This window comes from Fusibacter paucivorans (assembly GCF_018390735.1).
Classification (GTDB): domain Bacteria; phylum Bacillota; class Clostridia; order Peptostreptococcales; family Acidaminobacteraceae; genus Fusibacter; species Fusibacter paucivorans.
In genome coordinates this window covers 57,672-115,342 of record NZ_JAHBCL010000012.1, presented here as the reverse complement: position 1 = coordinate 115,342, position 57,671 = coordinate 57,672, and the positions used below count along the sequence as shown (strand labels likewise).

At 42.3% G+C, this 57,671-nt stretch carries 64 protein-coding genes and 1 other annotated feature (2 of these 65 cut by a window edge); of the genes, 60 read left to right on the top strand and 4 right to left on the bottom strand.

The features are described 5' to 3' along the window. Together KHM83_RS08560 and KHM83_RS08555 are read right to left on the bottom strand one after the other, a co-directional pair. Positions 1–405, bottom strand: partial view of an SLC13 family permease gene (locus KHM83_RS08560; RefSeq protein WP_213236584.1) — the 5' end (the start) only. The gene continues 945 nt to the left of window position 1, outside the view; the window shows 405 of its 1,350 coding nt (coding positions 1–405); it begins with the start codon at positions 403–405; its stop codon lies beyond the left edge, outside the window. Between the two features lie 243 nt (positions 406–648). Further along, positions 649–1,086 (bottom strand): hypothetical protein, encoded by a 438-nt coding sequence (locus KHM83_RS08555; RefSeq protein ID WP_213236583.1) that lies wholly within the window; start codon positions 1,084–1,086, stop codon positions 649–651. Between the two features lie 395 nt (positions 1,087–1,481). Between KHM83_RS08555 and KHM83_RS08550 the strand changes: the two genes are divergently transcribed. Next, positions 1,482–2,030 (top strand): DJ-1 family glyoxalase III, encoded by a 549-nt coding sequence (locus KHM83_RS08550; RefSeq protein WP_213236582.1) that lies wholly within the window; start codon positions 1,482–1,484, stop codon positions 2,028–2,030. A gap of 76 nt (positions 2,031–2,106) precedes the next feature. Here KHM83_RS08550 and KHM83_RS08545 read toward each other — a convergent pair whose 3' ends face one another. Next, positions 2,107–2,949: a hypothetical protein gene (locus tag KHM83_RS08545; RefSeq protein WP_213236581.1), complete on the bottom strand. Its 843-nt coding sequence runs from the start codon at positions 2,947–2,949 to the stop codon at positions 2,107–2,109. 184 nt (positions 2,950–3,133) lie between these two features. Here KHM83_RS08545 and KHM83_RS08540 point away from each other — a divergent pair, with 184 nt between their 5' ends. The 56 genes from KHM83_RS08540 (at position 3,134) to KHM83_RS08265 (ending at position 54,226) form a co-directional block, all read left to right on the top strand. Further along, positions 3,134–3,589, top strand: a complete 456-nt coding sequence (locus KHM83_RS08540; RefSeq protein WP_213236580.1) for an RrF2 family transcriptional regulator — start codon at positions 3,134–3,136, stop codon at positions 3,587–3,589. A gap of 21 nt (positions 3,590–3,610) precedes the next feature. After that, on the top strand, positions 3,611–4,789 hold the full coding sequence (gene nifS, locus KHM83_RS08535) for a cysteine desulfurase NifS (protein ID WP_213236579.1): 1,179 nt from the start codon (positions 3,611–3,613) through the stop codon (positions 4,787–4,789). A gap of 2 nt (positions 4,790–4,791) precedes the next feature. Continuing rightward, positions 4,792–5,238, top strand: a complete 447-nt coding sequence (nifU, locus tag KHM83_RS08530; protein WP_213236578.1) for a Fe-S cluster assembly scaffold protein NifU — start codon at positions 4,792–4,794, stop codon at positions 5,236–5,238. Positions 5,239–5,364: 126 nt separating this feature from the next. After that, positions 5,365–5,571 (top strand) — a binding site (T-box leader). 61 nt (positions 5,572–5,632) lie between these two features. Next, positions 5,633–8,257 carry an alanine--tRNA ligase gene (alaS, locus tag KHM83_RS08525; protein WP_213236577.1) on the top strand — a complete coding sequence of 875 codons (2,625 nt, stop codon included), beginning with the start codon at positions 5,633–5,635 and terminating at the stop codon, positions 8,255–8,257. A gap of 42 nt (positions 8,258–8,299) precedes the next feature. After that, positions 8,300–8,554, top strand: coding sequence for an IreB family regulatory phosphoprotein (locus tag KHM83_RS08520; protein WP_213236576.1), 255 nt, complete (start codon positions 8,300–8,302; stop codon positions 8,552–8,554). Positions 8,555–8,868: 314 nt separating this feature from the next. Beyond that, a complete protein-coding gene (gene ruvX, locus KHM83_RS08515; RefSeq protein ID WP_213236575.1) occupies positions 8,869–9,327 on the top strand; it encodes a Holliday junction resolvase RuvX in 459 nt (152 codons plus the stop codon). A gap of 119 nt (positions 9,328–9,446) precedes the next feature. Beyond that, on the top strand, positions 9,447–9,740 hold the full coding sequence (locus KHM83_RS08510; protein ID WP_213236574.1) for a DUF1292 domain-containing protein: 294 nt from the start codon (positions 9,447–9,449) through the stop codon (positions 9,738–9,740). A 42-nt stretch (positions 9,741–9,782) separates the two neighbouring features. Then, complete coding sequence (locus KHM83_RS08505; protein WP_213236573.1) at positions 9,783–10,226, top strand: Fur family transcriptional regulator; 444 nt, start codon at positions 9,783–9,785, stop codon at positions 10,224–10,226. A gap of 118 nt (positions 10,227–10,344) precedes the next feature. Continuing rightward, positions 10,345–12,303: a ribonuclease J gene (locus tag KHM83_RS08500; protein WP_213236572.1), complete on the top strand. Its 1,959-nt coding sequence runs from the start codon at positions 10,345–10,347 to the stop codon at positions 12,301–12,303. A gap of 170 nt (positions 12,304–12,473) precedes the next feature. Then, positions 12,474–13,502 (top strand): endolytic transglycosylase MltG, encoded by a 1,029-nt coding sequence (gene mltG / locus KHM83_RS08495; protein WP_213236571.1) that lies wholly within the window; start codon positions 12,474–12,476, stop codon positions 13,500–13,502. Then, a complete protein-coding gene (locus KHM83_RS08490; protein WP_213236570.1) occupies positions 13,492–14,154 on the top strand; it encodes an O-methyltransferase in 663 nt (220 codons plus the stop codon). The genes mltG and KHM83_RS08490 overlap by 11 nt, the downstream gene beginning before the upstream one ends. Positions 14,155–14,167: 13 nt before the next feature. Next, positions 14,168–15,406: a peptidase U32 family protein gene (locus tag KHM83_RS08485; protein WP_213236569.1), complete on the top strand. Its 1,239-nt coding sequence runs from the start codon at positions 14,168–14,170 to the stop codon at positions 15,404–15,406. Continuing rightward, positions 15,399–16,037 (top strand): uridine kinase, encoded by a 639-nt coding sequence (gene udk, locus KHM83_RS08480; protein WP_213236568.1) that lies wholly within the window; start codon positions 15,399–15,401, stop codon positions 16,035–16,037. The genes KHM83_RS08485 and udk overlap by 8 nt, the downstream gene beginning before the upstream one ends. Beyond that, complete coding sequence (locus KHM83_RS08475) at positions 16,038–16,493, top strand: methylglyoxal synthase (protein ID WP_213236567.1); 456 nt, start codon at positions 16,038–16,040, stop codon at positions 16,491–16,493. Between the two features lie 8 nt (positions 16,494–16,501). Continuing rightward, positions 16,502–17,569 (top strand): type IV pilus twitching motility protein PilT, encoded by a 1,068-nt coding sequence (locus KHM83_RS08470; RefSeq protein ID WP_213236566.1) that lies wholly within the window; start codon positions 16,502–16,504, stop codon positions 17,567–17,569. A 181-nt stretch (positions 17,570–17,750) separates the two neighbouring features. After that, entirely contained in the window at positions 17,751–18,308 is a 558-nt protein-coding gene (gene efp, locus KHM83_RS08465) for an elongation factor P (RefSeq protein WP_213236565.1), read from the top strand. A 23-nt stretch (positions 18,309–18,331) separates the two neighbouring features. Beyond that, positions 18,332–18,844 carry a CD1247 N-terminal domain-containing protein gene (locus KHM83_RS08460; protein ID WP_343213132.1) on the top strand — a complete coding sequence of 171 codons (513 nt, stop codon included), beginning with the start codon at positions 18,332–18,334 and terminating at the stop codon, positions 18,842–18,844. 131 nt (positions 18,845–18,975) lie between these two features. Further along, positions 18,976–19,344, top strand: a complete 369-nt coding sequence (locus tag KHM83_RS08455) for an Asp23/Gls24 family envelope stress response protein (RefSeq protein WP_246542965.1) — start codon at positions 18,976–18,978, stop codon at positions 19,342–19,344. 59 nt (positions 19,345–19,403) lie between these two features. Continuing rightward, the gene (nusB, locus tag KHM83_RS08450; RefSeq protein ID WP_213236564.1) at positions 19,404–19,844 is read left to right on the top strand and encodes a transcription antitermination factor NusB; all 441 of its coding nucleotides are present in this window, start codon (positions 19,404–19,406) and stop codon (positions 19,842–19,844) included. Next, on the top strand, positions 19,841–20,776 hold the full coding sequence (locus KHM83_RS08445) for a tRNA (adenosine(37)-N6)-threonylcarbamoyltransferase complex transferase subunit TsaD (protein WP_213236563.1): 936 nt from the start codon (positions 19,841–19,843) through the stop codon (positions 20,774–20,776). The genes nusB and KHM83_RS08445 overlap by 4 nt, the downstream gene beginning before the upstream one ends. 2 nt (positions 20,777–20,778) lie before the next feature. Next, entirely contained in the window at positions 20,779–22,029 is a 1,251-nt protein-coding gene (gene xseA / locus KHM83_RS08440; protein ID WP_246542968.1) for an exodeoxyribonuclease VII large subunit, read from the top strand. A 71-nt stretch (positions 22,030–22,100) separates the two neighbouring features. Beyond that, positions 22,101–22,328 carry an exodeoxyribonuclease VII small subunit gene (gene xseB / locus KHM83_RS08435; protein ID WP_213236561.1) on the top strand — a complete coding sequence of 76 codons (228 nt, stop codon included), beginning with the start codon at positions 22,101–22,103 and terminating at the stop codon, positions 22,326–22,328. Next, positions 22,328–23,215, top strand: a complete 888-nt coding sequence (locus KHM83_RS08430; protein WP_213236560.1) for a polyprenyl synthetase family protein — start codon at positions 22,328–22,330, stop codon at positions 23,213–23,215. The genes xseB and KHM83_RS08430 overlap by 1 nt, the downstream gene beginning before the upstream one ends. Positions 23,216–23,287: 72 nt before the next feature. Continuing rightward, positions 23,288–23,731, top strand: coding sequence for a divergent PAP2 family protein (locus KHM83_RS08425; RefSeq protein ID WP_213236559.1), 444 nt, complete (start codon positions 23,288–23,290; stop codon positions 23,729–23,731). A gap of 739 nt (positions 23,732–24,470) precedes the next feature. Next, the gene (locus KHM83_RS08420; RefSeq protein WP_213236558.1) at positions 24,471–25,052 is read left to right on the top strand and encodes a hypothetical protein; all 582 of its coding nucleotides are present in this window, start codon (positions 24,471–24,473) and stop codon (positions 25,050–25,052) included. Further along, on the top strand, positions 25,052–26,917 hold the full coding sequence (gene dxs, locus KHM83_RS08415) for a 1-deoxy-D-xylulose-5-phosphate synthase (protein ID WP_213236557.1): 1,866 nt from the start codon (positions 25,052–25,054) through the stop codon (positions 26,915–26,917). Before KHM83_RS08420 ends, dxs begins: the two co-directional genes overlap by 1 nt. Continuing rightward, positions 26,910–27,725, top strand: coding sequence for a TlyA family RNA methyltransferase (locus KHM83_RS08410; RefSeq protein ID WP_213236556.1), 816 nt, complete (start codon positions 26,910–26,912; stop codon positions 27,723–27,725). The genes dxs and KHM83_RS08410 overlap by 8 nt, the downstream gene beginning before the upstream one ends. Before the next feature lie 59 nt (positions 27,726–27,784). After that, positions 27,785–28,324, top strand: coding sequence for a chromate transporter (locus KHM83_RS08405; RefSeq protein ID WP_213236555.1), 540 nt, complete (start codon positions 27,785–27,787; stop codon positions 28,322–28,324). Then, positions 28,321–28,872 (top strand): chromate transporter, encoded by a 552-nt coding sequence (locus tag KHM83_RS08400; RefSeq protein WP_213236554.1) that lies wholly within the window; start codon positions 28,321–28,323, stop codon positions 28,870–28,872. The genes KHM83_RS08405 and KHM83_RS08400 overlap by 4 nt, the downstream gene beginning before the upstream one ends. A 222-nt stretch (positions 28,873–29,094) precedes the next feature. Continuing rightward, the gene (locus KHM83_RS08395) at positions 29,095–29,544 is read left to right on the top strand and encodes an arginine repressor (RefSeq protein ID WP_213236553.1); all 450 of its coding nucleotides are present in this window, start codon (positions 29,095–29,097) and stop codon (positions 29,542–29,544) included. Positions 29,545–29,571: 27 nt separating this feature from the next. Continuing rightward, a complete protein-coding gene (gene recN / locus KHM83_RS08390; protein WP_213236552.1) occupies positions 29,572–31,257 on the top strand; it encodes a DNA repair protein RecN in 1,686 nt (561 codons plus the stop codon). Between the two features lie 21 nt (positions 31,258–31,278). Continuing rightward, the gene (locus KHM83_RS08385; RefSeq protein ID WP_213236551.1) at positions 31,279–32,472 is read left to right on the top strand and encodes a GGDEF domain-containing protein; all 1,194 of its coding nucleotides are present in this window, start codon (positions 31,279–31,281) and stop codon (positions 32,470–32,472) included. A gap of 94 nt (positions 32,473–32,566) precedes the next feature. Next, positions 32,567–33,448 (top strand): site-specific tyrosine recombinase XerD, encoded by an 882-nt coding sequence (gene xerD / locus KHM83_RS08380; RefSeq protein WP_213236550.1) that lies wholly within the window; start codon positions 32,567–32,569, stop codon positions 33,446–33,448. 30 nt (positions 33,449–33,478) lie between these two features. Continuing rightward, complete coding sequence (locus KHM83_RS08375) at positions 33,479–34,645, top strand: phosphopentomutase (RefSeq protein WP_213236549.1); 1,167 nt, start codon at positions 33,479–33,481, stop codon at positions 34,643–34,645. An 11-nt stretch (positions 34,646–34,656) separates the two neighbouring features. Then, positions 34,657–35,484, top strand: a complete 828-nt coding sequence (locus KHM83_RS08370) for a purine-nucleoside phosphorylase (RefSeq protein ID WP_343213131.1) — start codon at positions 34,657–34,659, stop codon at positions 35,482–35,484. 9 nt (positions 35,485–35,493) lie between these two features. Then, the gene (locus KHM83_RS08365; protein WP_213236548.1) at positions 35,494–36,795 is read left to right on the top strand and encodes a pyrimidine-nucleoside phosphorylase; all 1,302 of its coding nucleotides are present in this window, start codon (positions 35,494–35,496) and stop codon (positions 36,793–36,795) included. A gap of 132 nt (positions 36,796–36,927) precedes the next feature. Next, positions 36,928–38,154, top strand: coding sequence for a tRNA nucleotidyltransferase/poly(A) polymerase family protein (locus tag KHM83_RS08360; RefSeq protein ID WP_213236547.1), 1,227 nt, complete (start codon positions 36,928–36,930; stop codon positions 38,152–38,154). Between the two features lie 40 nt (positions 38,155–38,194). Then, positions 38,195–38,953 (top strand): segregation and condensation protein A, encoded by a 759-nt coding sequence (locus KHM83_RS08355; protein ID WP_213236546.1) that lies wholly within the window; start codon positions 38,195–38,197, stop codon positions 38,951–38,953. Continuing rightward, positions 38,943–39,557, top strand: coding sequence for an SMC-Scp complex subunit ScpB (gene scpB / locus KHM83_RS08350; protein ID WP_213236545.1), 615 nt, complete (start codon positions 38,943–38,945; stop codon positions 39,555–39,557). Before KHM83_RS08355 ends, scpB begins: the two co-directional genes overlap by 11 nt. Then, complete coding sequence (locus KHM83_RS08345; RefSeq protein ID WP_213236544.1) at positions 39,529–39,969, top strand: GNAT family N-acetyltransferase; 441 nt, start codon at positions 39,529–39,531, stop codon at positions 39,967–39,969. The genes scpB and KHM83_RS08345 overlap by 29 nt, the downstream gene beginning before the upstream one ends. Continuing rightward, complete coding sequence (locus tag KHM83_RS08340) at positions 39,966–40,535, top strand: class I SAM-dependent methyltransferase (protein ID WP_213236543.1); 570 nt, start codon at positions 39,966–39,968, stop codon at positions 40,533–40,535. The genes KHM83_RS08345 and KHM83_RS08340 overlap by 4 nt, the downstream gene beginning before the upstream one ends. A 338-nt stretch (positions 40,536–40,873) precedes the next feature. Continuing rightward, positions 40,874–41,089 (top strand): 4Fe-4S dicluster domain-containing protein, encoded by a 216-nt coding sequence (locus KHM83_RS08335; RefSeq protein ID WP_213236542.1) that lies wholly within the window; start codon positions 40,874–40,876, stop codon positions 41,087–41,089. Beyond that, a complete protein-coding gene (locus KHM83_RS08330; RefSeq protein ID WP_213236541.1) occupies positions 41,082–42,215 on the top strand; it encodes a 2-oxoacid:acceptor oxidoreductase subunit alpha in 1,134 nt (377 codons plus the stop codon). Before KHM83_RS08335 ends, KHM83_RS08330 begins: the two co-directional genes overlap by 8 nt. Next, positions 42,215–43,027: a thiamine pyrophosphate-dependent enzyme gene (locus tag KHM83_RS08325; protein WP_213236540.1), complete on the top strand. Its 813-nt coding sequence runs from the start codon at positions 42,215–42,217 to the stop codon at positions 43,025–43,027. The genes KHM83_RS08330 and KHM83_RS08325 overlap by 1 nt, the downstream gene beginning before the upstream one ends. 69 nt (positions 43,028–43,096) lie before the next feature. Continuing rightward, positions 43,097–43,639, top strand: a complete 543-nt coding sequence (locus KHM83_RS08320; RefSeq protein ID WP_213236539.1) for a 2-oxoacid:acceptor oxidoreductase family protein — start codon at positions 43,097–43,099, stop codon at positions 43,637–43,639. Positions 43,640–43,647: 8 nt separating this feature from the next. Continuing rightward, a complete protein-coding gene (locus KHM83_RS08315; RefSeq protein WP_213236538.1) occupies positions 43,648–44,499 on the top strand; it encodes a MurR/RpiR family transcriptional regulator in 852 nt (283 codons plus the stop codon). Between the two features lie 180 nt (positions 44,500–44,679). Next, positions 44,680–45,363, top strand: coding sequence for a (d)CMP kinase (gene cmk, locus KHM83_RS08310; protein ID WP_213236537.1), 684 nt, complete (start codon positions 44,680–44,682; stop codon positions 45,361–45,363). After that, positions 45,360–45,959 (top strand): lysophospholipid acyltransferase family protein, encoded by a 600-nt coding sequence (locus KHM83_RS08305; protein ID WP_213236536.1) that lies wholly within the window; start codon positions 45,360–45,362, stop codon positions 45,957–45,959. The genes cmk and KHM83_RS08305 overlap by 4 nt, the downstream gene beginning before the upstream one ends. 69 nt (positions 45,960–46,028) lie before the next feature. Beyond that, the gene (gene ispH / locus KHM83_RS08300) at positions 46,029–46,916 is read left to right on the top strand and encodes a 4-hydroxy-3-methylbut-2-enyl diphosphate reductase (RefSeq protein WP_213236535.1); all 888 of its coding nucleotides are present in this window, start codon (positions 46,029–46,031) and stop codon (positions 46,914–46,916) included. Then, positions 46,903–48,018, top strand: a complete 1,116-nt coding sequence (gene rpsA, locus KHM83_RS08295; protein WP_213236534.1) for a 30S ribosomal protein S1 — start codon at positions 46,903–46,905, stop codon at positions 48,016–48,018. Before ispH ends, rpsA begins: the two co-directional genes overlap by 14 nt. A 242-nt stretch (positions 48,019–48,260) precedes the next feature. Continuing rightward, positions 48,261–49,031, top strand: a complete 771-nt coding sequence (locus KHM83_RS08290; protein WP_213236533.1) for a CheR family methyltransferase — start codon at positions 48,261–48,263, stop codon at positions 49,029–49,031. Positions 49,032–49,171: 140 nt separating this feature from the next. Further along, positions 49,172–50,437, top strand: a complete 1,266-nt coding sequence (locus tag KHM83_RS08285; protein WP_246542964.1) for an MFS transporter — start codon at positions 49,172–49,174, stop codon at positions 50,435–50,437. Between the two features lie 122 nt (positions 50,438–50,559). Next, positions 50,560–51,312: a MerR family transcriptional regulator gene (locus KHM83_RS08280; protein WP_213236532.1), complete on the top strand. Its 753-nt coding sequence runs from the start codon at positions 50,560–50,562 to the stop codon at positions 51,310–51,312. A 159-nt stretch (positions 51,313–51,471) separates the two neighbouring features. Continuing rightward, a complete protein-coding gene (locus tag KHM83_RS08275; protein WP_213236531.1) occupies positions 51,472–52,989 on the top strand; it encodes a methyl-accepting chemotaxis protein in 1,518 nt (505 codons plus the stop codon). A gap of 55 nt (positions 52,990–53,044) precedes the next feature. After that, positions 53,045–53,518 carry an S-ribosylhomocysteine lyase gene (locus tag KHM83_RS08270; RefSeq protein WP_213236530.1) on the top strand — a complete coding sequence of 158 codons (474 nt, stop codon included), beginning with the start codon at positions 53,045–53,047 and terminating at the stop codon, positions 53,516–53,518. Between the two features lie 9 nt (positions 53,519–53,527). Continuing rightward, a complete protein-coding gene (locus KHM83_RS08265; RefSeq protein WP_213236529.1) occupies positions 53,528–54,226 on the top strand; it encodes a 5'-methylthioadenosine/adenosylhomocysteine nucleosidase in 699 nt (232 codons plus the stop codon). Between the two features lie 129 nt (positions 54,227–54,355). On the opposite strand, the gene KHM83_RS08260 is transcribed toward KHM83_RS08265, so the two are convergent. Then, on the bottom strand, positions 54,356–55,960 hold the full coding sequence (locus KHM83_RS08260; RefSeq protein WP_213236528.1) for a gamma-glutamyltransferase family protein: 1,605 nt from the start codon (positions 55,958–55,960) through the stop codon (positions 54,356–54,358). A 195-nt stretch (positions 55,961–56,155) separates the two neighbouring features. Here KHM83_RS08260 and KHM83_RS08255 point away from each other — a divergent pair, with 195 nt between their 5' ends. The 3 genes in view from KHM83_RS08255 to KHM83_RS08245 are tightly spaced (at most 13 nt apart) and all read left to right on the top strand, a layout consistent with a single transcriptional unit that may run on beyond the window. Continuing rightward, complete coding sequence (locus tag KHM83_RS08255; RefSeq protein WP_246542963.1) at positions 56,156–56,713, top strand: GNAT family N-acetyltransferase; 558 nt, start codon at positions 56,156–56,158, stop codon at positions 56,711–56,713. Between the two features lie 13 nt (positions 56,714–56,726). Then, positions 56,727–57,173, top strand: a complete 447-nt coding sequence (locus tag KHM83_RS08250; RefSeq protein ID WP_213236527.1) for a hypothetical protein — start codon at positions 56,727–56,729, stop codon at positions 57,171–57,173. After that, positions 57,170–57,671 carry the 5' portion of a GNAT family N-acetyltransferase gene (locus tag KHM83_RS08245; protein ID WP_213236526.1) on the top strand. It continues 311 nt past the right edge of the window, so 502 of the gene's 813 nt are visible here — the first part of the coding sequence; the start codon lies at positions 57,170–57,172; the stop codon falls past the right edge of the window. Before KHM83_RS08250 ends, KHM83_RS08245 begins: the two co-directional genes overlap by 4 nt.

Sequence of the window (57,671 nt, the reverse complement as noted above, 5' to 3'; positions counted from 1 at the left end):
TGGAATGACAAAGATCATTAAGAACGCCAAGAGAAATATTATGAAGAGCAGCCGATACTTTGTCGTGGCGCGACGGAAGAGAAACGGTTCAATAAGAACTTCCGGCAGGCCGCTGTTGGCAATGCCTTGGGAAAAAACAAATGCAAATACAATGAGAATGAAATTCTCAGAAAGCGGAAACTGAAGCAATCGCTGTATTGGCGGATGGCCAAATGTGAAAAAAAGCAGAAGTGCCATCAGTGAAACAAGTGTTTTATGAACGGCGCCATTGACCCAGAGGGTTATGGTCAGTACCAGTGTGGCAAGCACCATTGCTTGGTTAAAAGAAAGATTAAACGGTTTGACAACGATGATAATCAGTGGGACGATGAGACTGATAAACAGGTTCCTCATTTGAACATTCATAGACAACTCCTAAGCATTATTGAGCATTAAAATGCGCCTTCTATAATACTGATGCAAGAGCGGTGCCAAGCATGAAAGGCGGATTTTGCAGGTGATTTGTCAGATGTTATGTATCAAAAGTGCAACTGCGGTATTAATAATGGTTGCAAATAGACTTCGTCAGATGAAATGACAGGACAATAAAAAACTGTTGAACATTAAAACGAATTAAATGCTCAACAGCGTTTTCAGTTTCATGAGATCTTATTCTATTTTGTCGTCTGTCGGATCAGTTGCTTCTGAGGCGTTTGCCGTTTCGTTCATTTCAGTTTCACTTGTTTCCGCGTCTTCACTTTTTGCTTCATCATCACCACAATGACATTCGCAATCGTCTTCACAGGTACACTCGTCTTCACAATCACAGTCTTCTCCATCACAGCCGCAACAGCATATTTCTGGAACAAAACGATCTTTAAGTGATGTAACGGTTTCCTTTAAGTCATCACATTTTGATTTGATGAATCCCTTTTCTTTATCGACAACGTCTGAAATATCAATGGTCATCAGTTTGGGGGCGATGAATTTTCGGGCACAATACCCTGCGATAAATCCCAGTGCTGCACCAGTCACAAATGAATCTCGATTTTTTTTCTGTTCCCGTAGACGACGTTCTTCCTCATATCGTTTCATATGACCAAACATAAGCAGCCTCCTCTTTACTTTTCATATTGTTTACCCTATTATAGACGAAAAATGCAATGGGTGTATACGGTTTCATAAATTGTTCAAAAATTATTTGAAGAAATTGCAGTATTCAAATTTTAATCGGTTCACTTTCATAGCACTTTTTGGAAAACCTCAATTTGGCAGCTTGTCGAGAAAGTTCAGTGAAAGGGTATTCTTTAATTGCCTTATTAACTTTAATATTGATGATGGATGATTGAATACCGCATCGTATGTGTATGAATCTTATTAAAAGGTCAAGAGCGGTAAAGAGGCGCTTTTACGCAAGACGGAGAGCTAACAGATTACCGTGGCGAGTTGATAGAGGGCTATTATGAAATTCCTCTAATGATAAAAGGAAGGTGAAAGAGCGGATGATTTACATATTTTTTTCTGAAGGATATGAAGAAGTCGAAGCGATTGCAGTTGTTGATGTTTTAAGAAGAGCGGCTTGCGACGTGACAATGGTAGGCGTTGATGATTTGAAAGTTAAAAGTACACATGGCATTGAAATGACAATGGATAAAATGCTTTCCGAACTGTGTGACCCCGTGCAGGGAGATGTCTTTATTTTACCGGGTGGACAGCCGGGAACCGGCAATTTATCTGAAAGTGTTATGCTTAAGCAGCTGTTTCAAAAGGCGTATGAGATTCATTGTACCGTTGCGGCAATTTGTGCTGCGCCGACGGTTTTAGATCAGTGGGGCTTAACAAGGGGCAAAATCCTTACATGCTATCCGAGTTATACCGCAGAAATTAAAAATGCTGATGTCGTTGATCGTGATGTTGTGTCAGAGCCGGGATTGATTACGGCCAGAGGGGTTGGTGTTGCACTTGAGTTCGGACTTGAAATCGTAAAACACTTAAAAGGCAGTGCTCAAAGTGAAGCACTGCGCAAAGCGATGGTGATGCCATCATCGTAGCCATCGTGATCAGTTCAATCATAGAATGGACTGTGTTTTTAAACGGCGCATAAAAGGTGCTCTGCATTGGCGTCTGTTAATGCCAATAGATTGCAGTGCTCGTTTTGTTCTTTGTTCCCTTGGCGACAATTTCATCTTCTTCACTGCCGGTGCCGACTGAGATGACTAGTTCATAGTAATCATAAAGGCCTCCGAGGTTATCCCCATTTGGCGTATCTAGTTCTTTATAAGTGGCAGAGGCTGCGCCTCCAAGTGCTTTTAGCGTGATTTCAGCCAGAGCCTGACTTCGCTTGACATCTGTTCCCGGTGAGACCAGAATGCCGATGCCAATGGTATTGTCTTGCGGTGTGATGGCAACATCAACTGCGTCGTGGTTTTTAAGTGTTTCTGCCACGGCAACGGCGATCATTGATTCTGTAATTGGAAATTCAGGATCATTGGTCTCTGCATCATTATTGCCAGAGAGTGCACTGCCGCCGGGAAGGCTTTCCTTGCCGTCCAGATTGACATCCAAATCGTCATAAGGTCTACTGAGTTCACAAACGGCAATGGCAACTGCAACGACTAAAATAAGTCCTATTATCAATTTGATGGGCTTTTTTTGTTTTGGTTTTTCGGCAACGGTCTCAGGCCCCATTTTTTTTAACAGGCGTTCTCGTATCGTTTCAAATTTGCTGAGGATCCCCGAGACTTGATCTTCGTTAATCAATTTAATGGCGCGTTCACAAATGTCCAGTGCTTCTGGAAATCGGCCGCGCTTTTCCAAGAGTCGAATGGCACTTTCATATGTTTTTGAGATTTTTGGCGTATAGTTTTCAAAGATTTCAATATAGATGTCTAGTGCGATTTCTTCATTAATCAGTTCCATTTTTTGTGCTCTTTGTGTTAGATTAAAGAGTTCGTTCCTCTTTTCTGACATAGTATCCCCCTTGGCAGTTTCTAATAAAAGTATCGGTAAATGCTTATGATTTGTTAAGTGCTGAAGACGTATTTGTAAATAATTTTTGAATGCACGTTTTAAAGTTGACTCAATTAATCGGATATATTATAATGGTTATGATTTCATAGTAAATGACTAGGAATTAAACAAAGGAGACGAGACATTGAAGCTATCCACGAGAGGGCGCTACGGCCTAAAGGCAATGTTCGACCTTGCGTTGCACTTTGGCGACGGGCCGATTTCACTGACGAGTATTGCAGAGAGACAGGCGATATCCGTAAACTATTTGGAACAATTGATATCACCGCTCAGAAAAGCAGGACTTGTTAAGAGCGTTCGCGGTGCCCAAGGCGGCTATATGCTGGCGAAGGCGCCTGAGCTGATCACTGTCGGTATTATATTAACAACACTGGAAGGCCCATTGGCTCCAACAGACTGCGTCGCCGATGACGATGAAGAAACTTGTGATCATACACATTATTGTGTGACAAAGGTCATTTATGAAAAGATATATGAAAGTATTAAAGGCGTTGTAAACGCCATAACACTCCAGCATATGATTGATGATTTTCACGAGAACAGCAATCATGTCATTGAAAATATCTGCGAGTGCAAATAGAAGTGTGAGGAGACGGCCGCAATGAAGCAAATTTATTTGGATTATTCAGCGACAACACCCGTGAAACGTGAGGTAGTTGATACGATGCTGCCATATTTTACTGAGATATACGGCAATGCATCCAGTATTCACGGTTTTGGTCAAGAAGCAAAAAGTGTACTTGAACAATCGAGAAAATCAATTGCCGAAACCATTAATGCCACGCCGGATACATTTTATTTCACAGGTGGCGGTTCTGAGGCGGACAATTGGGCGTTAAAAGGCGTTATGCGGGCGAACCGCAAAAAAGGCAACCATTTAATTACGTCGAAGATTGAGCATCATGGTATACTGCATACATGTACGGCACTTGAAAAGGAAGGTTTTGAAGTGACGTATCTCGATGTTGATGCAGAGGGGATGGTCAGTCTTGAAGCGCTTGAGGCTGCTATAACAGATCAGACGGTGCTGATTTCAATCATGTTTATCAATAACGAAATCGGTACGATGCAACCGGTAAAAGCGATTGGCGAAATCGCGCATAAACACGGTGTACTCTTTCATACAGATGCCGTACAGGCTTATGGCAATGTTAAAATTGACGTTAATGAAATGAATATTGATCTCATGAGCGTATCCGGGCATAAGATTTATGGGCCGAAAGGCATTGGCGGCCTCTATATTAAAAAAGGCATTCGCATTCAAAATATTATTGAAGGCGGCGCACAGGAACGTAACAGACGCGCAGGCACTGAAAATATTCCGGGAATTGTCGGTTTTGCAAAAGCAGCTGTTATGGCAGATGAAAATCTGGAAGCGCACCGTGAGAAACTCATTTATCTAAGAGACAAACTTGCAAACGGCATCATGGATGTCATTCCATATGCGAAGTACAACGGGCATCCAACCGAGCGCCATCCTGGCAATGTCAATATTTGTTTTGAATTTATTGAAGGTGAAGCGCTGCTGCTGAGTTTAAATGCAAAAGGGATTGCAGGATCCAGTGGCTCCGCATGTACATCGGGTTCTCTCGATCCGTCACATGTGCTCTTGGCAATCGGCTTGCCGCATGAAATAGCACACGGCTCACTTAGGCTTTCAATTGGTGATTTTACGACAGAAGAAGATGTTGAATATACAATCGAATCACTGAAAGAGATCGTTCAAAAATTAAGACTGATGTCGCCGCTATACGACAAGGTACTCAAGGAGGGCAAATAAGGATGCTTTATACAGAAAAGGTTATGGATCATTTTATGAATCCAAGAAATGTGGGCGAGATTGAAAATGCGGATGGCGTTGGCGAAGTCGGCAATGTCAAATGTGGTGATATCATGCGCATTTATATAAAAGTTGAAGGTGATCAAATTGTTGATGTTAAATTCAAGACATTTGGATGCGGCTCAGCGATTGCAGCATCTTCTGTTGCAACGGAACTCATTATGGGTAAAACCATTGATGAGGCGCTTGCGCTGACCAACAAACAAGTGATTGACGAGCTCGGCGGTTTGCCGCCGGTAAAAGTACACTGTTCTGTCTTGGCAGAGCAGGCACTGAAAGCGGCCATTTACGATTATGCCACTAAGAATGCACTGACATTCAAGGGGCTTGAAGGTTATGATCCCGATGAAGATCATCATGATCACGATGTGGTCGATATTGAGTTTTAAGCCATTGTAGTATATCATTGAGGGAAAGCGGGTGAGGTACAAGGTGCCATACCTGCTTTTTAACATTATTCGTGACAATGAATGTGGATTTGTGGTAAAATAGAGACAACTTAAGAAAACTGTATTGAAAAAGCATTGAAGAAGAGGAGTAGACACTGCCAAAAGAGAGGTGCTAACTGGTGAAAGGCATCATGGTGTTGAAGCAGCTTCCGAGCTCCGGGATTGAACTGACAGTAGGTTCCGGCGTTTTGCAAACGTTATCCAGCATTTTACCTTCAAAGTGACCGATAGAGATCGGTAAGCAGGGTGGTACCGCGATGCGTCGTCCCTGCAATGGCCTTTGAAGGTTTTTATTTTGTAAAAAATCGAAAGCATGATTATGGAGGAATGACGGATGAAATCTATGGGTCTGAATGAAATCAGAAGCGCGTTTCTTAAATTTTACGAATCGAAAGATCACTACGTAACAGCGAGCTATTCACTAGTGCCGCAGGGTGATAAGAGCCTTTTGTTGGTTAACGCGGGGATGCAGCCTTTGAAAAATTATTTTATGGGTACAGAAGTACCGCCTAAGCCTCGAATGGCTACTTGTCAAAAATGTATCCGGACTGGCGACATTGAAAACGTAGGTATTACGGCGCGCCACGCCACTTTTTTTGAAATGCTCGGCAACTTTTCATTTGGTGATTATTTTAAAAGGGGCTCTATTGAATTCGGATGGGAATTTATCACAGAAGTTCTTGAATTGCCGATAGAAAAGTTGTGGCCGTCTGTTTATTATGAAGATGAGGACGCTTTTGAAATCTGGCGTGATGTCATTGGCATTCCGGAAGAACGAATCACCAGACTTGGCAAGGAAGATAACTTTTGGGAAATTGGAACGGGGCCGTGTGGGCCGTGTTCAGAAATATATTTTGATCGCGGCGAAGCCTACGGCTGTGGATCGCCAGACTGTAAGCCGGGGTGTGAATGCGACCGCTTTTTAGAATTTTGGAATCACGTTTTCACCCAATATGATAAAGATGACGCAGGGGTTTATCATCCGCTTGCAAAACCGAATATTGATACGGGAATGGGACTTGAACGGATTGCCTGCATTATGCAGGATGTCGATACGATTTTTGAAGTTGATACCATCCAGTCTATTCTGAGTGCCGTTGTTGAAAAAGCGGGCGTTAAATATGGTGAAACGAGAAAACAGGATACTTCCATCCGTATTATTACAGACCATGTGAAGGCGATTACCTTTATGGTCGCGGATGGCATCATGCCAAATAATGAGGGTCGCGGCTATGTCTTGAGAAGACTTTTAAGACGTGCAGCGCGTCATGCAAGATTGTTGGGGATGAGTGGGAATGTGTTAACGGAACTCGTCGATGCCGTTCTTGAATCCTATGGTCCGAGTTATAATAATCTCATCGAAAAAGAAGCCTATATCAAGAAGGTCATCGAAAACGAAGAAATGCGTTTTCAAATGACCATAGATCAAGGACTGTCCATTTTAAACGAGGCGATTGATCGCGTTAAGGATAATGGCGAAACCGTGCTCTCAGGCGAAGATGCCTTTAAACTTTATGATACGTACGGTTTTCCGCTGGAACTGACAAAGGAAATATTGGAAGAACAGCAATTGAGTGTTGATGAAGAAGCGTTTAATACTGAAATGGCAAAGCAAAAAGAACGCGCGAGAACGGCAAGGGGTGCTGGCGAAGACTTAGGCTGGACAACCGATGCGCTCTCTGAATTGCCGAAGACGATTACTTCGAAATTTATTGGTTACGATTATTTTAAAAGCACAGGAGAAGTCCTGGCAATTGTCGAAACGCAGCAGCTTGAATCGGCAGTTGCAGGGATGGATGTTATCATCGTGCTCGATCAAACACCGTTTTATCCAGAGGGCGGCGGACAGATTGGCGATGTTGGCATCATATCGGGAGACGACTTCAAAGCAGAGGTTCTGGAAACGACCAAGGGGAAAAACGGTGTGATCGCACACCGCGTTCATATTACAGAAGGCATTGTAACGAGCGGGCAGCAAGTAACGGCGTCTGTTAACAAAATAAAGCGCATGGCAACAGCGCGCAATCACAGTATGACGCATATCCTTCATAAAACACTGCGCGATGCACTTGGTGAACACGTTGAACAGGCTGGCTCCTATGTAACCCCTGAAAGACTGCGCTTTGACTTTTCGCACTTTGAAGCTATTCCGCATGAGGTGCTGCTAAAAATAGAAAAGACAGTCAATGCCAAAATCTTTGAAGCGCTGCCGATTATTACTGCTGAAATGGGCATTGATGAAGCACGCCAAAAAGGTGCTATGGCACTTTTTGGTGAAAAATACGGTAAGACAGTACGCGTTGTCACAATGGGCGATTACAGCATCGAACTCTGCGGTGGGACACATCTAAAAGATACTTCCGAGGCTGGGATGTTCAAAATTGTCAGTGAAGCCGGGGTAGCCGCAGGTGTTCGCAGGATTGAAGCCATTACAGGTGAAAATGTTTATAAATATTTAACAGAAATAGATGAAAAAATGCAACAAGTGGCTGATATATTGAAAGCGAATGCGTCAGATGTGATCGTCAAAGCTGAGGCGATTGTCAGTGAAATGAAACAAGTTCAGCGTGAAAATGAACATTTGAAACAGAAATTGGTTACCTCTGACATCGACGGTCTCATTGCAAATGCAAAAGTATTAAAAGGCGTTGAAATCCTAACGGCGAAATTCGAAGGGATGGATACACAGGTGCTCAGAAATTTAGGCGATCAGCTCTTGGGCAAATTGTCTTGCGGTTTTGTGGTGTTTGCCAACGTCGAATCTGAGAAGGTGACCTTTGTCGCCATGGCTTCGGACGACGCTGTGAAAGCGGGCGCACATGCCGGCAATATTATTCGCGAGGTTGCTAAAATCGCCGGCGGCGGTGGCGGCGGTAAGCCAAATATGGCGCAGGCAGGTGGAAAGAATCCTGCAAAGGTTGACGAAGCTTTAGAAAAAGTTTATGCTTTATTTGAATAAATCGGGTATAAGTAGGATAGGTTAAAGCGAGGGGGTAATACCATGAAGAATACAATGAAATTCAGTGTCGAAGAGTATCTTGAACAAAGCAACCAACGCGATATTCTCTTATACGTTTTTAATGCGCTGGAGGAAAAAGGATACAATCCCGTCAACCAGCTGGTCGGGTATTTGATTTCAGGAGACCCAACCTATATCACAACCTACAACGATGCGAGAACGATGATAAAAAAGGTCGAGCGGGATGAAATCTTAGAGGAACTTTTAACGCACTATATGGAATGTGTCAAAAAATAATGCATGATCATAAACTGGGTGATACTGGATTGCAGTATCGAAGATTTGTTTCGGAAGTATAACAATCGGTCCCCTGCAAAAGCATTGATTCGTTGATAGGGGGCCGATCTTATTTGTTATGCCTATACCGAGAAATGATATTGGAAAGTTTGGGAAAAGCGTTTAAAGAGCTTGGAACCGCATTAATTGATGCATTTATGCTCCGCGAACACATGAAGGTTTATGGATTGGACTAAAATGAATTGTAATGAATTTCATTTTGGTTTATACTTTAAGAAGGATTTTACAGTATAAAAAGCGGAGGATTACGCTATTTGAGAATTATGGGACTGGATGTCGGCGATCGCACGATTGGCGTTGCCATTAGTGATGCGCTTTTGATGACAGCACAGGGAAAAGAAACGATTTTTCGGGAATCCATTAAAAAAGATATCGACAGACTGGTCGACTTAATCGTCGAATACGACGTGACAAGCATTGTGGCGGGAATGCCATATAACATGAATGGCACACTTGGACCACAAGGTGAAAAAACACAGGCATTTATGCAGAAGCTCGAAAAAAAATTGCAGTATTCTGATCGGCTAAAACAGCCGGTAACAACAGCGTATTGGGACGAGCGCCTGACGTCAGTCGGTGCTGAGCGCATGCTGCTTGAAGCGGACATGCGCCGTTCGAAACGTAAAGAAGTGATTGACAAAGTGGCTGCCACATTAATATTACAAGGCTATCTCGATCATTTAAGTATGCAGAACGAGGGTGGACAGCGATAAAATGCACTGTAATCAATAAATTGGCGTCTGATTGAAAAGATGGTCAGCATCGCCGTATGAATATGAACTTAAACGCGTAAAGACGCGGTTAAACGATAAAGTGAAATGAGAGGTGAAAAATGGACAAGGACAAAGCATTGTTCGAGATTGTCGAGCCCGAGGGAGAGGACTCAGATGTTGTTGAGCTCTTTGACGACGACGGCAATCCAGTTCAATTCAACATTATTGCTACGCTGGAAGTGGATGAGCAAGAATATGCAATTCTCTCCAATGTGGAAGATGATGATGAAGTGCTGATTTTTAAGGTAACAGAAGAAGATGAAGAGTTCATCTTTGAGACCATTGACGATGAAGAAGAGCTTCAGGCCGTGATTGAAGCTTATAACGAGTTGTTGGACGAAATGGAATCGTAGGCGGAAGACGCCAAAAAAAATAAATTGTATTGGGGTGCTGAGATGAATTCAAGTCATGATAATTATAAGAAGAAGCTCAAAGAGGCCGGTTATAAACTGACGCCACAACGGATTGCGATTATTAATGTCATTTCTGAGAACAAAGGGAAGCACCTGAGTACGGAAGAAATATATGATATTGTGAAACAAAGGAACCCGGAGATGGGACTCGCAACAGTATACAGGACACTTCAACTCCTTGATGAGTTGGAAGTGGTCTCGTCGCTGAATTTAGAGGACGGATGTGTGCGGTATGAACTGTACTGTCACACAGGCGAGCATAATCACCACCATTTGATTTGTTCGAATTGTGGTGCAGTCATCGAAGTAGAGGGCGATTTACTTGAAGAGCTTGAAAAGAAGATTGAGATGGAATATGATTTCAAAATAATGGATCATAAAGTAAAATTCTATGGATTATGTCGCAATTGTAAAAACCTTGTTTAGTACAGGGTTTCTTTTACGAATCGACGCGCGGCCTTTGTCAAATATCATAAACGTTTAATATAATTGGTCATTCGAGGGTACGGCAAATGACTCGAATGCCAAAACGAAAGGTGAGATTATGACAAATCAGAGAAATAAAGACGTGAATGAATCACGTAAGAAATTAAATGAGGGCGAACCGCAGAAAAGGAATACGCGTAAACCGCCAACGAAAAATCAGCGAGGCGATACCGCTAAAAGTTCAACTGGTGAAAAAGTAAAAACGACGCCGGCAAAGCAATCGGCGAAACAACCCCCAAAACAAACTTCAAAGCAACCATCAAAACAAACCTCAAAACCGTCATCGCAGAAATCATCGCAGAGACGTTCTCCGAGAAAACAGGTTGAAGTGGCGGCAGAGGCTAAAAACGCTGCTGGGGATTCCGCTTTGAAAATTATTCCGCTTGGCGGATTAAACGAAATTGGCAAGAACATGACGGTTTATCAGTATGAAGATGACATTATTGTCGTCGACAGCGGCCTCGCTTTTCCTGAAGATGAATTGCTTGGGATTGATGTCGTCATTCCAGATATCAGCTATTTAAAGAAAAATGCATCCAAGGTAAAGGGCATTGTGTTAACACATGGGCATGAAGACCATATTGGCGGTCTTCCATATGTATTAAAGGAATTAAATGTGCCTGTCTACGGCACGAATCTAACCTTGGGTCTCGTTGAAAACAAATTAAAAGAACATCGGTTGCCAAAGACAAAACTTATACGCATTGTCCCTGGACAAATCATCAAACTCGGCGTCTTTGAAGTTGAGCCGATTAGAGTTTGTCACAGTATTGCCGATTCAGTGGCGTTTGCCATCAAGACACCGCTTGGCGTGATTGTCCAGACGGGTGACTTTAAAATTGACTATACACCGATTGACGGTCAAAAGATGGACTTGCATCGTTTTGCGCAGTTGGGCAGTGAAGGCGTGCTGGCTTTATTGGCAGACAGTACCAATGTCGTTCGCGAAGGGTATACGATGTCCGAGCGCACTGTTGGTGAAACGTTTGAACAGATTTTTAGACAGGCAACATCCAGCCGCATTATTGTAGCATCGTTTGCTTCAAATGTGCATCGTATTCAGCAGATTATCAATGCGGCTTATATGAATGATCGAAAGGTTGCCTTTTCAGGCCGAAGCATGGTCAATGTCTCTAATGTTGCATTGGAACTCGGTTATCTTAAATGTTCACCGGACATCATTATCGATATTAAGGATATTGATCGTTACCCGGAAAATGAGATCGTCGTTATTACGACAGGATCACAAGGGGAGACCATGAGTGCTTTGACGCGAATGGCAAACTCCGAACATCGAAATATGGAGATCGTGCCTGGCGATATGGTGATTCTATCGTCTTCACCAATTCCGGGCAACGAGAAGAGCGTTTACCAAATCATCAATAAACTGACCCAAAAAGGGGCTCATGTTATTTACGAATCGCTTGCTGATGTACATGTATCCGGCCATGCGAAACAAGAGGAACTTAAACTCATTCATACACTGGTAAAACCAAAGTATTTTCTGCCGGTTCATGGCGAATACGTACATTTAAATCGCCATAAAGAGCTCGCTGAAGAACTTGGCATGAACAGCAGCGATATTTTTATTCTGAGCAACGGCGGTGTATTGGAATTCAGTGCTAAAGGCGCTAAAATAGGCAAGAGTGTTCAAGCGGGACGCGTCTTTATCGACGGCTTAGGCGTTGGCGATGTGGGCAATATTGTCCTGAGAGATCGCAAGCATCTTTCTGAAGATGGCTTAATTATCATTGCGGTAGCGCTTTCTGAAGAGACTGGTGAAGTGGTTAATGGACCGGATCTCATTTCCAGAGGATTTGTTTACGTCAGGGAATCAGAAGCACTGATGGATGGCGCCAGAAGCGTTATTGATGCAGAATTAAAACGCTGTTTCAGCAAGAACATCAAAGACTGGGCAACGTTAAAATCATCTGTAAAAGATGCACTCAGTCAGTATATTTATCAGAGCACAAAGCGATCCCCAATGATCTTGCCAATTTTTATGGAGGTTAAATAATGCGTGAGATCTTTCTCACGCTTTTTTACGTTGTATTATTTGATTAAAATAAAAAAGGGCGCGTTTGACCGATTCAAAACGGTTTTTTGGCTAGTGGTAAGCTTTAGCGGCAATTATGAAGCAGCAGTGTAGTAAGCGGCGCAGGACAGAAGATAATTTGAGGTATGAAGATGAAAAAATGGTTTGTAGTGTTATTTATCTTGGGCTTGACATGGCTGATGACGGGCTGTGCGTCCATTTTGGAAAAGTATAATGAGCCCGTTGATCCAACGGATGAAACGCAGATTGTTGTGACGGTGCCGAAGGGTGCTACGACGACATCCATTGCGGATCTTTTAAAAGAGCAGTCGCTCATTCAAAATGTCAATGCCTTCAAGGCAAAATCAAAAGTGCTGGAAGCCGACGGCAAGATGCAGGCAGGTGATTACCAGCTTTCAAAGTCAATGTCAGCAGAAGCGATTATTCAAAAACTCGTTGCCGGCGATGTCTTTGTTGAAACGGAGACCTTTACCATACCCGAAGGCTATGAAGTGAGACAAATCGTTGATCGCCTTAGTGAAGAAGGGATTGTGGATGCTGAAGTGTTCAAAACGATATTGGCAGATGAACCCTTTGATTTTAAGTTCTTAGAAGGTGTTGACAGGCAGTATTTGCTTGAAGGCTATTTATTCCCCGATACGTATACCGTTAAAAAGGGTACAAGTGAAAAAGAAATTGTACAAATGATGCTGGCGCGGTTTGACGATGTGTTTAAACCGGCGTATTATACGCGTGCGGAAGAACTGAATATGACAGTTGATCAAGTGGTGACACTGGCTTCTATTATTGAACGCGAAACAAAAAAAACAGAGGAATTGCCAATTGTGTCCAGTGTTTTTCATAACCGAATTGACCAAAAAATGCTGCTGCAATCCTGTGCGACGATTCAATATGTGCTGAAAGAGCGCAAGGAGCGGCTAACCTATGATGATTTAGAACTCGAATCGCCATTTAACACCTATCAACATCTTGGGCTTACGCCGGCGCCGATTGCATCGCCGGGTGAAAAGGCCATTGAAGCAGCGCTTTATCCTGCGGATACAGGTTATCTGTACTTTGTAACAACAGGACTCGGTGATGGTTCGCATTATTTTAACGAAACTCTTGCGGGGCATAATCGCGACAAAGAGAAAGGGAAGCAGAACGGAAATGGAAGCTAAAATTGTTGAAAAGCAAGTCGAAGCATACATTCGTCAGCTCTTGCCGGAACGCGATGCATTTTTTGCAGCACTTGAACAAACTGCGGAGATCTCTTATATTCCCATTGTGCAGCCGGAAGTCGCACAGTTTCTGAGACTGATGATTGCATTAAAAAAACCGGTGCGCGTGCTGGAAATTGGTACGGCCATTGGTTATTCGGCGTCATTGATGGCACTGGCGATGCAAGCGGGCGAAATTGATACCATTGAGCTCAGTGATGAAATGGCTGCGGCGGCACAAACGACTTTTCAAAAGATGGAACAGTCTTTTGAACGTCATGCCTCTGTCCGACTGATTAAAGGAGAGGCCAAAACAGTTTTAGAAGCGCTTGATGCCGGCTATGACATGGTATTTATTGATGCGGCAAAGAGCCATTATAAAGCGTATTTAAATCTCGTTATGCCGCTTGTCAATGCGGGCGGCTTGATTATCTCCGATAACGTGCTTTACAAGGGTACCGTAGCGGATGATGCACTGGTGCCGAAAAAACACAAGACGATTGTCAAGCGCATGCGTGAGTATTTAACCTATATTTCGACACATCCTTCACTGACCACCTCAGTGTTATCCATAGGAGACGGTGTCGCTTTAAGCTATATCAAGGAAGAATAAAGGAGAACGGATCATGAATAAAATTGAATTGCTTGCACCGGCAGGTGATTTGGAGAAACTGAAGTTTGCACTGCATTATGGTGCTGACGCCGTTTACATTGGCGGTCAAATCTTTGGCCTTAGGGCGGCGGCAAAAAACTTTAGTTTCGAGGATATGAAAACGGGGATTGCGTATGCGCACGAAAGAGGGCGCAAGGTATATCTGACATTAAATATTATTCCGCACAATAACGATATCGAACAACTTAAAGCCTATATTGACGTCGTTCGAGAACTAAAACCGGATGCCGTTATCCTCTCAGACCCCGGAACGCTTATGTACGTTCGGGAACTGATGCCGGAAATGGAAATTCACTTAAGCACGCAGGCGAATAACACCAATTATATGAGTGCGCGTTTTTGGCATCAGCAGGGTGTTAAGCGCGTTATTCTCGCACGTGAACTCTCATTTGAAGAAATCGCCGGTATTCGTGAAAATACCCCTGAGACGCTAAGCCTCGAAGCTTTCGTCCATGGTGCAATGTGTATTTCTTATTCAGGTCGCTGTTTACTCAGCAACTATCTAAACGGCAGAGATGCCAATCGCGGTGCTTGTTCACAACCTTGCCGCTGGCAATATCACTTGATGGAGCAAACGCGTCCAAATGAATATTACCCGGTTGTAGAAACAGAAGAAGGGACTTTTTTCTTTAACTCAAAAGATCTTTGTATGATCGAACATATTCCTGAACTTATTCATTCAGGATTGGACAGTCTTAAAATTGAAGGTAGAATGAAGAGTGTCTACTATGTCGCCAATATTATTAGAGCATATCGTGAGGCGATTGACACCTATTATCGCGACCCAGATGGTTTCGTATATAATCCTAAATGGTTTGAAGATATCAGGAAAGCTTCTCACAGGGAGTTTACAAAAGGTTTTTATTATCATAAACCAACGCAGCTTGATCAGCTCTACAGCTCCAGTTCCTATATCCGAGAATATGATTTTATCGGTATTGTCACTGATTACAATCCAGAGACGAAGATGGCAACAGTTGAACAGCGAAACCATTTTAAGCTTGGTGATTTTGTAGAGGTCATGGGACCAAACTATTTTGAAAAGACATTTACGATTGACGCTATCTATAATGAAGACGGTACCGCTGTCGATAGAGCACCACATGCACAGCAAATATTGAAAATACCGATGCCTTTTGCAGTAGCGCCGCTGGATATTTTGAGAAAGCCCAAGGAGGTACCCAATGAGTAAGCCCGTCGTCATTGGTGTAACAGGTGGAACGGGGTCAGGTAAGAGCACCGTTGCAAAATCTATTTTTCAGGCAATCCCGGAAGAAAATATTCTGATTATTGAGCAAGATGCCTACTATAAAGATCAAAGTGATCTGACGTTTGAAGAACGCGTCAAAACCAATTACGATCATCCACTTGCATTTGACACAGAATTGCTTATTGAGCAAGTAAAGGCGCTTTGCAGAAATGAAACGGTTCAGAAGCCCATTTATAATTTTTCAAAGCACAACCGTGAAACGGTGACCATTACCCTTGTACCACGTGATATTATTATTCTCGAAGGCATTATGATTTTAGAAGATGCGCGCCTGCGCGAACTCATGGATATTAAGATCTTCGTCGATACCGATGCAGACGTTCGGATTATCAGACGTATTGTCAGAGATATCAACGAACGCGGACGAACGCTTGAATCTGTAATTGACCAGTATTTGAATACGGTTAAACCGGCACACGATCAGTTTATTGAACCGACAAAAAAATTTGCCGATATCATTATTCCGGAAGGCGGCTATAATCGCGTTGCCATTGATATTATGACAACGAAGATCATGGCGGTTATGCAGGAAAAGAAAAAGGGGGGTGTATGAATGGCATATGAAACGCAAAGGCTCGAAATTAAAAAGCGTATTGCACTCATTGCGCATGATTCTCGGAAAAGCGATATGATTCAATGGTGTACTGAGCATCATGGTGAACTTTGCCAACATGTTCTGTACGGTACGGGAACAACGGCAAAGCTAATCGTCGAAGCGACCAAACTCCCTGTGCAGGGTTTAAAAAGCGGCCCGCTTGGCGGAGATCAGCAAATTGGCAGTAAGATTGTTGAAGGCGACGTTGATTTTATGATTTTTTTCTGGGATCCACTTAGTTTGCATCCGCACGATCCCGATGTCAAAGCGCTGCTGCGTATTGCGACGCTTTATAACATTCCTATTGCGACGAATATTTCTACAGCTGATTTTCTGTTGAACAGTCTCTATATGAACAAAGTCTATGAACGAAAGCTCATTAATTTTGACAGCTATCTCAATCGTAAAATATAGGTGATACTATGGACTATGAAGCATTACTAACCCTGGCGATGGAAGCGGGTGCATCAGATTTACACCTTGTGCCAAATGCTCAACCGACGGTTCGAATCAATGGCAAAATAAGACCGATTCCCGGATTTGAAGTGTGTACGTATCTGGATATTCAAACATTTGTTGACGAAATACTGCCGGAGCACTTTAGACAGCAGTTAAGTGAAAGTGGCGATGTGAGCTTCAGCTATTCAAAGTTTGATCTGGGACGATTTCGCGTCAACATTGTAAAGCAGCGTGGAACGCTCAGTGTTGCCATTCGAATGCTAAAGCTTGAAGTACCGTCATTTGAAGCATTGGGGCTGCCGGAGGCCTTTATCCGTCAAATGGATCGAGGCCGTGGGCTGCTCATTGTCAGTGGCTCCTCGGGCTCGGGTAAGTCGACGACGATTGCGGCGCTGATCAATGAAATCAATCAAAAGTATGCGTATCACATCATGACGATCGAATCGCCAATTGAATATCTTTATCAGCACAGCTCAAGCACGATTCTTCAAAGAGAGGTCGGTGTTGACTGTCGAACGATGACTGAGGGGGTTCTCAGTGCTTTTCATCATGATCCCGATGTGCTTGTTATTTCCAATCTTCGTGATGAAACGGTCATAGACTATGCACTTCAGGCGGCGGAATCAGGAAAGCTCGTTATTGCAGGCATGAATGCTGTCAATACGCGAACGGCACTTGAAAAGCTTTTCAGCGGTGCGCGCCCTGAACACATGGCGTCTCGCAAATACAAGGTTTCATCTTCGCTGCTGGGCATTTTATCTCAAAAGCTCGTGCCGCATATTCGTGAGGAGAAGCGTATATTGAGTTATGAGCTGCTTATACCAAATGCCGCTGTCAAATCTTATATCTATGAAAATCGTTGGGATGATTTGCCAACGGTTCTGATATCTGGACAAAAAGACGGCATGCGCTACATGGATCACAGCTTGTTCCGCTTATATCAGGACGGTGAGATTTCTAGGGATACGATGCTCAAATTTTCACATGATCCCGATTATATTCGCAGACTGGAAATTGCAGCATTGCGATAAGGTGCAACTTTTGACGATTTCGTATGAATTACAGGATTGCCACATGTTCTCAGTTCTGATAAAATCATATGAGACGTTATCGATTCAGTATGAGGCGTTGATGGCTGTATCAGCGCCAAAAAACCCTCAAAGGCGGATTTGCCGCCTCATAATTAAAACAAAATATTTGGAGGTTATTAACATGATTTCTGCAAGTGAGTTTCGAAAAGGTGTTACATTTGAAATAGATGGAGAACCCTTCGTCGTCATTGATTTCCAACACGTAAAACCAGGAAAGGGTGCGGCATTTGTCAGAACGAAATACAAGAGCTTAATTTCTGGAACCATTAGAGAGCAAGCTTTTAACCCATCTGAAAAATTCCCAAGAGCGCATATTGAAACAAAAGAAATGCAGTACTTGTACAGTGAAGGCGATTTATACTACTTTATGGATAATGAGACTTATGACCAAATTCCGCTTTCTATCGAACAAGTTGAAGATGCGATTCTTTTTATGAAAGAAAATGATAATGCAACGCTCAAGTTTTACAAAGGCAACTGTTTCCAAGTGGAAGCACCAAATTTCGTTATTCTAGAAGTTGTCGAAGCTGAACCGGGTGTCAAAGGGGATACTGCGACAAATGTTACCAAAAAAGCAAAAGTTGAAACAGGTGCAGAAGTTATTGTTCCGCAATTTGTCAACGAAGGTGATAAAATTAAAATTGATACGCGAACAGGTGAATATTTATCACGTGCCTAGCTATCTGATGAATGATGGCATTATTGCCAAAGCGTCAGCTGCAAGTCCCAACTGAGAAAAAAGTGACATTAATCCGCTTAGACGGTATTGATAAAACCACAAAGGAGGGAAAACACATGAGCTATATGAATGAAAGAGTAGCATTTCTAAAAGGCCTGGCCGAAGGGATGGAAATTGATTCCTCTACTAAGGAAGGCAAGCTTCTATTGCAAATCATTGATGTGCTTGAAGAATTTGCAGGTGAAGTCGAAGAGGTTTATGAAGAACTTGATGAACTTAACGACGCCATCTTAGAACTTGATGAGTATGTAGAAGCCATTGATGAAGATCTTTCAGAACTGGAAGATGACGTGTTTGATCTTGAGGACGAGTATGAAGAAGTAGAGTGTCCGGATTGTGGCGAAACCCTGTATGTCGATGGACAGATAATCGACAAGGGCGAGGAAGTGGAATGCCCGAACTGTGGGCTGATCATTGAATTCTCAGACGATTGCGATTGTGAAGATGAAGATTGCGACTGTGAAAAGTCTGAATAGGATGACCTCCTTGGTCCACTGGATCAAGGAGGTTTTTATCTGAACGCAAATACCCTTTAAACGATAGCATTGTATCAAAGCGGCTTCTTTGTTATAATGAAAACATAAAAGCAAGTTTTGGAGGTGGTCTTTTGGCCGAAAATTTAATGATAAACGCATATCACAACGGCAAGGTTAACATTGCTGACGACGTCATTGGCGTCATCACGACCATTGCTGCATCTGAAATAAAAGGCATTAAAGCATTAAGTGGTACTTTTCAGGATGACGTTCTGGAGATGATTGGTAAAAAGAATTTTAATAAAGGCATCGAAGTCGAAATGATTGAACAGCAAGTGACGGTTAATATTAGTATTATCGTCGACTATGGCTTTAAAGTTCAAGAAATTGCAAAGCAGGTTCAAGAGAGTGTCAAGCTTGCTATTGAGTCTATGACAGGACTTGAAGTTGTTGCGGTTAACGTCTCCGTTGAAGGCATTAATACAAAGATGAACGCATAGCGATTTGATGTTAAAGACTGACTTCTGCGGAAGTTAGTCATTTTCATGTAGGAGGCAATATGAATCGGGTTAGAAGTCGTGAAATTGCGATGGAAATACTGTATCAGATGGACATACACAAGTGTATATCAGCTTCAGAGGTTTCGAGATTTTTAGATTATTACGAAGAAGCCAGTGATGAAACTTATATACGAGAACTCGTTGAACTATTTGTCATTAATCAGCCGCTGATTGATGAGCGGATTATGGGCTATCTGAAAGGTTGGAAGCTGGAGCGCATTGGGCGAATTGATCTCGCCATTATTCGCGTTGCCATTACAGAAATCCTTTGGATTCCATCCATACCGGCAAAAGTCTCAATAAATGAGGCAATTAATATGGGCAAAAAATTTGTCGATGATAAATCAGGTAAATTTATCAATGGTATTTTAAGTCATTTTATTGACGAAGAAAGACAAGTCGAAAATGATGCGTCTGATAAACATGAGGTTGTCAAATGATATTAGGTGTTGATACCAGCAACTATACAACGTCCATGTGTCTCTTGGACGATGAGGGTAGGGTGCTGTTTGAAGGCAATCAACTTCTGAAAGTAAAAAGTGGCGGTCGAGGCTTGCGCCAGTCCGACGCTTTTTTTCAGCATGTTCACGAACTCGCTGTTCAATATGAACGGCTGGTGGCTAAATTTGATCCTTTAAACATTGATCGCATTGCCGTTAGTAATCAGCCGAGATATTTGGAAGATTCTTATATGCCAGTGTTTAATGCTGGTGTTTTGTTTTGTCAAAATTTATCGCATACGATTCGAAAACCGCTTGATTTTTTTTCGCATCAGGAAGGGCATTTGATGGCGGCGCTTAAAACCTGCGGCATTAGTGAGTTGCCTCAGCAGTTTTACGGATTTCATTTATCTGGCGGTACGACGGAGATCCTCATGTGTCGTTTTGATGACGGTCGGATAACCACAGAACGTGTCGGTGGAACACTTGATTTGAATATGGGACAATTAATTGATCGCATAGGCGTATTGCTTGGGCTTGATTTTCCATGCGGTAAAGCAATGGATTTGTTGGCACAAAAGGCTGATTCGGACTATGCCATTCGCATTAAACGACGTGGTGATTTGAGTTTTAACATATCTGGTCTGGAAAACAAATTGCTGGGCCTGATTGAGACACAGTCCAAGGAAGATGTCTGCCGCATTCTGTTTAATACGTTGGCGCGAATACTCGGTGAGATGATTATCAAGTTGCCGCCTAAACTCCCAGTAGTAATGTCCGGCGGCGTAGCATCAAATGCTATTATTCGTCAAAGATTGCTTCAATCTGTTGAATTACATAGCCTCTATTTCTCAAAACCCAAATATTCTAGGGACAATGCATACGGTGTTGCAGCGCTGAGCTGGATGAGAGGTGGTGCTTCAAATTGCTGAAAATGAGGTCGTTTTCCGTTACAGAAGTTAATCAATATATCAAACGTATTTTAGCGGCTGATCCGATTTTGCGTCAAATGATCGTAGAAGGAGAGATTTCCAATTTGACGAAGCACAGGAGCGGTCATTACTATTTTACGCTGAAAGACGATCAGAGCAAGATGAGTTGTGTCATGTTTGCCAATCAAGTGGCGACGCTTACCTTTTCGCCGGAAAACGGCGATAAGATAGCCGTGAAAGGTCAGATTAGCGTCTACGAAAGAGATGGGCGATACCAGCTCTATGTTTATGACATGGAGAAAAAAGGACTTGGGGCTTTGCATGTGGCTTTTGAAAAATTAAAAAAGGAATTGGCCGCAGAGGGGTATTTTGATGCGAAGTATAAAAAAACACTTCCGGCCTATCCTGCGCGCATTGGCGTTGTGACCTCGCCAACCGGTGCTGCTATACGCGATATTATTGCCGTTTACAATCGGCGTTCACCATTGAGTGAGCTCATCATCTATCCAGTGCGCGTACAGGGTGCTTTTTCGAAAGATGAGCTTTGTGATGCCATTGAATACTTTAACAAACGTGATGACATTGCACTGATTATTTTGGCAAGAGGTGGTGGATCAATTGAAGAATTGTGGTCTTTTAATGAACGCGCCGTTGCGGAAGCTATTTTTCGGTCAAAGATTCCGGTAGTCACGGGTATTGGGCATGAAATAGATTTTACCATTGCCGATTTTGTCGCTGATTTACGTACTGCGACACCATCTGCTGCTGCTGAAGTCGTTATCAAATCAAAGGTTGAAATCAAGATGGCGCTCAATCGTCTTATGATGCAAATGGCGCATGCAGCTGAAATGCAATTAGAAACCAACAGCATGCGGCTAAAAAATCTTTCACCTGTCTCTATGGCACGGCGCTACCGTCTGCAAATTGAACATCAGCGAGAAATGCTCATGGGGATTAGACAACAAATGGCAAGTCAAATGCAATGGACGGTAAAACATGACTTTGAACGTCTTGATCACATTGGGCAGAAACTGCATGCGCTGAGTCCGTTTCAGACGCTTAATCGCGGGTACGCAGTTGTCACAACGGCGCAGCATGCCGTACAATCGATTGCTGATGTGAATGTTGGCGACAGCATTGTCGTTAAAATCCACGACGGCAATATTAGCGCAACTGTCGATCATTTAGAAAGCGTGACAGAGGATTTGACGGTGGCCCAAAACGGTCCCGCGGCATTGCCGCCAAAGGATTAAAATTTGAATAAAAATCAAGGTAGGGCATTGTGACTTACCCTAGATTTGTATAAAATAAAGGAGTGAGTAATTTGGCGAAATTGAAAGAAGGTTTTGAAACCAAGCTTGAAAAATTGCAAGCGATTTCGACTCAGCTCGAAAGTGGCAAACTGACGCTGGACGAAATGCTCGAAGCATTTGAAAAGGGCACTGCGCTCTATCGAGAATGTAATCTCATCTTGGAAGATGCCGAGGCTAAAGTCAATCTCATTATCAATGAAGTTGAAACAGAGCCTTTTGAGATAAAGGAAGAAAACTGATGTCATATTTGAATTACTATCACCATACGCCAGAAGCTTTTGATGCGAATATTTCCGCTTACTTTGATGCGGGATCTTCGATGGAGACGTTTATTGACACCTGTATGCGATATAGTTTAGAAGCGGGCGGTAAAAGACTTAGACCATTGCTGCTTCTGGAGTTTTGCACGGCATACGGCGGAAAAGATGAAGACGCCTATCCCTTTGCAATGGCAATTGAGATGATTCATACGTATTCGCTTATCCACGATGACTTACCGTGTATGGACGATGACAAACTCAGGCGCGGTAAACCTACCAATCATGTGGTTTATGGTGAAGACATGGCGGTTCTCGCCGGCGATGGTCTTTTGAATACAGCGGCTGAGTTGATGGCGCATGCTGCGATGACCAGCCGCAATAGCGAGCGGGCATTAATGGCAATGCATACCATTTTAAAAGCATCTGGAACGCGAGGTATGATTCTCGGACAGGTTGCTGATATAAAAATGCAATGCGAAACAACAGATGTAGCGGCTTTGGATTATATTAACCATTATAAAACCGGTAAATTGCTAACGGCGTCTATGACCGCTGGTGCCTTGATAGGCGGCGCCGAAGCAGAAGAAGTTGAAAAAATTGAACGCATTGGACACAAAGTCGGTTTACTCTTTCAAGTGGTAGACGACTTGCTGGACTTAACTGGTGATGTACAAAAAATGGGTAAAGAAGTGCATATAGACAGTCGAAATGATAAGGTTACCTATCCGCTGCTGCTTGGTATTTCAGAAACGCAGCATCGCATTGAGCAATTGCGCGATGAGATTTTGGCTGAGATTACGAACTTATCTATTCACATGCGTTTTTTTGAAGAAACGATTAAATTTCTAACGATTAGGGATCACTGATGCAAAGACGGTATCGCTGACAGCGCACAGTATGCATCAGTGGAGCATTGGGAATCGAAAGTAAGGTGAAGCATGGATTTTATTGAAGGAATCAGGCAAAATATCGTACTCTACGCAGCAGTACTTGCCTGGTTGATCGCACAAACCGTTAAAGTATTGATTACATTGCTCATTGAGAAGGAATTCAAATTTGAAAGATTTCACGGCTCGGGCGGTATGCCGAGTTCTCATACTTCGACGATTGTTGCTGCGTCTACTGCTATTGGTCTCACAGTTGGATGGGAGACACCGATGTTTGCACTTTCGCTGATTATGGCTTTTATCGTCATGTATGATGCATCCGGTGTCAGACGTTCAGTTGGCAAACAGGCCAAACTTTTGAATGATATCATTGAGGACTTGTTTGAGCACAAACAATTGCAGGAGCAACGCTTGAAAGAGCTTGTCGGTCATAAGCCGACAGAAGTTGTCGTCGGGGCTATTCTAGGCGTTATTATCGCCAACTTAGTTGTTTAGTTAGAACAGACGACACAGCGCATTTGAATGCGTTTACAGAAAAAATAATTGCAATGTATTATTGCAAAGAAAGGCTTAGAGGCGCAGTATCCTAGTCGGAGCTTCTAATTCTGAAGGCGGGGCTAAAAATCCGCTAAAGGGCACATCGATGAAGTTCCTTGTATTGGCTTGAAACGCCCAGTTTCGGGTTGATGCTGGGAGTAAGGATGTGGGGGCGTTTCACAATGGCATGTGGAGGTCGACCCTCAATCCGTGGAGACTTGTCGCAAGACATAGTAAAACCTGCAAGTAGGCGAAAGCCGACATGCAGCGTAGCCTGCCTTGAGTGGCACGGGTAGACGACTGTTAGCGCCTAACTGTTGGCCAATAGTTAGACGCCATTGCACCTAAACCCGTGCTGCAAAAGAGGCTAAGAATTAGTTTGCCTGCTGAGGAAATCTCCTAGGCTGTATCGCAAGATGGCCATTCAGGGATTGAAGTGTGGACTAAGTGGTAGTCTAGTCTTATAGATGGAAACACTATAAACGATGCTTTAATGGGAAACCACTGATTCGGCGACGAGTCAGCAGCAACGTGGGAAACCCTACTAGACCTAAGCCGCAGAATTAACCTGATTGACTGCCTCTAAACCATTATATTAAATTCATAAGCATCGTAGGATGCTTTTTTCGTTAGAATGAGAGGCTTTGAGTCGTTGTGTTTAACAGCGTTTCAAAAAGCTGGAAACAATGAGGTCAAGATGAAAAAAAAGCAACGTTTTAATTTCAGATGGGTGATTCGAACGTTTTTCTTAACGTTTTTACTGGCGGTTATTTTTAGTATTATTTCTGAAACGCTGCTCAGAAAAGTCAGTATTTTTGCGGCGTTTGCCATGCTGCTCACGATTATAATGATTGGCATTTTTTTTGATGCCGTCGGGATCTCCGTTGCAGCGGCTGATGAAAAACCCTTCCACGCCATGGCAGCATCACGCGTAAAAAGTGCGAAGTATGCCATTATGCTGATTAAAAATGCCTCCAAGGTTTCGAATTTTTGCAATGATGTCATTGGGGATATAGCAGGTATTATCAGCGGCACGACGATTGGCATTATCGTTTCATTCTTTGATCAGTACAATATTCCCGACACGTATCAAGCGCTGATCGCTATTGGAATCAGCGGTCTCGTCGCGGCACTTACAGTTGGCGGCAAAGCGTTGGGAAAAGAGATCGCCATTGGTAATGCCAAACAGGTTGTAGATTTTACAGGGCGTATCCTTTATTATGCGCATCTTGCAGTACAGCCAAAAACATATATCGGTCTTTTTAAAAGGAGCGTGTAATGTATAATATTTTAAGTCGAATTGACAGTCCAGAAGCAGTAAAGGCGCTAAATGCTGATGAATTGAATCTGCTCGCTGTTGATATTCGACAATTCTTAATTGAAAATGTATCTAAGACAGGCGGTCATCTCGCTTCGAATTTAGGCGCAGTAGAATTGACGATTGCACTTCACTACGTCTTTGATTCACCCGAAGATAAGCTTATATGGGATGTTGGCCATCAGGCCTATGTGCATAAAATACTCACTGGTCGGAAGGACTGCTTTGGCACGCTGCGCCAGTGGGAAGGCATGAGCGGCTTTTTAAAAAGAAAGGAAAGTATTCACGACTGTTTTGAAGCCGGTCACAGCAGTACGTCGATTTCCGCAGCCGTCGGTATGGCATTGGCGCGCGATTTAAACCGTCGGCAATATGAAGTCGTTCCGATTATAGGGGACGGTGCACTGACAGGTGGCATGGCACTTGAAGCACTGAATTATCTTGGTCATTGTCAGTCAAATGTCAAAGTAATTCTTAATGACAATGAGATGTCGATTTCTGAAAATGTTGGCGGTATTTCACAGGCACTTAGCAGACTTCGTGCAACTGAAGCATATAACAAGCTGAAAGATGAAACAAAATCAACATTGGCTAGAATTCCAAACATCGGCGAATCCATGATTGATGTCATTGGACGTCTAAAGGATTCTTTTAAGTATTTTGTCGTCGATGGCGGTTTGTTTTTTGAAGAGATTGGCCTGACGTATTTTGGGCCAATTAACGGGCACAATATTACCGAGTTGATTAAAAACCTTGAAATGGTTAAACAGATAAAAGGACCTGTTGTTTTGCATGTTTTGACGCAAAAAGGCAAGGGCTATTCTTTTTCAGAACAAAATCCTAATAAATACCATGGCGTTGGTAAGTTCGATCCGAAAGTGGATTTACCGGTCAAGCGAAAAAATGACTATGCGACCGTCTTTGGTGAGACACTGACAGCGCTGGCCAAAACACGCGGCGATATTGTCGCCGTTTCCGCTGCAATGATAGACGGAACCGGTCTTTGTTCGTTCAAATCGGCTTATCCGGATCGTATTTTCGATGTCGGAATCGCGGAGCAGCATGCCGTTACCATGTCGGCTGGACTTGCCTGTCAAGGGATGAAGCCTTTTGTGGCAATCTATAGTACTTTTTTACAGCGTGCTTACGACCAGATCTTTCACGATGTCTGTCTGCAAAATTATCCTGTTGTCTTTTGTATAGATCGCGCGGGGCTCGTCGGCAATGATGGTGAAACGCATCATGGTGTCTTTGATATCGCCTATTTGTCACATTTGCCCAATATGCGCATTTTTGCACCAAAAGATCAAGGCGAGTTGGAAGCGATGCTCGCCTATGCAGCGGAAGATCTGGATGGTCCTATCAGTATCCGCTATCCGAGGGGAACTGCTGAAAAAATGCCGCCGACGCATTCGCCGACGTTTACGCCGGAACGGATGTTAAAAGGGCGCAAGACGATTGTCGTCAGCACTGGAAAAATGACTGGCATTGCACTTGAAGCTATCGAAAAATGTGAAACGGGAAAAATAGGTCTCATCCATGTGCCGCGCATTAAGCCACTTCACGAAGCTGAACTCTTGACTGAACTTTCACAGGCGTCGCGCATTGTCACCATTGAAGATCATGCAGTGATTGGTGGGTTTGGCGATCAGATCAATCGCCTGATCATGAATCATCCAGCAGCTTTCAAACAAATGCCGGAAGTTTATAATCTCGGTTATCGAGATCAATTTGTCACACAGGGGGATGTCGATACGCTTATGGACGAAATGGGATTGTCGTCTGAAAAGATTTGCAAGTTTTTAAGAGAGGTTCAAAATGGCTAAAGAACGCATTGATGTCCTAATTGTTGAGCGCGGGTTGATCGAATCACGCGAAAAGGCAAAGCGCACCATTATGGCGGGAATCGTCTATGTGGACGGACAGCGCGTTGATAAGCCCGGTACCGCCGTCGACATTGAGGCGGCAATTGAGATCAGAGGCAATGCGCTGCCATATGTAAGCCGAGGTGGATTGAAGCTGGAAAAGGCGATGCGCGCTTATGCGATTGACCTTAAGGAAAAGCGCTGTATGGATATAGGCGCTTCGACAGGCGGCTTTACTGACTGCATGCTGCAAAATGGCGCCAGTCACGTTTTTTCAGTGGATGTGGGTTATGGGCAATTAGACTGGAAATTACGCAATGATCCGCGTGTTACCAATTGGGAGCGTACAAATATTCGTTATGTAAAGGCTGAAACAGTGGGTGAACCGCTTGATTTTATCAGTATTGACGTTTCTTTTATTTCGCTGAAGCTGGTTTTGCCGGTCGCTTGGGAGCTATTAAAACCAAACGGCGAAATCGTGTTCTTGATTAAGCCTCAGTTTGAAGCCGGTAGGGCACAAGTGAAAAAGAACGGTGTTGTGAGAGATTCAAAAGTGCATCTTGAAGTGCTGAAGCATGTGGTCGAAATTGCTGAAGCGCTCAATTTTCAGATAGCCGATATCACGTATTCTCCAATTAAAGGACCAAAGGGGAATATCGAATTTCTCGCCTATGCACGAAAAATATTGGAAGCACCGCCAGCGTTGTTGAAGGATTTAAATAAGCTGGTCGAATCAGCGCATCAGACGCTCATTGCAGAGGCGGAATAGTATGACAACTAGGCAGTCATGCAAAAAAACATAAAATGTATGAGAAGTAGGAGTTGAAATTGGGTAGATATCTAAGGCTGTGGGCAATTTTCTTCAAAGTTGGATTGCTGACAATTGGCGGCGGTTATGCGATGCTGCCAATTTTAGAAAAAGAATTAACCGGTGAAAAAGCGATTATGGATATGACTGAGGTATTGGAATGTTATTCTTTGGCACAGTCGCTGCCAGGTGTTATCGCTTCCAATACAGCGGCCTTCATTGGCTATAGACTCGGCGGCATACCAGGCGCTTTCGCCTGTGTACTGGGCGTTATTTCGCCTTCGATTGTCATTATCACATTTATTGCCATGATTTTTGAACAAATGAAGCAAACCATTTGGGTGCAAAAGGCGTTTCAAGGCGTTCGGATTGTCGTATTGGTCTTGCTAATTGATTCATTGAGACGTATGGCTGGTAAAGCACTTGACAATCGTTTTGATATCTTCATGGCTGTGGTGTCCTTTATATTGGTTTTTACGGATATCCTGTCACCGGTGGGGATGCTGATTATTGCGGCAATCGTTATGAACATTTATGGCAGAAAGAGAGGTAGCGTATGAATCTCGTGACCTTTCTATTGACGTTTGTTAAAATTGGTACGATTACTTATGGCGGCGGTTTAGCAATGATACCGTTATTGCAGGATTTTGCCACATCGAACGGCTGGCTCAGTGTAAGGGACTTTACAGATCTCATTGCCATTTCCCAGTCGACGCCCGGTCCGATTGCCATTAACCTCGCTACTTTCATCGGCTTTAAAAAATTTCTGTTTTCTGGTGCTGTTCTCGCATCTGTAGCAGTCGTATTACCGGGGACGTTTCTCGTGATTCTCGTATCAAAATTCTTGCAGCACTTTAATGAACATCCAACGGTTCGGCTGACTTTAGCCGGATTAAAAGTATCCGTTATTGGATTGCTTGGAATGGCAGTGTATCAAGTAGCGCGTGTTGCTTTTTTTGATAGTACATCCGGACCGATTCCATGGGCGCAATTTGATATCAAGGCTGGGATACTCTTTATCGGTGTATGGGTTGCCAATCAAAAGACTTCTTTTCACCCGGTTGTATATTTGGTATGCGGTGGTGTCATCGGCGTGTTGCTCTGGTAATGCCCAGGAGAACATGTATATCGTAAAGCGGTGAGTGGGTGAGAGCTGTTTACTGCGAAGCGTTAAAGTCTTTTGATCATTTAGTGAATGTACTTGTATGGTGTGATGAATATTCATTGATGAGTATTGCCGAAAAGGATTTTTTACACTATATTTTACTTCGAATCAAATTTATAATATAATAATGTCGTTAAGCAATTATGTAAACACAGGGGAGGCTTTATGAAGTATTCAAGACAATCAAAAATTCTTGAAATCATTGAAACAAAGGACATTGAGACTCAAGATGAACTTGCAAATCAACTTAGAACAGCGGGATTTCAAGTGACACAAGCAACGGTTTCAAGAGATATCAAGGAGATGCGGTTGATCAAGGTTCTCACGAAAGAAGGACGGTATAAATATGCAGCGATTCGTGAAAAAGAAGGTGCCGTTAATGATCGATTCTTAAAAATTTATCGCAATTCTGTGATCTCGCTTGATTATGCAGGCAATATTATTGTCATTAAGACACTGGTGGGGTCGGCCAATGCTGCTGCAGTTTCAATTGACGCCTTAAATATTAAGGATATTGTGGGTTCTATTGCGGGCGATGATACAATATTTCTAGTGATTAAAGATGCCAGTCGTGTTGAAGGCATTATGAATCAGTTTAAATCACTCTTAATTTAAGATAGCTGGCACATTGGGGGACATGTTATGATATTTGAACTTAAAATAAAAGATTTTATTCTAATCGAATCTGAAACAGTTCTTTTTAAAGATGGTTTGAATATTATTACAGGTGAAACCGGTGCCGGCAAATCAATGATTCTTGGGGCGATTAACTTGGTGCTAGGTGCACCTGCCAGTAATGATGTTATTCGCTTAGGGGCAGATGGTGCCCAAATTCAATGTAGTTTTTTTGCCAATGAACGTGCCAATGAGGTATTAAAGACAGCGGGAATAGCAGTTGATCCGGATCTTATTGTCATTTCAAGAGAAATCAGTCGTAAAGGCAGACGTATTTCTCGCATAAATGGTGAAACAGCTACCCTCAACGTTATCAAAGAAGTGACACAATATTTATTGGACATTCATGGCCAATTTGATAATCAAGCGCTGTTCAATAAGGCGTACCAGTTGGAGCTTGTCGATGCATACGGCGGTGCAGCACTTATTGCAAAGCGCAAACAATTGTCGGAAATTTTCGAAAAATTACATACTGAAATAGCGTTGAGGGATGAACTTTTAAACACTGATGAAAATAAAGAAAAACAGGTGGATTTTTTAAATTTTCAATGTAAAGAAATTGATGAGGTCGCGCTTAAAGTTGGTGAGGATGAGACGATTGAAGCATCTTTTGCCTACTATACCAATCTGGAACGTATTGCAGAGGCCTTCGAATCGGCAGAAGCTGTCTTTGAAGGCGAATTCGGCGATGGGGTGCTTTCAGCGCTATCAAAGCTTACGGCTGCCTTCCACAAGGTTGAAGCTTTTGATGAACACGTCAAGGGATTTTCCAAACGGCTCTCTGAACAGTTCTATTTGCTTGAAGATCTTTCAAGAGATTTAAATCACTTTGCTGAAACACTGTCAGCGGATCCGGAACAATATGCACAGCTCGAAAAGCGATTGGATGATATTAATCGGCTTAAGTCAAAATACGGCAAGACCGTCGAAGTGATTCTCGATTATCGTCAGTCAATTGCGGAACAGCTAGAGGCCTATGAACAGCTTGATGTGCGTATTGCAGCACATGAGAAGCAGATCAGTGTGTATGAAAAAGCGTATGATACGATGGCAGATGAATTGACGGCGATGCGAATGAAAGCTTCAAAGCCGCTTAAAAAAGCAGTTACGGCAGAATTGACCGCACTGAATATGAAAGCGGCTACTTTTGATATTCAGATAGAACTGTCACATGAACGCACAGCATCAGGACGAGACGATATTGCTTTTGTTATTGCAACAAATGCCGGACAGCCCTTAAAACCGCTCAAGCGCGTATTGTCCGGTGGCGAACTGTCAAGGCTAATGCTGGCGATAAAAATGATACTTGGGATTTCAGATCATGATGTTGCTCAGATTTTCGATGAAATTGATGCGGGGATCAGTGGCGCAACGGCCAATGTCGTCGGTGAAAAGCTGCATGCGTTAGCATCGGATAATCAGATTGTCTGCATTACACACTTGCCGCAAATTGCTGTGTTTGCAGATCATCATTTTAGAATAGTTAAGGCTTCTGAGGCATCGGGTGCCAAGACGATGATTGAGGCCATTGAAGGTGATGCGGTGGTTGAGGAGATTGGTCGTCTTGTCGGTGGCGTTGAAATGACGCGAAATACTGTCGCACATGCAAAGGAAATGTTGACAAACGCTGTTAAACGGAAGCAAAATCACTGACAATGATGTGAGGGGCACCATATGTTGAACTTTGTTTTTGCGTTTTTGAGTGCAATCTCTGTACAGTGGGGATTAATTGAAATCGCACCGGGATTAAAAACGAAATCTTATTATCGCCATATGGCTTCGCTCATCCTTATGGGAAGCATGCATCTTTTTTTGAGAGGTGATCTGTTGCCGCACGTGTTAGTCTACTATATGATTTTCATGTTGTGGATGATGCTTGCTTACAGGACGAGTTCCTTTATCGCTGCAGTTACAGCAGTGCTCCTCTTTATTGCCCAGACGTTCTCAGCGTTAATCACAACCAATATAAGTCTTTTTCTCTTAAATCGCATCTACGATTTTAGAATACTCTTTCGTTATCAAGATGGGCTGGTGATACTGATATTTGCAGGGGTTTACATCTTTGTCATAAAGTATTATCAATGGATGATGAAACTTTTTAAAAATATTGTCGCATTGGATCGACATCATCAGCGCATTATTGTTATCAGTGATTTGATTATTTTTTCACTTTTCATTATTTATCAGCGTTATACACTGGCCAACCTTGCCTGTATTGTTCATACAGACGGTTTTATACTCATAGATTCTGTAAAGCGCTATATGCTCTATTCCTATTTGGCGCTGACGGCGATTGCCATGTTCTTGATATTGATGGTGAATCGGCAATTGATTATTGACAATAATTTAGCCAGATATAAATTTAAAGCAGAAGTTGACCCGCTTACAGGCGTTCTCAGCAGAGATGCTGGCATTAATGTTTTGAGGGAAGAGATGAAGAATGCGGCACGAATGTCTACAGAACTGACCATTGCCTATATTGATGTCAATGATCTGAAATTTGTCAACGATAAATTTGGTCATAATGAAGGTGATCAATTATTAAAGCAAATAACGGAAATTATTCAGGGGAATTTACGGGATCTTGATATTATTGCAAGATTGGGTGGAGATGAATTCATGATCGTCTTTACAAAATGCGGACAAGTACAGGCGGAAAAAGTTTGGCGGCGGATTAAAGATGAGTTTACACAAATGAATCGAAATGGTTCACTGCCATATGGTATCAGTGCCAGTGTAGGATTTACACAATTTGATGCTGCGAAGCATCGGTCGGTTAGCACACTGCTGCATGAAGCAGACGGGGAAATGTACAGTCAAAAGAAATCATCGAAAAACAGATTTTCTTCAAAGCATAGGCGTAATTAGCAGTAAAGTTATTGGTAAAACTGCACAAAAGATGACGGAAAGACTTTTTCGATGCACATCAATCATATAAAATAATGTAAGGGAGCATTTGGGGATGAAAGTGTTACAAGAAGCGTTTAGCGTTTATTTGACAGACGTGAGAAAGCTATCAAAAAATACGGTAGACAGTTATCAAAGGGATTTAAAGATTTTTGGAAAGTATTTAACGACAAATGGGATAGACGATTATACGGCGGCTTCACATATCGATCTTTTGGCATATACCATTGCTTTAAAGAAAGAAGGTATGGCAAATGCAACGATTTCGCGTAAAATCGCATCACTCAGAACTTTTTATGGTTTTATGCACCATAATGGGTATATAAAAAGCAATCCCACAGTTGAGCTGGAAGCACCGAAGGCAGAGCGAAAAATGCCGAATGTACTGACACTTGCTCAAGTGGAAGAACTTATTGAGATGCCGGACAATCGCACGGCTATAGGCAAACGGGACAAAGCGATGATCGAATTACTTTATGCAACGGGCATTCGCGTATCTGAGCTCGTATCATTAGGTCTTTCGGATGTGAATATCAATATGGGCTATGTACGCTGTAGGTCAACACAGAAATCACGTGTTGTGCCAATGGGGACAATGGCTTCCAAAGCACTTGATCAGTATATTCACCATGGAAGATGCAAGCTCGTCAGCGAAGATGAAGAAGCACTGTTCGTCAATTATTATGGCAAGCGCATATCGAGACAGGGATTTTGGAAAATTATTAAGCAGTATACCGAAACGCTGGATGTAGCTCATGAGATTACACCGCATACCCTGAGGCATTCCTTTGCGCTGCATCTTATACAGAATGGTGCTGATCTAAAATCAGTTCAGGAGATGTTGGGGCATTCCGATGTATCGACGACCCAAATCTATCTGGAAATGTCTAATGCAAAAATTAAGGAGATTTATTCGAAAGCACATCCAAGAGCCTAGAGAGGCTCTTTTTTTTAAGGAGGCACTAACATGGTAAAACGCGTTATATTATTTGTAATGGACAGTGTTGGCATTGGGGCAATGCCGGATTCAGAAAGATTTGGTGATATTGGTGTCAGTACATTGGGGCATATTGCAGCATCTGGCAATTTCAATATTCCCAATCTAAAAGCGCTTGGTATCGGCAATATTGACGGTATCGACTATATTGAACCCGCATCAGAACCAATCGGAGCATTTGGCAGGTCTATGGAAGCTTCCAACGGAAAAGATACGACAACAGGACATTGGGAGATTGCCGGCCTGCGCATTGATACGCCGTTCAAAACATATCCGAATGGGTTTCCGGATCGAATTATTAAAGCCTTTGAAACAAAGACCGGTCGAAAAGTACTGTGCAATGCACCGGCATCCGGTACAGAAATTATTGCTGAACTCGGAGAGCAGCACATGAAGTCAGGCGATTTAATTGTCTATACTTCTGCCGACAGTGTCTTTCAAATTGCAGCACATGAAGCAATCGTACCACTTGAACAGCTCTATGCATATTGTCAGATTGCCAGAGAACTTTTAATGGGTGAAGACCAAGTGGCACGTGTAATTGCGAGGCCATTTGTCGGAACACCGGGCAATTTTACCAGAACGTCAAACCGCAGGGATTATTCTGTTAAACCATTTGGAAAGACGGTACTGGATCATGCAAAAGAGGCGGGATTGCGCGTAAAATCTGTTGGAAAGATTTATGATATTTTCGATGGTGAAGGCATTACGGACGAGATTCATACGAAAGACAATATGGATGGTGTCGATCAAACCATTCGCTTTTTAAAAGAAAACTTTGAAGGGATTATTTTTACGAACCTCGTGGACTTTGATGCCAAATTTGGTCATAGACGCAATGTTGACGGTTACAGAGAAGCGATTGAAGCACTTGATGCACGTATTCCTGAAATTAAAGCGGCAATGAACGACGAAGATCTCATCATCTTTTTAGCAGATCACGGCAATGACCCAACGTATAAGGGCACAGACCATACACGAGAGTTTATTCCGCTTTTAATTTACGGCAATGCGGTAAAAGCCGGCGCCAATATTGGTACGCGCAAGACCTTTTCAGATGTTGCAGCGACGGTTTCGGACATTTTGGGGATTGAGGCGACGCCAAACGGTGAAAGTTTCAAAAAGATGATTCTTTAGTCAGGGGGATAATGATGGAGACGATGGCGGTTAATTTAATCGAGGCGAAAGAATTTGTAGCACAGTATATTGACGAAGCGCCAACAGTTGGTCTCATTCTAGGTTCCGGCCTAGGTGATTTGGCAGAAGAAATTGAATCACCCGTATTCATTCCGTATAATCTCATTCCTTATTTTCCAATTTCTACGGTTGAAGGACATATGGGACGTTTTGTTTACGGCGATTTTATGGGGAAAAAAGTGATTGCCATGCAGGGGCGATTTCACTTTTACGAAGGCTACAGCATGCGTGATATCACATTTCCAATTCGCGTTATGAAAGCGATTGGCGTCAAGCACATTATTTTGACCAATGCTGCCGGTGGTGTGAATCGTAAGTTTAAACCGGGTGATCTCATGTTGATTACGGATCAGATTAACATAAGCGGCCATAGCCCGCTTATCGGCAGAAACGATCCAACACTTGGTCCGAGATTCCCAGATTGTTCAAATTTGTACGACCACGATTTTAACGATCGCGTTATCGGTTTGGCAAAAGCATTGCAGTTAGAATTACAACAAGGTGTGTACTTCTACAGCACGGGGCCGCAGTATGAAACGCCGGCAGAGATTAAAATGGCAGCGCTGCTCGGAGCAGATGCCGTTGGCATGTCCACTGTTCCCGAAGCGATTGTAGCCGCACATGCTGGTATGAAAGTGACAGGGATATCCTGTATTACCAATATGGCTGCCGGGATTCAAAAGACGGCGCTGAATCATCACGAAGTCGTTGAAACAGCAAATCGGGTTAAGACAAACTTCAGCAAGCTCGTTAAGAAAATGATTGAAATTACCGGTTAGGAGGCAGACATGCGAGCAGTCGATATCATCAACAAAAAAAAATACGGCAATGCGTTGACGACAGATGAAATTCGTTTTATCGTTGACGGTTATACCAAAGGCGAAATTCCCGATTACCAAATGTCTGCCCTTTGCATGGCAATTTATTTTCAGAGTATGGATAGCAGAGAAATTGCAGATTTGACCATGGCGATGGTCAAGTCTGGTGACGAAGTGGATTTATCGGCAATCAATGGCATTAAAGTTGATAAGCATTCAACGGGTGGCGTCGGCGATAAAATCAGTCTGATTGTTATACCATTAGTCGCATCAGTTGGTATTCCGGTTGCTAAAATGTCCGGTCGTGGCTTGGGACATACTGGCGGTACGGTTGATAAGCTCGAATCGATCAGTGGGTTTAAAATTGAATTAACCCCCAATGCATTTATTGAAAATGTTAATCGTTATAAGATGGCGATCGTCGGTCAATCTGGGAATCTAACGCCGGCAGACAAAAAAATCTATGCACTGCGTGATGTTACGGGAACGATTGATAGTATTCCGCTTATTGCCAGTTCCATTATGAGCAAGAAAATCGCATCAGGTGCTGATGCGATTGTACTTGATGTCAAAGTGGGCTCCGGCGCGTTTATGAAAGAGCTTAAAGATGCCAGAGCGCTTGCCGAAACCATGGTAGCCATTGGAAAATCATTGGATCGCAAGACCGTGGCAGTCATAACAAATATGGATCAGCCCCTTGGACATGAAATCGGCAATGCCAATGAAGTTACAGAGGCCATTGCGGTGCTCAGTGGGAGAGGCGATGCTGACGAGCGGCATGTCGCACTGACCATTGCATCGCATATGTGTGTGCTCGGCGGTGCATTCAGAGAGGTGTCGGATGCTTACAAGCATTTAGAGACAGTTATTGCCAGCGGCGAGGCATTGCAGTTTCTTAAGACGTTTATCCGTATTCAGGGCGGCGATGAAACAATAGTCGACGATCCTGCAAAATTGCCGGCAGCGACGAAGCACATAGAGGTTAAGGCAGATATTGAAGGGTATATTACAGGACTTGATGCCGAAAAAATAGGCCTTGCAGCAATGCTTTTAGGTGCCGGACGGAAGACAAAAGAAGATCCAATTGACTATGCGGCAGGGATTACCCTTAGTAAAAAGATTGGAGACTATGTTAATTTTGGCGATGTCCTCTGTTTACTGCATACGAATGTTGACGATGTGCTTGAAGCAGAAAAGCAGATACGGTCTGCCTACCGTTTTTCGACACAACAGCCTGAAGCGCTTCAGTATGTCATTGATATCATCAGTTAACGGTGTTTTAAAGCAGTTTTATGAAGTAATTGATAATTGCCTGCAGGCTTATGTCTGCAGGTTTTTTGGTGTTAACACCGCTGCATAAATGTTATAATGGAATGAAACATCAAGATGGGCGGGAGCGGGAAAATGGATGACATCATACGACTTCGCGAATTGTTAATGGATTTACTTCAAATAGACACCGCTGACTTTTTCTTTGTTGGCGGCCTCATAAGAGACATGCTGTTGCACCGTCAGACGACAGATGTTGATATTGCATTTGAAGGTGATTTTGACAAGACTTTTCACCAGCTGTCGAAGGCTTACGCTGTGACAGCCTCTAAAGTTTCTACCATGCAGCTGACAATTGGTCGCTATTCAATTGATTTTGCGATGATGCGGCAGGAAATCTATCCTAATGCTGATGGTTTTCCAATTGTCCAACCAGCGTCGCCGAAAGTCGATATGCAGCGTCGCGATTTTACTGTCAATACAGGTTATGCGCTCATTTGTGAAGAAAATATTGATGCGGTCTGCCATTATTTATCGGAAATGCGGCCAGTGGGGCTTGAGATTGCCTATGCGCATACGCATTTTTTGCGGGATTTAAATAATCGTGTCTTGGCAGTACTTCATCCGATGTCGTTTGAAGAAGATCCAACGCGACTGATACGCGTTATAAAATATACGGTGGCAAATGGTTTTAAAATGGATCGAAAAACACGTCGCTTCTTTCAAGACAGCGTTGCTTCTGGTGCCATTAAAAGGCTTCCAGCATCCAGACTTTATGGTGCGCTGTTAAAAGTCATGGTTTTGCCTGAATGGCTTGATGCGGCTGCATTTATTGCTGAAAAAAAGGTGCTTGCGCCTTGGTTTAATGCGGCACTGCCATCACTTGATGTCACATGTGCAAAAGACTGGGAAAAGCTGGCGCCAAATGCATCGTTTTATCGCTTTGCCGTCTTGCTGGGTGATGAAATAGCGTGCTTTACTGCTCATTTCGGCAAGCGTGTTACACAATACCTCAGGATATCAGAAGCGTTTGAAAAACTTCAAAGGACTGAAGGATCAGAAAATATTTACTTATATAAGTTATATTGTCAGATGCAAAATATGCCGAATGCAGTGTTGGCAGCTTTGGGTTATCTCTGTGCACGTCAGTACTCGGCGTACTTGCCGCTCTATCAATTTATAATTGCGGAGGGGATGTCGATTACGGCGCCGCTCAATGGCAATGAGCTCAAGCAGAGGGGGATTATGAATATACGGGAAGCGAAAGCGTCACTGATGGCAGCGCAACTGGCAAAGCGTTATCGTGGTGATGGTGATCTGACAGATGATGAGATTGAGATTATTATCGCAAAATGGCGGTAATCAAGTATAAATTAAATGAAGGCATACAATGAGGTAATCAATGAAAATAGAAATACAACTAGATGCGTTTGAAGGGCCGCTGGATTTGCTGCTCCATCTCATAACGCGTGATGAAATTGATATTTACGATATTCCCATTGTCAGTATTACGACACAGTATATGACGATTATCGAAAACAGTGATCTCAATTTGGATCGTACCAGTGAATTTCTTGTGATGGCAGCAACGCTGCTGGAAATAAAATCAAAGATGCTCCTGCCAAATCACGATCGAGAAGCACTGCAATTTGAAATGGAGGATTCAGATCCTCGAGAAGAATTGGTGCGTCGTCTGGTTAATTACAAGCGATATAAAGATGCAGCACAGAGACTTCAAGCGTTTGAGGGGACGCTTGATGAAATAGTATTTAAAGAACAGGAAGAACTTTCGAATTATATCAGTGCACAAGGTGTTGACGATTCGCTTTCCCTCGACCAAGCGCTTTTAACAGAGGCACTTTCACGTGTCGTTTTGAAAATGAAACGTTTCGATGAACAGCGTGCTGATTTTTTTGGTAAAATAAGAAGAGATCACTTTACCGTCGAAGAAAAAATTGAACAGATTGAACGCATGACCAATGAGGCAAATGTCTGCTTTGATGACCTGTTATCGGAGACTAGAATTAAGGAGGAAGTTGTCGTAACGTTTTTGGCATTGCTTGAACTGCTGAAACTTGGACGCATTCGCATTTCGCAGGCGGGGTTGTTTGAGCCGATCTACATTGAACGGGCGACAGAAGAAACAAAATATGCAAATTGAAATAGGAAAAAATTTAGAAATATCAGCAGACGATCGTGAAAAAATGTCTGCGATAGAGTCAGTGCTGTTCGTTTGGGGAGAACCGCTAAGCCTTAGTCGAATTGCAAAAATACTTGAAATTAAGCCGGCTCATGCTGAACGACTGCTAGAAGAAATGCAGCGCATTGCTGAAGCCGAAAGACGTGGTATTCAAATTTTAGAAGTCGATAAGCACTATCAGCTGTGTACGCGCAAAGAAAATTATGCTTATATCGAAACGCTATGTCAGACATCCAAGAGTAGGGGACTATCCAATTCAGCACTTGAAGTGCTTACCATTGTTGCTTATAAGCAGCCTATTACCAAACTCGATATAGAACAAGTGCGGGGTGTCAACTCTGATGCAGCCCTTCAGAGTTTGGCTGAGCGCGGGCTCGTCGATATTGTTGGCCGCCTTGAACGTATTGGCCGCCCGCATCTTTATGGTACGACGCAGCTCTTTTTAAAGACATTTGGGTTTAAAACGATTTCAGAATTGCCAACACTGGACGCTTTTGAAACATTTCAGGCATTTGAAACAGAAAAGGAGGCGGACGATGCTCCAGATCAGATTGATGAAACTTGAAGATACAGAACGGGCAAAGCCGTTATTTCGCGAATCACCACTATTCTTTAATAAACAAAAACTCATCATTAACCAGAGCTATGTTATTGAAGATCAGGGCGCGATCTCAGGAATTGCGAGTTACAAACTAAAAGATGAGAAGACGGCAATGATTGACTGTCTTTATGTCAAGCGAAGCGAAAGAGGCGCAAAACTTGGCGATGGTCTCTTCCGTGCAATTTTAAATCATTTGAATCTGAGGAAAATCACGACCGTATTCATTGTAGGCAATCGTGTAGCCAATGGCTTTTTTGTTGCTGAAGGGCTTGAAATTGTCGCCGTTGATCCAAATGATTCTGATTTGCTGACATTCAGAGTAGACCTGCCATCTTTTTTTGAGCGCGGCTGCAAGCACAGTGAGCCTCAGGCATGAAGACTTTTGGCAATGTTGTAAATGTATTCCGCGTACTGGTAAAAGGACATTTGTCTTCGGGGATGACCGTGTTGGATGCGACGAGCGGCAATGGTCACGATACGCTGTTTTTGCTTGACCTCGTTGGAGAAAACGGGTTTGTTTATGCGTTTGATTATCAATCGACAGCAATTGAAGCGACTGCGACGCGCTGTATGCACAATGGTGTATTGCCGACGAATCTTAAACTCATTTGCGACAGTCACGCGAATCTGGATCAGTATATTGAAAGTGAAACGCTTGATGCAGCAGTTTTCAATCTTGGCTATCTGCCGGGAGGGGACAAAGCGATTACGACAAAAGTAGAGTCAACAGCTGCTGCAATAGAAAAAGCGCTAATGGCACTTAAATCAGGCGGGTTATTGTATATTCTCTGTTATGCAGGACATCCAAGCGGTGTTGAAGAATATCGATATTTGCAGCTGAAATTGAGCGCACTTCCCCAAAGGACTTTTGACGTAATGACCGTTGATTTCATTAATCAGGCGGGGAAACCGCCTGTTATGTGGGTAATTGAAAAAAAATAAGCCAGCACGATGGAAACCAATGTAGAAACCAATGTAGAAACCAATGTAGAAACCAATATAGAAACGATGCGGAAGATCCCTTAAAGGGGTCTTTTTTAATGGTGTCAACATTGTGTATTGTATCTTTAAAAAAATGTGTTCAATCGGCAAAAAAAGAGCAAAATGCAAGCTTCGTATACAATCTCCGAGTATAATTGTATACACCTATCCATGAAGTCAAATATACAATTTGAAAGACATATTGCAAAATAGAGATATTTTTTAATTAAAATGAAATATCTCTTGCAAAACCATTATGAGATGCTATAATTGAGTTAAGAGCAAAGGAGGTATTTTCAATGGCTGTTTCCAAGGATGATTTGATGGTTCACATCAAGGAAGAATGGTGTAAGGGTTGTGGCATCTGTATTGCCTATTGTCCCAAAAAAGTTTTAGGTTTCAATGAACACGGTAAAGTATCCATGTTGGATCGAGATAATTGTATTAAATGTGGCATGTGTGAAATGAGATGCCCTGATTTTGCAATTTTTTTAGGAGGTAAGGAAAATGTCTAAAGTCATAAAGTTTCTACAGGGAAATGAAGCTTGTGTCGAAGGCGCCCTCATGGCGGGCATGAGATTTTATTCCGGTTATCCGATAACGCCTTCAACTGAGATTGCAGAACTTTCTTCAGAGAAGTTACCGAAAGTCGGCGGAAAGTTTATACAAATGGAAGATGAAATTGCGGGTATTGCAGCAGCCATTGGCGCATCGCTGACTGGCAAAAAAGCAATGACGGCAACTTCAGGCCCAGGTTTTTCACTTAAACAGGAAAATATCGGCTATGCAGCAATTGCAGAAATACCGCTTGTGGTTGTTAACGTTCAAAGGGGCGGCCCAAGTACAGGACTACCAACATCTCCAGGTCAAGGCGATGTGATGCAGGCGAAATGGGGAACACACGGGGATCATCCGGTGATTTGCCTTACGCCAGACTCCGTTAAGGAAACATTTGATTTAACGATAAGAGCTTTTAATTTAGCAGAAAAATACAGAACGCCAGTTATTTTGCTTACTGACGAAATTACTGGACACATGAGAGAGAAAATAGAGATTCCGGAAGTATCGGAACTTGAAATATATGATCGCGTCATGCCGGAAAAAGGTGCAGACTATAAAGCATACCGTTTAGATGAGGGTGACCTCGTACCTAAAATGGCGCCGTTTGGAAGTGGATTCCGCTATCACGTTACTGGTCTTATGCATGACGAAACCGGTTTTCCAAGCAACAGTACAGAAAATGCAGATGTTTTGATTAAACGTCTAATGGGAAAAATTGAAGCCAATAAAGAAGACATCATTACTTATGAAGCGTACGAAACAGACGATGCTGAATATTTGATCCTGTCATATGGCGGAACGGCGAGAACTGCTAAAGCAGCTGTTAAAAAGCTTAGAGCAGAAGGCATTAAGGTCGGTCTTTTCAGACTGATTACAGTTTGGCCTTTCCCTGAAGAACAAGTACGTGCCCTCAGTGAACAAGTTAAAGATATCCTCGTGGCAGAACTCAACTTCGGCCAAATTAAACTCGAAGTTGAACGCGTGGTAAAAGGCAATGCAAACGTTAGACTGTGCGGTAAAGCAAATGGTGAAATTTTAACACCTGAAGAGCTCATGAAAGCTTTTAAGGAGGTCCTATAATGAATAATCCTTTAGTAGAAAATTATTTTAGAGTGGATAAATTGCCGCATATCTGGTGCCCGGGCTGCGGACACGGTATTATTATGTCGGCAATTGCAAGAGCAATTGAAAAAAGCGGACTTGATAAAGACAAAGTTTGTATTGTATCCGGGATTGGCTGTTCTTCAAGAGCACCGGGATACATGGACTTTAACACATTGCATACGACACATGGTCGTGCGTTAGCCTTTGCAACAGGTGTTAAACTCGCTAACCCTGAACTCGAAGTGATTGTTATCGCAGGTGATGGCGATTTGTCAGCGATTGGCGGTAATCACCTCATTCACGCTGCTAGACGAAATATCAATCTGACAACAATTTGTTTTAACAATAACATTTATGGTATGACCGGCGGCCAATATTCACCGACGACTGCAACTGGCGACAAGGGAACGACAGCACCTTATGGCAATATTGACAGACCGTTTGACATTACACAGCTCGCAGCCGGCGCAGGTGCGACTTATGCGGCTAAAGCAACAGTATACCATGTTAATCAACTGCAAAAATACATTGAAGCAGCAATTGGTCACAAAGGTTTTTCAATGGTGGAAGCTGTCTCTGTATGTCCGACATACTATGGTAGAAAAAATAAAAAAGGTTCTGCAGTCGATATGATGAACTGGCTGAAGGATAGTTTCGTCGATATGAAAATTGCTGAAAAAATGCCTGAAAAAGCAGTTGGCAAATTTGTCATGGGTGAATATGTCAATAAGGTTGAACCAGAGTATACAGAGCTCTACGATCAAGTGATTGAACGCCTTAAAGGATAGAACTGTTTTCGAAATAAAATAAGGGGTTAACCTATTACAAAAATAGTGTATAATAAAGGAGATGAAATCATGAGTGATCAATTAGAACTTAGATTGTCCGGTTCAGGCGGTCAAGGTCTTATCACAGCGGGCATCATCCTGGCGGAGGCCGCGATACGTGATCAAAAAAATGCCATTCAAACTCAAAGCTACGGTCCTGAAGCTAGGGGCGGTGCAAGTAAAGCTGAGGTAATTATCAGTAATGAAGCCATAGATTTTCCAAAAGTTACGATTCCAAACATGACTTTTGCATTAACACAAGTTGCAGCAAACAAGTATATCAGTGATGTTTCTGAAGAGGGCACTGTTATTGTAGATGACAGCATTGAACTTCCCGAAGGGATTGTCGCAAAGCATATCTACAAGCTGCCAATTATTGAAGCAGCACGGAATGATGTCGGCAAAGAAATCGTTGCTAACATTATTGCACTTGGCGTCATTGTTGGACTGACGAAAATTGTAACTGAGGAAAGTCTTGAAGCCGCTATAATGGCTAGGATTCCAAAAGGTACTGAAACCTTGAATCAAATGGCTTTACAGAAAGGGTATGAACTGGCAAATCAATCTAAATAGGTGATTTGATGAGTAGTTCTGATTTGTTAGGACGCATAAGACAAAAATATTTGTCGCTGAGTAAAAGCCATAAAAAAATTGCGGATTATATTCTGGAAAATTATGACAAGGTTGCCTTTATGACAGCTTCGACACTTGGCAAAAACGTTGACATCAGTGAATCAACCGTTGTAAGATTTGCAAATGCCATTGATTATGACGGTTATCCGCAGCTTCAAAAGGAACTTCAAGAATCCATTAAAACAAAATTGACAACCGTACAGCGATTTGAATTTTCGAAAGAGCATACGGAAACAGAATATTTAACAAAGATCATGATCAATGATATTGACAATATTCGCTTTACCATTGATCAATTTGACTTTGAGATGATGTCCCGTGTTGTGGATGAGATTATCAAAGCGAGAAAGGTCTATGTTTTAGGACTTCGGAGTTCATCAGTACTGGCGCATTATTTGGGATTTTATTTAAATTTCATATTGCCAGAGGTTCATATTATCCAAGAGAGTGCACAGGATGTTTACGATCAGCTTCTGAACTTATCTAAGGACGATTTGATGATTGCGCTTTCTTTTCCGCGCTACTCAAAGCGAACATACGATTGTGTGAATTATGCCATTAAAAACAATGCAACAATCATTGGCATTACCGATGGGCTCAATTCACCACTTTATGAAAAAGTAAAATACTGTTTAATCGCAAAATACAACATGAACACATTTATTGATTCTCTCGTCGCACCAATGAGTTTACTAAATGCCTTAATCATCGGCGTCAGTATGCGAAAAGAAGGTGTTGAACGCAATCTGGAGAAACTGGAACGCATATGGGATGAATATGGTGTTTACAATATCAAATAGGGGATAATGAATTGCTTTAACCCTCGATTTGCGATATAATCTAAAGTGAAATACCACCAACATGGTGGTATTTATTTTTACGAATCTTTTTAAATGAGATGTGCGGCTTCGATGATGATTATTTTAATCATCTTGCAAACATATCCGTATGGGTGAGAGGCGGCAGCATCACGGTATAAAATGGGAGTGAATAAAAATTTGATACAGATTGCCATTGATGGCCCGGCTGGGTCTGGTAAAAGTACGGTTGCAAAGAAGTTGGCACAGGTTTTGGGATTTATTTATCTGGATACCGGTGCGATGTATCGTACCGTGACACTAAAAGCGCTTAGGTCACAGATTGATCTGAACGATCCTCAAGCATTGAAAGCCATTGTTGATACCATTGCGATTGATTTTGACAAAGATCGGGTTTTAATGGATCGGGAAGATTGTACAGAAGCCATACGCCAGCCTGAAGTTTCGAGAAATGTTTCGAAAGTTGCGATGGATGTACACGTGCGAGAGGTCATGGTGAAGCAGCAGCAGCAAATCGCTTCAAATAAAAATGTTATTATGGATGGGCGAGACATCGGCACACACGTTCTGCCGAATGCAGATTATAAGTTCTTCCTCGTTGCAAGTGCTGAAGAGCGTGCAAGCAGACGGTTGAGAGAATTAGCTGCCAAAGGTTTTGAGACAGATTTGAAAACGCTGACTAAGGAAATCGAATTAAGAGATAAGCTCGATTCAGAACGTGCCTGTGCACCGCTCGCTCAGGCTTCAGATGCCATATGCATTGATACGACGACATTTAACATAGAGGAAGTCGTTAATGCTTTGCTTGAGATTATTCAAAATCGGAAGGTGGTTTCAAACGCGTGAATAAATTCTACGATTTTTGCAGTCGCTTGGCGCGTCTCTACTATAATATGTTTTTTAAAGTGGAGATTGTAGGCGCTGACCGCATTGATTTTACAAAGCAATATGTTATCTGCGCCAATCATCTCAGCAATCATGATCCGTTTTTGCTGGGAGGTTTTATGCCGATTCAGGCACACTTTATGGCAAAAAAGGAATTGTTTAAAAACCGAATCGTTGCAAAAGTGCTCGATATGGTCTATGTTTTTCCAGTTGATCGCGAGAGCAATGACATACACGCGATCAAAAAGGCTTTAAAGCTTCTCAGAAGCAATGAAAATTTGGGACTCTTTCCAGAGGGGACCCGCAATCGAACCAATACGCCGTTGCCTGTTAAAGGCGGCGTCGCCATGATGGCTTATCGTACAGAAACACCTATATTACCCATCACCATTGATTCTACCTACAAATGCTTTGGCCCCATTCGCATCGTTTACCACGATCCCATTTATCTCGAAGAATTCTATGGTAAAAAAATTGATGCGCCGACACTCGAAGCCAAATCTCAAGAAATCATTAACCAGCTGTACGAAAATATGTTATATTATAGGGCGAAGTGATAGCGGTGACGATGAAAGAGACACAGCTGGTTGTATTCACCACCGCTTAATGATCAGGAGGCAAAGCAAGTGCAAATACAAATTGCAGAATACGCAGGATTCTGCTATGGTGTTAAACGCGCCACCCAAATATTGGACGATGTAATTGAAAAATCCGTCAAAAGTGAGCAAATACTTGCTTATACGCTGGGTCCAATCATTCATAATCAACATGTTACACAATATTATGAGAAAAAAGGCATAAAAGTCATTGAAAATATTCAAGATTTCATAGATAATAGAAGGGATAGTGAAAAATTGATTATCCGTTCTCACGGTGCGCCAAAACGCGTCTATGATATGGCAGCGCAATACGGCATTCCGCTGATTGATGCGACTTGTCCATATGTCAAAAAAATTCAAAATACGGTTTCATCTTATCACCTAAAAGGTTATAATATTATTGTTGTGGGCGATTCATCACATCCAGAGGTCATTGGGATCAATGGATGGTGTGATGACCAAGCCACAATCATCAAGACTTTATCCGATATAGAAAAGATTGAAGAAACGGCAAAACCGACATGTATTGTCGCTCAAACGACGTTTAACATTGGTCTTTGGGAAAAGATTGTTGACGAACTATCTAAAATTTTGTTAAATAGTATTGTAAAGAATACAATTTGTTTAGCAACAACGCAACGCCAGGATGCGTGTAAGACTCTGGCAGCAAATGTGGATTTAATGATTGTCGTGGGCGACAGGCACAGTTCCAACACGAAAAAGCTGGTCGAAGTATGTTCCGATGTTGTTAAAACCATTCATATTGAAACTAAGGATGACTTAAATGTGTCTAAGTTGATTGGTAATGTAAAAATTGGCGTTACTGCTGGTGCATCGACACCTGATTGGATTATCCAATCCGTCATTCTTAAAATAGAAAATGAAGGCGAGGTATTTTTTGATGGAAAATCATAGTTCAATGGCTGAAATGATGGAACAAATCGAAGAATCATTAAAAATCCCAAGAAGAGGGTCAATTGTGAAAGGAAGCGTAATTCAGGTTAACGAAGACGTGGTCATCGTTAACGTTGGATATAAATCTGACGGCGTAATCCCTAAGAACGAAATATCGTCTGATCCTAACTTCGACAATTTTAAGAACTTTCACGAAGGTGATGAGCTCGATGTCTATGTCGTCAGCCACGACAACGGCGAAGGCAATATCCTTCTCTCATTAAGAAAGGTCAATGTCGATAAAGACTGGGAAGAGCTTGATAAGCTCAATGAAGAAGATGCGGAAATTACAGTAAAAATTACTGAATCCGTTAATGGTGGTTTAATAGCGTTTTACAAAGAAATCAGAGGTTTTGTCCCAGCGTCACAACTGTCTGACCGCTTTGTTAAAAACCTTAAACCTTATGTTGGTCAAGACTTAAAAGTTAAAATCGTCGAAATCAACAAGCAAAAAAGACGTGCGGTTTTCTCACACAAAGAATTTGCAATTCGTGAGAAAGCGGCTCAAAGAGAAGCATTCTGGCAAACGATTGAAATTGGCAAAATTGTGAAAGGTGAAGTTAAACGCCTTACGAACTTTGGTGCTTTTGTTGATATCGGCGGCATGGATGGTCTTGTTCACGTGACTGAAATGAGCTGGGGCAGAATTAAACCTGCATCAGAATTTGTAAAAGTCGGTGATAAAATTGATGTCAAGATAATTGACGCCAATAAAGAAGAAAATAAAATTTCGCTTAGTATTAAACAATTGACTGAAGAGCCTTGGGCGACTTTCGAATCCAAATATTATGTCGATGACATTTACGATGGTAAAATTGTAAACTTGACTGATTTTGGTGCGTTTGTTGAGCTCGAACCGGGCATTGAAGGCTTGGTTCACGTCTCTCATATTGCAAAAGAGCATGTTGAGAAGCCGGAAGATGTTTTAAACATCAATCAAATTGTAACCGTTAAAATTCTTGAATACAATGTTGAGGAAAAGAAAGTAAAACTTTCTATGAAAGCGGTTGAAGATATGGATGTTGTTGAAGAAGCGGATGATTTTGTAGAAGAGGACATGTAAGCAACGTCCGATGTTTTCATTTCCGATGACGATCACCGTGTCATTGCAGGAGCAAGACACTGGTATCATTGAAAATGAGCACAGCATAGATCACATTGCTTTCCTATGACGCAAATACTTGAAAACCACTAGTAATAGTGGTTTTTTAAGTGTTTGAGACAATACTAATTGCTTAAATGTTTTCAAGTTAGGGTATAATGAAATCAATAACTCTAAAATTTGCAAACGGGAGATAATCATTTATGGAAGGATATGAGAAGTTTAAAGAGCGCGTCTATCAAAAGACAAAATTGGACTTATCACTTTACAAAGAACGTCAGATGAAAAGACGTATCGAATCACTGATTACGAGAAATGGTTTATCAAGTTTTGATGCCTACTACGCATTAATTGACAGCAATAAAAATGCCTTTGATGAATTTGTCAACTACTTGACGATAAACGTCTCTGAGTTTTATCGTAACCCAACCCAATGGGAGACGTTGAGGGCTGATATCTTTCCTTCGATTTTGAAGCGTACTAAAAAGCCGAAAATATGGTCGGCTGCATGCTCAACAGGTGAAGAACCTTATTCATTAGTGATGTGTCTCAGTGAATTTTTACCGTTAAAGGAAATTAAAATTCATGCAGTTGACTTTGATGATGAAGCAATCGCGAAAGCAAAGATGGGCGTCTATTCAGATAAGGCCATCAAGAATGTACCAGAAGCATATCAGCGAAAGTATTTTGAACTCATTGGCAAGAGCTATCGCGTCAAAGATGAAATTAAACAGTGTGTCGAGTTTAAAAAAATGAATCTATTGCGTGATTCTTATCCAAAGGGATTTGACCTCGTCGTGTGCCGAAATGTCATGATTTATTTTACAGAAGAAGCAAAAGATGAAATGTACCGCAACTTCTATGATTCTTTAAATCATGATGGCTATTTTTTTGTCGGCAGTACAGAACAGATTATTCAGCCGCAGCGGTATAATTTTGAAACGAGCAAAACGTTTTTCTATTATAAGCGCTAATGCAGCATGAGCATGCTGATGTTCTGTTCAAGTGAAGCCTATTGTTCTAAATAAAGATTAAAAAGAATGATGATTAAGAAATCCAGTGTTTCCACCTTTAGGTGTAAATACTGGATTTTAAGTGTCCAGAGGAGAAACGTATGCAGAAAATAAGGCGATGGGGTCAGGGGTATATAGCTCAAATGCGTGTAATGGATACCGCGATGAAGCTCTATATCAGTATTTTGATCTTTACGGCAATTGGCTTGGCATTTAGCAATAATGTTGTTTCGAACTATTTCAAAGATGCCTATCAAGTTGATGCTTATCAGCGTGGGCTCATTGAATTCCCTAGAGAAATTCCCGGAATTATTTCGATCTTTGTTATTGCAGGCCTCTCTTTTTTATCAGACCTGCGCATTTCAATGATTGCACAGATTCTAAGTGCCATTGGCATTATTGTACTGGGGGTTACTACACCGAGTTTTAATATGATGCTTCTTTTTATCTTTATCAACTCAATGGGGATGCACTTGTTCTTTCCGCTTCAGGACAGTATTGGGCTGGCCCTTGCTGAAAAAGACAAGATGGGTGTCCGGATGGGGCAGTATAAAGGGATTTTTACTGGCTTTCAGATGTTGGCGTCGGTGTTTGTCTTCATTGGCTTTAAAAAGGGCTTTCTAAGTTTTGTATCACCGGTAAAATGGCTTTTTTTACTGGCGGGTGCATCTGCAATTGTCGTATTTTATCTGATGCTGAAACTCGATCGACATATGCAGGTATCGCATCATCAGCCAAAGTTGAAAGTTGTTTTCCGAAAGCAGTACAGCTTATACTATATTTTGGTAGTCATGTTTGGTGTTCAAAAACAAATCATGATGGTTTATGGACCATGGGTTTTGATTGAACTGCTGAATAAACAGGCGGATACATTGGCTATTTTAACGATTATTTCATCGTTTGTTGGTATCTTCTTTATACCGGCACTTGGACGTTGGCTTGATCGCTATGGCGTCAAAAAGCTGCTTTATGCAGATGCGCTGTCATTTATTGGGGTCTATTTGCTATATGGATTGCTCAGTGCGGGGTATGTCAGTGATTCGTTGCCTAAAGTGGGCATTGGTGTTCTATTGGCATATGGCCTCTTTATTATTGACCGCATGTCGACACAAATGAGTATTGTACGGACAGTCTATTTAAAAACCATTGTGCTTAGTGCTTCTGATATAACCCCAACGCTGACTTTGGGACAGAGTATGGATCACTTTGTCTCTATTCTCTGTGCATACCTTGGTGGGATCGTATGGGTATCATGGGGGCCGCAGTATATTTTCTTTTTGGCGGCAGGTCTTTCTGTTGTGAATTTATTAGTGGCAATTGCCGTGAAAGTACCAGTAAATAACGATGCGGATGAAGTGATTCAATAATTTTGAGATCGTAAATCAATTAAAATATCAAACAATATCAATTTCTTTCTTTTTTTTCTTGACATTGACGCAACGGCAACCATTATCATGAAGGTATCAATCGATTGATACTGGAGGTAAAAATGTATTCAATAACAGAGCTAGCAAATCTTTCGGGTATTACAACGCGAACGTTGAGATATTATGAATCAATTGGTTTGATTGAAGCAGGTCGCAATGCTGAATCCGGTTATCGGTTTTATGATGAAGTAGCAGTGGATCAATTGCAGCATATTCTTATTTTGAGAGAACTCGCGGTACCGCTAAAAGACATTGCATCCATCTTAAAAAAGCCAAATGATGAAGTATCACAACTCAAAGCTCATTTGAATGCATTAAAAGATGAGGAGAAACGGCTAAAGCGCATTATTGCGACCGTTGAAAAGACAATCGTTTCGAAAGAAAGAGGTACGATTATGGACAATCACGAAAAGTTTGAGGGATTTAAAGCAGAACGCATTGCAGAAAATGAAGCACTTTACGGCGAAGAAATAAGACGCCGCTATGGTAATGATACAATTGATGCTGCCAATGAGAAGTTTCTGAAGTTGACGCCAAAAAAGGCGCAAGAAGCAGAAGGGCTTTCAGCAGAAATTGAAAGACTTATTTTAGAAGGGCTTCGCAGTGGCGATTCAGAAGGTATTATCGCTAAAAAGCTCGCGGAGGTACATCGCGACTGGTTAACCATTTACTGGGTTGAATATGCCGGTGAAACGCATCGGCAATTGGCCGAGATGTATTTGAGTGACGATCGTTTCAAAGTTTATTATGAGCGGATTGGCGAAGGCGCCACTGCATTTTTAGTGAATGCTATAAAAGCACATATTAAAGAGTAACTGACTTTAACTTGTCGAATATCACGAACCTCTAGTGCTGATAACATCAACAGCATTAGAGGTTTTTTGCGCAAACTTTACTTTTCAAAATGAATTTATAATGATACAATTTTTATAATCTATGGAGTCGAAAAGCAAGGACACATTCTGGAGGAAACGATGAGAAGAAAGAGGGCATTATTTAGAAAGGCACCATGTGAAGAAGCAGAGTGTATCTTACAACATGTGGAATCGCATATTTTGGGTGAAGATACCGTTGAACCAAAAGTTGAATATCCGATTCACAAGAATCTGCTATACTTTTTTAAGCGGTTGTTCAACAGTGAAAAAAAATTATCTGAGGTATCAAAAGATGTTTTAAATGTTGCGGTTTCGCTTAGCGAATTTGATGTCAACATGGCGTACACATCCGATAAACTCGTTCAATTTGCAGAAGACATGGCAGAACTCAGTGAGTCAAACTTGGCAATTGTCGAAGAGACGAATGCCAGTATGACACAAGTGAGTACAACTGTGACAGAGGCATCTGAGACACTCGAACAATTGTCGGCATCATCTGCGGAGCTGCTGAACCAGAACGAAGAGGGCCTCGTCCAGCTGAACAATGTCATGGCGTTAAAAGACAATGTCATCGAAGAAGCTGAAATTATGCATCAGCATATTCAAAACCTTATTGATATGACTGATAAGGTCAATGAAATTGTCAAAAGCGTTGGCGATATTGCAGATCAAACTAATCTATTAGCATTAAATGCCTCAATTGAAGCTGCAAGAGCAGGCGAAAGCGGCAGAGGATTTGCCGTTGTCGCAGAAGAAATCCGAAAATTGGCAGATGGCACCAAGCAAAGTTTGGAAGGCATGAATAATTTCGTCACCAGCATCAAGAAAACGGCGGCCGAAGGAGAAACGAGCATGAAGACAACGCTCGACGCAACCGCTAATATGAGTGAACAGATTACGAATGTTTCGGATACGCTCAATGGCAATATGGATTTGATGCGTGATGCGATCAATGGCATCCATGAAATCAATGCAGCAATGTCTGGTATCCAGATTTCTACAGAAGAGATTAATCAGGCAATGAATGCCTCAAGTGAAGACGCCCAAAAACTGCGTTATATGACAGAGAGCATTTTTGACAGTGCTAAAGAAAGTCAAGTATTTGCTGAAAATATCAAGGCAATTGATGATAAGCTTTCTGGAAATGTCAAGACGATGATGGACGCATTAAATGGTGGACGGAATGCGCTTAGCAATGAAGAATTTGTTACGATTATTGAAAACGCCATCGCATCCCATAAGCAATGGATGAAAAAATTGGCTCAAATAACAGAGACAATGACGGTAACGCCGCTGCAGACAGACGGCAATCGCTGTGGTTTTGGTCATTTTTATAAGAGTATTGAGGTCTATAATGCCGACCTGTCAGACTTGTGGGCACAAATTGACGTCATCCATAAAACACTTCATACCAATGGCGGCAAAGTTATTGAGGCAGTCAAAAACCATCAAGCCGATGAAGCACGTAAGTATTATCAGGAGAGCACTGTCAACGCTGAGAAGATTGTGGCAATTTTTAGCAGTATTGTTGACATTGTCAAAAAAAATGAAAGCAAAAAGATTCAAATCTTTCAAAATGACATAAAAACACCAGCGCCAGTGAATATATTAACTTGATGAATGGCTTTGGTTAGGATAAAATGTTGAAGCATGGCAATAAAGGAGTGCAATTATGAAAAAAATTGAAAGTTTCGAAGTGGATCACAATCGGCTGCAGAAAGGCGTTTATGTATCACGTCGCGATCAGTTCAAAGATGTCATCTTGACGACATTTGATATACGGATGAAAATGCCGAATGCCGAAGCACTAGAAAACGGTTCGATTCACACATTGGAACACTTGTTGGCAACTTATTTCAGAAATGATGAAACCTTTGGCAAACGCATTGTCTATTTTGGCCCAATGGGGTGTTTGACAGGCATGTATTTAATTTTGGAAGGTGAATTAACCTCTGAGGATGTACTGCCGCTTTTAACGGGCGGTTTTGACTTTGTTGCACAATATACAGGTGATATTCCAGGCGTCAGTGCCATTGAATGCGGTAATTATAAACTGCATGATCTGGCTGGTGCGAAGCAAGAAGCGTTAAACTATTTGAATGTTTTAAAAAATATTACTGAGGAGCAGCTTAATTATCCGTCATAGGAGGTTTTTATGATTGGCATTATTGGTGCGATGGATTTAGAAACTGAAAAATTAAAAGCAGAAATGGCGATTGACAATGTATTAGAAATGGCTGGCATGTCATTTTATGCCGGTAAATTGAAGGATGTTGATGTCGTCGTGGTGACTTGTGGTGTTGGAAAAGTAAATGCTGCAGTCTGTACGCAAGTGCTTATTAATGAATTTAGCGTGCAGTCTATTATTAATACCGGCGTTTCAGGAGCACTGGACGAGCGGCTTAGAATTGGGGACATCGTCATATCTACTGACTGTATGGAACATGATTTTGATGTAACCGTCTTTGGTTATGAGTTGGGTATTGTACCAAGGCAGGCAACATCCGTTTATAAAGCAGATGAAAAATTGATTGATGTTGCTTATGAAGCTGGGATGGCATCCGTTAAAGGACAGCAAATTTTAAAAGGGCGCGTTGTATCAGGGGATCAATTCATTTCGTCACAGGAGAAGAAACAGATGCTTGTAGACGTTTTTCATGCGGCGACGACAGAAATGGAAGGTGCTGCCATTGCGCATACCTGTGTGCTGAATCATCGGCCTTTTGTCATTATACGCGCCATTTCAGATCAGGCGAACGGCGAAGCGCATGTGAATTTTGATGAATTTGCCAAAGATGCAGCAATTAATTCGAATCATATGGTTCTTTTTATGCTCGAACGTCTTGCAGTGTGAGGTAAAGTTTTTAATACATTGTAGCGAAAGGATTAAAATTTGAAGAATGTTATTTCTTCAAATAATAGAAAACCGATTGCGGTTAGAATACCTGCAATCGGTTTTGTTGCATTTTTTGAGAGCGGGACATCAACAGACGGCGATATAACCGTCACAGCGCATTTCAGTACCACCGATATAGCCGCCTTCCGGCAGGCGTAAAATCATTTGTCCCCTGCCAAAGGTGGCGTTGTCCAGCGGTATTGAAAGATCATGTGAACGCTGAGAAAGTGCTTTGATGAGATATTCCGGCATGCTGTGTTCTACGTTAATCAATTTTTCTTTCATCCATTGCCAGCGCGGTGCATCGAGCGAGTCTTGAGGCGACATGCCAAAATCAATAAGATTTGAAATGACCTGTAAGTGACCTTGCGGTTGCATAAAGCCCCCCATAACGCCAAATGGGCCAACGGCTTTGCCGTCTTTCATGATAAAGCCGGGGATGATAGTATGGTAGGGACGCTTTTCACCTGCAAGGGCATTTGGATGATTTGGATCAAAGGAGAAATTATAGCCGCGGTTGTGAAGGGCGATTCCCGTTTCAGGAACGACAATTCCCGACCCGAATCCCATATAGTTGCTTTGAATAAATGAAACCATGTTGCCTTCCGAATCCGCTGTACAAAGATAAACGGTGCCGCCTGTTGGAGACGGAATGTGTTCAGGCAGCTGTGCTATACCAGATTGCTTTGATGCACTCAGGCTTCCGTAAGCCGAAGAGAGATAGTAGTCAAGATCAAATGGTTTGAAGCGCTGATCTGCGACTGTCGCTGCAACATCAACAAAGGCTTGTTTGATGGCTTCAATCTGGTGGTGTATTGCAAGATCGCGAGGTATCGATGAAAGATTGAACTGACGTAGGGCGTTAAGTGCCATCAGTGCTGTGACACCTTGTCCATTTGGTGGTATTTCACAGATTTCGTAGCCTCGGTAATTGAGTTGAATGGGGGCAACCCATTCCGGTAAGTATTGTGTTAAATCAGATTCTTTCATAAAGCCGCCATAACGTTGCAGCGTGTCGACGATTTTTGACGAAAGTGTACCACTGTAAAAAGAAGCTGTTTGACTGTCTGCAATCTCTTTCAACGTACGTGCCTGATCCGGCTGATGCCATATTTCACCTGCTTTCGGCGCGCGGCCCTTAGGTGCAAACGCATGAAACCAATGTTCTAGACCGGGAACATTCATAGCGGAATAATGACGGTAAGCAATTTGCCAATGGTGAGAGACATAGTCAGAGATGATAAAGCCATCTTGTGCATGTTGAATGGCAGGTTCAAATAATTTTTCAAACGGCAGTTTGCCAAAGCGTTTTGACAATGCTATCCAAGCTGCCGGTGCGCCGGGAACTGTAACGGGAATGGCGCCATGAGATGGTATAGAATGAAATCCCTTTGCTTTAACAGCATCAATACTAATCGCTTCAGGTGCATCACCGCTGCTGTTGAGACCATGAAGTTCGCCATCTTTATAAACAATGGCAAAAGCGTCACCGCCAATGCCGTTGGAAGTTGGTTCAACGACAGTGAGTGTAATGGCAGTAGCAATTGCGGCATCAATGGCATTGCCGCCTAATTTCAGCATTTGAAGGCCTGCCTGTGCTGCAAGCGGGGAAGAAGTCGCAACCATGCCATTTTTGGCATATGTATTTTGCTTGAAAGACTGAAATTGTTTTGGTGCATGGTATTGAATCATATTGTATCCTCTCTTAAGATCGATGAAATTGGATTGAGCTGCAATTGGGAAAGCATACTCTACCATCATTATAGCGTTTTTTTTAGAGGCTTTCATGGTGAATTTGGAGAATTATCAGTCGAAATAATGGTTTTCTAATGCATCGCCTGTTAAAATTGATTATAATAGTGTTAACATGAATGAGGAGACCGAAAAATGGAGCCAACCGATTATAACTGGGTATATTATAAACTAAAGGACGGGCGCGAATTAAAAATTAGAGAAGTTACCGTTGAAGATACAGCTATGTTATTGGCTTATATCAACAGTGTCAGCGGTGAAACCGACAACCTGAATTTCGGTGCTGGCGAGTTCGGATTAACCTTTGATGAAGAACGGCAGTATCTTGATAATATTCGAAGATCCGAAAATGCTATTTATCTGCTCGGTTTTATTGATGAGGTACTAGTATCGGCACTCAGTTTTACCTGTGAACAAAGAGAGCGCACGAAGCATACAGGTGAGTTTGGCATTACAGTCTTAAAGTCGCACTGGGGACTTGGTGTTGGAGAAGCGATGCTGACCACCTTGATCGAATGGGCTAAGATATCCGGTGTCATTCGCAAAATCAATTTAACCGTACGTTCAGATAATGATCGCGCCATTCAGCTCTATAAAAAACTTGGCTTTCAATACGAAGGGAAGCGGACGCGCGATTTATCGGTAAATGGGACTTTTTATGACGGTATTTTAATGGGCATGGAAATCAATTGAAAGGAGGCAGGACATGAGGAAGACACTTAGATGCGTACGCAATCTGGCACTAGCGGGCATGATTGCCGACAGTGCCATTATGTATAAAACGCATCGTAAGTACCAGACAATGGTGCACCACTTAGACCGTATGCTATGGATGAGCAGACAGGTTATTCGGTTGGGGACTGATGATCTGGCATCTGAGCGCATTGGTGTTGCCTATTCTCAATTGGTGATTGATTTAACGGAAGCAGATTTAACGCATGATATCTTACTGACAATTACAGGGGATTACGCGAGAATTCGCCTGCTGATTAATGCCGATACGCGATTAAGACTTAATGGCACTGTACATTTTGCCAATGTCAGCTGTTGTGAAAAACCGTCTAAAATAGTTGATTTGGCAGAGAAACCGCATTTTTTAAGTGTACACTACACACTGCGTTATGCAACGATGGAAATCGAGGTGATCCCATGATGGAAGTCATTCAACGCGGCGATTCGTGTTTTCAGACTGCATGGTATGAAGCGCAGGCAGCACTTTACTGTGGTGTTGGGAAACTCATTGAAAATCCTTATGCCATTATCAAGGCTGATGTGACTAGACGCTACAGTTTTATTCAATCAGACGAGGCGTCGCCGGTATGGATTCTCGCAGAGGCGATGACAGATCAAAATTTATGTGATGCGATTTCGAAATCATTTTATGCTAATTTTGCACATCGGGATTCAGTGACGTTAATTACGCGGCCGCAAGTGGGCGCGTACATTGCCACTTATTTTTCTAAAATGAAAAATTTAAACTGGCATATTGGGCTCAAATTTGAGGCGTTTAAAATAACGCGGAATATGCTGGCAGATCCATGTGCGAATAAGCTCTTTAAACTGCATGAACTGGACAATGAAACGTTAATGCAGGTGGTACAGAATGTACCGCCGGAAAATCGTTCACAAATATTTAAGCGGCTTTATCTCA

Coding starts and splice junctions, on each gene's coding strand:
- KHM83_RS08500 (WP_213236572.1), top strand. CDS start 10,345: ATGACAAATCAGAGAAATAAAGACGTGAATGAATCACGTAAGAAATTA.
- KHM83_RS08375 (WP_213236549.1), top strand. CDS start 33,479: ATGGTAAAACGCGTTATATTATTTGTAATGGACAGTGTTGGCATTGGG.
- KHM83_RS08510 (WP_213236574.1), top strand. CDS start 9,447: ATGGACAAGGACAAAGCATTGTTCGAGATTGTCGAGCCCGAGGGAGAG.
- scpB (WP_213236545.1), top strand. CDS start 38,943: ATGCAAATTGAAATAGGAAAAAATTTAGAAATATCAGCAGACGATCGT.
- KHM83_RS08485 (WP_213236569.1), top strand. CDS start 14,168: ATGAATAAAATTGAATTGCTTGCACCGGCAGGTGATTTGGAGAAACTG.
- KHM83_RS08520 (WP_213236576.1), top strand. CDS start 8,300: ATGAAGAATACAATGAAATTCAGTGTCGAAGAGTATCTTGAACAAAGC.
- recN (WP_213236552.1), top strand. CDS start 29,572: ATGATATTTGAACTTAAAATAAAAGATTTTATTCTAATCGAATCTGAA.
- KHM83_RS08265 (WP_213236529.1), top strand. CDS start 53,528: ATGATTGGCATTATTGGTGCGATGGATTTAGAAACTGAAAAATTAAAA.
- KHM83_RS08420 (WP_213236558.1), top strand. CDS start 24,471: ATGAAAAAAAAGCAACGTTTTAATTTCAGATGGGTGATTCGAACGTTT.
- KHM83_RS08280 (WP_213236532.1), top strand. CDS start 50,560: ATGTATTCAATAACAGAGCTAGCAAATCTTTCGGGTATTACAACGCGA.
- nifU (WP_213236578.1), top strand. CDS start 4,792: ATGCTTTATACAGAAAAGGTTATGGATCATTTTATGAATCCAAGAAAT.
- KHM83_RS08545 (WP_213236581.1), bottom strand. CDS start 2,949: ATGTCAGAAAAGAGGAACGAACTCTTTAATCTAACACAAAGAGCACAA.
- efp (WP_213236565.1), top strand. CDS start 17,751: ATGATTTCTGCAAGTGAGTTTCGAAAAGGTGTTACATTTGAAATAGAT.
- nifS (WP_213236579.1), top strand. CDS start 3,611: ATGAAGCAAATTTATTTGGATTATTCAGCGACAACACCCGTGAAACGT.
- KHM83_RS08345 (WP_213236544.1), top strand. CDS start 39,529: ATGCTCCAGATCAGATTGATGAAACTTGAAGATACAGAACGGGCAAAG.
- KHM83_RS08335 (WP_213236542.1), top strand. CDS start 40,874: ATGGCTGTTTCCAAGGATGATTTGATGGTTCACATCAAGGAAGAATGG.
- KHM83_RS08395 (WP_213236553.1), top strand. CDS start 29,095: ATGAAGTATTCAAGACAATCAAAAATTCTTGAAATCATTGAAACAAAG.
- KHM83_RS08360 (WP_213236547.1), top strand. CDS start 36,928: ATGGATGACATCATACGACTTCGCGAATTGTTAATGGATTTACTTCAA.
- xerD (WP_213236550.1), top strand. CDS start 32,567: ATGAAAGTGTTACAAGAAGCGTTTAGCGTTTATTTGACAGACGTGAGA.
- KHM83_RS08270 (WP_213236530.1), top strand. CDS start 53,045: ATGAAAAAAATTGAAAGTTTCGAAGTGGATCACAATCGGCTGCAGAAA.
- cmk (WP_213236537.1), top strand. CDS start 44,680: ATGGGAGTGAATAAAAATTTGATACAGATTGCCATTGATGGCCCGGCT.
- KHM83_RS08290 (WP_213236533.1), top strand. CDS start 48,261: ATGGAAGGATATGAGAAGTTTAAAGAGCGCGTCTATCAAAAGACAAAA.
- KHM83_RS08330 (WP_213236541.1), top strand. CDS start 41,082: ATGTCTAAAGTCATAAAGTTTCTACAGGGAAATGAAGCTTGTGTCGAA.
- KHM83_RS08505 (WP_213236573.1), top strand. CDS start 9,783: ATGAATTCAAGTCATGATAATTATAAGAAGAAGCTCAAAGAGGCCGGT.
- udk (WP_213236568.1), top strand. CDS start 15,399: ATGAGTAAGCCCGTCGTCATTGGTGTAACAGGTGGAACGGGGTCAGGT.
- KHM83_RS08325 (WP_213236540.1), top strand. CDS start 42,215: ATGAATAATCCTTTAGTAGAAAATTATTTTAGAGTGGATAAATTGCCG.
- KHM83_RS08425 (WP_213236559.1), top strand. CDS start 23,288: ATGGATTTTATTGAAGGAATCAGGCAAAATATCGTACTCTACGCAGCA.
- mltG (WP_213236571.1), top strand. CDS start 12,474: ATGAAAAAATGGTTTGTAGTGTTATTTATCTTGGGCTTGACATGGCTG.
- nusB (WP_213236564.1), top strand. CDS start 19,404: ATGAATCGGGTTAGAAGTCGTGAAATTGCGATGGAAATACTGTATCAG.
- KHM83_RS08475 (WP_213236567.1), top strand. CDS start 16,038: ATGGCATATGAAACGCAAAGGCTCGAAATTAAAAAGCGTATTGCACTC.
- KHM83_RS08410 (WP_213236556.1), top strand. CDS start 26,910: ATGGCTAAAGAACGCATTGATGTCCTAATTGTTGAGCGCGGGTTGATC.
- dxs (WP_213236557.1), top strand. CDS start 25,052: ATGTATAATATTTTAAGTCGAATTGACAGTCCAGAAGCAGTAAAGGCG.
- KHM83_RS08255 (WP_246542963.1), top strand. CDS start 56,156: ATGGAGCCAACCGATTATAACTGGGTATATTATAAACTAAAGGACGGG.
- KHM83_RS08340 (WP_213236543.1), top strand. CDS start 39,966: ATGAAGACTTTTGGCAATGTTGTAAATGTATTCCGCGTACTGGTAAAA.
- KHM83_RS08550 (WP_213236582.1), top strand. CDS start 1,482: ATGATTTACATATTTTTTTCTGAAGGATATGAAGAAGTCGAAGCGATT.
- KHM83_RS08320 (WP_213236539.1), top strand. CDS start 43,097: ATGAGTGATCAATTAGAACTTAGATTGTCCGGTTCAGGCGGTCAAGGT.
- KHM83_RS08260 (WP_213236528.1), bottom strand. CDS start 55,960: ATGATTCAATACCATGCACCAAAACAATTTCAGTCTTTCAAGCAAAAT.
- KHM83_RS08365 (WP_213236548.1), top strand. CDS start 35,494: ATGCGAGCAGTCGATATCATCAACAAAAAAAAATACGGCAATGCGTTG.
- KHM83_RS08285 (WP_246542964.1), top strand. CDS start 49,172: ATGCAGAAAATAAGGCGATGGGGTCAGGGGTATATAGCTCAAATGCGT.
- rpsA (WP_213236534.1), top strand. CDS start 46,903: ATGGAAAATCATAGTTCAATGGCTGAAATGATGGAACAAATCGAAGAA.
- KHM83_RS08385 (WP_213236551.1), top strand. CDS start 31,279: ATGTTGAACTTTGTTTTTGCGTTTTTGAGTGCAATCTCTGTACAGTGG.
- KHM83_RS08315 (WP_213236538.1), top strand. CDS start 43,648: ATGAGTAGTTCTGATTTGTTAGGACGCATAAGACAAAAATATTTGTCG.
- KHM83_RS08430 (WP_213236560.1), top strand. CDS start 22,328: ATGTCATATTTGAATTACTATCACCATACGCCAGAAGCTTTTGATGCG.
- KHM83_RS08370 (WP_343213131.1), top strand. CDS start 34,657: ATGATGGAGACGATGGCGGTTAATTTAATCGAGGCGAAAGAATTTGTA.
- KHM83_RS08445 (WP_213236563.1), top strand. CDS start 19,841: ATGATATTAGGTGTTGATACCAGCAACTATACAACGTCCATGTGTCTC.
- KHM83_RS08470 (WP_213236566.1), top strand. CDS start 16,502: ATGGACTATGAAGCATTACTAACCCTGGCGATGGAAGCGGGTGCATCA.
- KHM83_RS08275 (WP_213236531.1), top strand. CDS start 51,472: ATGAGAAGAAAGAGGGCATTATTTAGAAAGGCACCATGTGAAGAAGCA.
- alaS (WP_213236577.1), top strand. CDS start 5,633: ATGAAATCTATGGGTCTGAATGAAATCAGAAGCGCGTTTCTTAAATTT.
- KHM83_RS08555 (WP_213236583.1), bottom strand. CDS start 1,086: ATGTTTGGTCATATGAAACGATATGAGGAAGAACGTCGTCTACGGGAA.
- KHM83_RS08355 (WP_213236546.1), top strand. CDS start 38,195: ATGAAAATAGAAATACAACTAGATGCGTTTGAAGGGCCGCTGGATTTG.
- KHM83_RS08250 (WP_213236527.1), top strand. CDS start 56,727: ATGAGGAAGACACTTAGATGCGTACGCAATCTGGCACTAGCGGGCATG.
- xseA (WP_246542968.1), top strand. CDS start 20,779: ATGAGGTCGTTTTCCGTTACAGAAGTTAATCAATATATCAAACGTATT.
- KHM83_RS08400 (WP_213236554.1), top strand. CDS start 28,321: ATGAATCTCGTGACCTTTCTATTGACGTTTGTTAAAATTGGTACGATT.
- KHM83_RS08490 (WP_213236570.1), top strand. CDS start 13,492: ATGGAAGCTAAAATTGTTGAAAAGCAAGTCGAAGCATACATTCGTCAG.